The sequence below is a fragment of the Pseudomonas canadensis genome (genome assembly GCF_030980095.1).
Lineage (GTDB): Bacteria > Pseudomonadota > Gammaproteobacteria > Pseudomonadales > Pseudomonadaceae > Aquipseudomonas > Aquipseudomonas canadensis.
On record NZ_CP133298.1, the window covers coordinates 4,899,210 to 4,954,382 of the forward strand.

The 55,173-nt window shown below is 60.3% G+C and carries 57 protein-coding genes and 4 pseudogenes (1 of these 61 cut by a window edge); 36 read left to right on the forward strand and 25 right to left on the reverse strand.

Features of this window, described 5'->3' with window-relative positions; translation table 11 throughout:
- The first annotated feature begins 292 nt into the window (after positions 1-292).
- The 3 genes and pseudogenes from RB216_RS22715 (at position 293) to RB216_RS22725 (ending at position 2,496) form a co-directional block, all read left to right on the forward strand.
- The gene (locus RB216_RS22715) at positions 293-1,543 is read left to right on the forward strand and encodes a ribonucleotide-diphosphate reductase subunit beta (RefSeq protein WP_016979813.1); all 1,251 of its coding nucleotides are present in this window, start codon (positions 293-295) and stop codon (positions 1,541-1,543) included.
- 65 nt (positions 1,544-1,608) lie between these two features.
- Positions 1,609-1,779: pseudogene (locus RB216_RS22720) on the forward strand (HNH endonuclease); the annotation flags it as partial.
- Positions 1,780-1,851: 72 nt separating this feature from the next.
- Complete coding sequence (locus RB216_RS22725; protein WP_032864314.1) at positions 1,852-2,496, forward strand: HAD-IB family hydrolase; 645 nt, start codon at positions 1,852-1,854, stop codon at positions 2,494-2,496.
- Between the two features lie 143 nt (positions 2,497-2,639).
- On the opposite strand, the gene RB216_RS22730 is transcribed toward RB216_RS22725, so the two are convergent.
- Entirely contained in the window at positions 2,640-3,599 is a 960-nt protein-coding gene (locus tag RB216_RS22730) for a LysR family transcriptional regulator (RefSeq protein WP_122685417.1), read from the reverse strand.
- Between the two features lie 193 nt (positions 3,600-3,792).
- On the opposite strand from RB216_RS22730, the gene argH reads away from it, so the two are divergent.
- The 7 genes from argH to RB216_RS22765 all read left to right on the forward strand — a co-directional run bounded on the left by argH (position 3,793) and on the right by RB216_RS22765 (position 10,581).
- Positions 3,793-5,220, forward strand: coding sequence for an argininosuccinate lyase (gene argH / locus RB216_RS22735; RefSeq protein ID WP_078049901.1), 1,428 nt, complete (start codon positions 3,793-3,795; stop codon positions 5,218-5,220).
- A 97-nt stretch (positions 5,221-5,317) separates the two neighbouring features.
- Complete coding sequence (locus RB216_RS22740; RefSeq protein ID WP_016979819.1) at positions 5,318-6,196, forward strand: amino acid ABC transporter permease; 879 nt, start codon at positions 5,318-5,320, stop codon at positions 6,194-6,196.
- Positions 6,197-6,220: 24 nt separating this feature from the next.
- Positions 6,221-6,985, forward strand: a complete 765-nt coding sequence (locus RB216_RS22745; RefSeq protein WP_010208290.1) for an amino acid ABC transporter ATP-binding protein — start codon at positions 6,221-6,223, stop codon at positions 6,983-6,985.
- Positions 6,986-7,010: 25 nt separating this feature from the next.
- Positions 7,011-7,832 (forward strand): ABC transporter substrate-binding protein, encoded by an 822-nt coding sequence (locus tag RB216_RS22750; protein WP_308907928.1) that lies wholly within the window; start codon positions 7,011-7,013, stop codon positions 7,830-7,832.
- Between the two features lie 118 nt (positions 7,833-7,950).
- Positions 7,951-9,120: an MFS transporter gene (locus RB216_RS22755; protein ID WP_028617629.1), complete on the forward strand. Its 1,170-nt coding sequence runs from the start codon at positions 7,951-7,953 to the stop codon at positions 9,118-9,120.
- A gap of 54 nt (positions 9,121-9,174) precedes the next feature.
- A complete protein-coding gene (locus tag RB216_RS22760) occupies positions 9,175-10,122 on the forward strand; it encodes a hypothetical protein (protein ID WP_122685423.1) in 948 nt (315 codons plus the stop codon).
- Positions 10,123-10,215: 93 nt separating this feature from the next.
- Positions 10,216-10,581: a helix-turn-helix domain-containing protein gene (locus RB216_RS22765; RefSeq protein WP_028617631.1), complete on the forward strand. Its 366-nt coding sequence runs from the start codon at positions 10,216-10,218 to the stop codon at positions 10,579-10,581.
- A 4-nt stretch (positions 10,582-10,585) separates the two neighbouring features.
- Here the strand turns inward: RB216_RS22765 and RB216_RS22770 are convergent, their stop codons facing one another.
- Complete coding sequence (locus RB216_RS22770; protein ID WP_028617632.1) at positions 10,586-11,524, reverse strand: GlxA family transcriptional regulator; 939 nt, start codon at positions 11,522-11,524, stop codon at positions 10,586-10,588.
- A 114-nt stretch (positions 11,525-11,638) separates the two neighbouring features.
- On the opposite strand from RB216_RS22770, the gene RB216_RS22775 reads away from it, so the two are divergent.
- Positions 11,639-12,442 (forward strand): SDR family NAD(P)-dependent oxidoreductase, encoded by an 804-nt coding sequence (locus RB216_RS22775; protein WP_028617633.1) that lies wholly within the window; start codon positions 11,639-11,641, stop codon positions 12,440-12,442.
- On the opposite strand, the gene RB216_RS22780 is transcribed toward RB216_RS22775, so the two are convergent.
- The 3 genes from RB216_RS22780 to RB216_RS22790 form a co-directional block, all read right to left on the reverse strand.
- The gene (locus RB216_RS22780; protein WP_122554756.1) at positions 12,426-13,790 is read right to left on the reverse strand and encodes an amidase family protein; all 1,365 of its coding nucleotides are present in this window, start codon (positions 13,788-13,790) and stop codon (positions 12,426-12,428) included. The two genes, RB216_RS22775 and RB216_RS22780, sit on opposite strands and share 17 nt — an antisense overlap.
- 249 nt (positions 13,791-14,039) lie before the next feature.
- Positions 14,040-14,369 carry a hypothetical protein gene (locus RB216_RS22785; protein ID WP_308907929.1) on the reverse strand — a complete coding sequence of 110 codons (330 nt, stop codon included), beginning with the start codon at positions 14,367-14,369 and terminating at the stop codon, positions 14,040-14,042.
- A gap of 539 nt (positions 14,370-14,908) precedes the next feature.
- Entirely contained in the window at positions 14,909-15,958 is a 1,050-nt protein-coding gene (locus RB216_RS22790) for an MBL fold metallo-hydrolase (protein ID WP_122685427.1), read from the reverse strand.
- A 123-nt stretch (positions 15,959-16,081) separates the two neighbouring features.
- Between RB216_RS22790 and RB216_RS22795 the strand changes: the two genes are divergently transcribed.
- The 5 genes and pseudogenes from RB216_RS22795 (at position 16,082) to RB216_RS22810 (ending at position 20,134) form a co-directional block, all read left to right on the forward strand.
- A complete protein-coding gene (locus RB216_RS22795; RefSeq protein ID WP_028617637.1) occupies positions 16,082-16,708 on the forward strand; it encodes a TetR/AcrR family transcriptional regulator in 627 nt (208 codons plus the stop codon).
- Between the two features lie 190 nt (positions 16,709-16,898).
- The gene (locus RB216_RS22800; protein ID WP_028617638.1) at positions 16,899-17,957 is read left to right on the forward strand and encodes a diguanylate cyclase; all 1,059 of its coding nucleotides are present in this window, start codon (positions 16,899-16,901) and stop codon (positions 17,955-17,957) included.
- A 262-nt stretch (positions 17,958-18,219) separates the two neighbouring features.
- Positions 18,220-18,987 (forward strand): annotated as a pseudogene (locus tag RB216_RS29900) (PAS domain-containing protein); the annotation flags it as partial.
- A gap of 117 nt (positions 18,988-19,104) precedes the next feature.
- Positions 19,105-19,539 (forward strand): annotated as a pseudogene (locus RB216_RS29905) (methyl-accepting chemotaxis protein); the annotation flags it as partial.
- 76 nt (positions 19,540-19,615) lie between these two features.
- The gene (locus tag RB216_RS22810) at positions 19,616-20,134 is read left to right on the forward strand and encodes a DUF1003 domain-containing protein (protein ID WP_028617640.1); all 519 of its coding nucleotides are present in this window, start codon (positions 19,616-19,618) and stop codon (positions 20,132-20,134) included.
- Here the strand turns inward: RB216_RS22810 and RB216_RS22815 are convergent.
- The gene (locus RB216_RS22815; RefSeq protein ID WP_308907931.1) at positions 20,131-21,009 is read right to left on the reverse strand and encodes a LysR family transcriptional regulator; all 879 of its coding nucleotides are present in this window, start codon (positions 21,007-21,009) and stop codon (positions 20,131-20,133) included. The genes RB216_RS22810 and RB216_RS22815 overlap by 4 nt on opposite strands.
- Positions 21,010-21,089: 80 nt before the next feature.
- On the opposite strand from RB216_RS22815, the gene RB216_RS22820 reads away from it, so the two are divergent.
- Together RB216_RS22820 and RB216_RS22825 are read left to right on the forward strand one after the other, a co-directional pair.
- Complete coding sequence (locus tag RB216_RS22820; RefSeq protein ID WP_308907932.1) at positions 21,090-21,791, forward strand: CTP synthase C-terminal region-related (seleno)protein; 702 nt, start codon at positions 21,090-21,092, stop codon at positions 21,789-21,791.
- Complete coding sequence (locus RB216_RS22825; protein WP_028617643.1) at positions 21,788-22,111, forward strand: antibiotic biosynthesis monooxygenase family protein; 324 nt, start codon at positions 21,788-21,790, stop codon at positions 22,109-22,111. Before RB216_RS22820 ends, RB216_RS22825 begins: the two co-directional genes overlap by 4 nt.
- Here RB216_RS22825 and RB216_RS22830 read toward each other — a convergent pair.
- Entirely contained in the window at positions 22,108-22,431 is a 324-nt protein-coding gene (locus RB216_RS22830) for a DUF2025 family protein (RefSeq protein ID WP_028617644.1), read from the reverse strand. The genes RB216_RS22825 and RB216_RS22830 overlap by 4 nt on opposite strands.
- 232 nt (positions 22,432-22,663) lie before the next feature.
- Between RB216_RS22830 and RB216_RS22835 the strand changes: the two genes are divergently transcribed.
- Both RB216_RS22835 and RB216_RS22840 read left to right on the forward strand, forming a co-directional pair.
- On the forward strand, positions 22,664-23,791 hold the full coding sequence (locus RB216_RS22835) for a glycerophosphodiester phosphodiesterase family protein (protein ID WP_028617645.1): 1,128 nt from the start codon (positions 22,664-22,666) through the stop codon (positions 23,789-23,791).
- Positions 23,792-24,445 carry a helix-turn-helix domain-containing protein gene (locus tag RB216_RS22840; RefSeq protein WP_068932327.1) on the forward strand — a complete coding sequence of 218 codons (654 nt, stop codon included), beginning with the start codon at positions 23,792-23,794 and terminating at the stop codon, positions 24,443-24,445.
- Here the strand turns inward: RB216_RS22840 and RB216_RS22845 are convergent.
- Positions 24,437-25,300 carry a sterol desaturase family protein gene (locus RB216_RS22845; protein WP_308907933.1) on the reverse strand — a complete coding sequence of 288 codons (864 nt, stop codon included), beginning with the start codon at positions 25,298-25,300 and terminating at the stop codon, positions 24,437-24,439. The genes RB216_RS22840 and RB216_RS22845 overlap by 9 nt on opposite strands.
- A gap of 153 nt (positions 25,301-25,453) precedes the next feature.
- Between RB216_RS22845 and RB216_RS22850 the strand changes: the two genes are divergently transcribed.
- Positions 25,454-25,762 carry a PepSY domain-containing protein gene (locus RB216_RS22850; protein WP_028617648.1) on the forward strand — a complete coding sequence of 103 codons (309 nt, stop codon included), beginning with the start codon at positions 25,454-25,456 and terminating at the stop codon, positions 25,760-25,762.
- Positions 25,763-25,940: 178 nt separating this feature from the next.
- Entirely contained in the window at positions 25,941-27,113 is a 1,173-nt protein-coding gene (locus RB216_RS22855) for a GAF domain-containing sensor histidine kinase (protein ID WP_068932333.1), read from the forward strand.
- On the opposite strand, the gene RB216_RS22860 is transcribed toward RB216_RS22855, so the two are convergent.
- Positions 27,114-28,742 (reverse strand): methyl-accepting chemotaxis protein, encoded by a 1,629-nt coding sequence (locus RB216_RS22860; protein WP_308907934.1) that lies wholly within the window; start codon positions 28,740-28,742, stop codon positions 27,114-27,116. It abuts the gene before it with no gap.
- Between the two features lie 263 nt (positions 28,743-29,005).
- On the opposite strand from RB216_RS22860, the gene RB216_RS22865 reads away from it, so the two are divergent.
- Positions 29,006-30,028, forward strand: a complete 1,023-nt coding sequence (locus RB216_RS22865) for a transporter (protein WP_016978332.1) — start codon at positions 29,006-29,008, stop codon at positions 30,026-30,028.
- A 102-nt stretch (positions 30,029-30,130) separates the two neighbouring features.
- Positions 30,131-31,747 (forward strand): inorganic phosphate transporter, encoded by a 1,617-nt coding sequence (locus tag RB216_RS22870; protein WP_028617651.1) that lies wholly within the window; start codon positions 30,131-30,133, stop codon positions 31,745-31,747.
- Between the two features lie 125 nt (positions 31,748-31,872).
- Here the strand turns inward: RB216_RS22870 and RB216_RS22875 are convergent, their stop codons facing one another.
- The 3 genes from RB216_RS22875 to RB216_RS22885 are packed head-to-tail and all read right to left on the reverse strand — an operon-like array spanning position 31,873 to position 34,538.
- Entirely contained in the window at positions 31,873-32,847 is a 975-nt protein-coding gene (locus RB216_RS22875; RefSeq protein ID WP_122685437.1) for a 5-oxoprolinase subunit C family protein, read from the reverse strand.
- Positions 32,844-33,722 (reverse strand): 5-oxoprolinase subunit B family protein, encoded by an 879-nt coding sequence (locus RB216_RS22880; RefSeq protein ID WP_028617653.1) that lies wholly within the window; start codon positions 33,720-33,722, stop codon positions 32,844-32,846. Before RB216_RS22880 ends, RB216_RS22875 begins: the two co-directional genes overlap by 4 nt.
- 57 nt (positions 33,723-33,779) lie before the next feature.
- On the reverse strand, positions 33,780-34,538 hold the full coding sequence (locus RB216_RS22885) for a 5-oxoprolinase subunit PxpA (protein WP_122685439.1): 759 nt from the start codon (positions 34,536-34,538) through the stop codon (positions 33,780-33,782).
- 130 nt (positions 34,539-34,668) lie between these two features.
- Between RB216_RS22885 and RB216_RS22890 the strand changes: the two genes are divergently transcribed.
- Positions 34,669-35,586 (forward strand): LysR family transcriptional regulator, encoded by a 918-nt coding sequence (locus tag RB216_RS22890; RefSeq protein WP_308907935.1) that lies wholly within the window; start codon positions 34,669-34,671, stop codon positions 35,584-35,586.
- On the opposite strand, the gene RB216_RS22895 is transcribed toward RB216_RS22890, so the two are convergent.
- The gene (locus RB216_RS22895) at positions 35,583-36,479 is read right to left on the reverse strand and encodes a LysR family transcriptional regulator (protein WP_308907936.1); all 897 of its coding nucleotides are present in this window, start codon (positions 36,477-36,479) and stop codon (positions 35,583-35,585) included. The two genes, RB216_RS22890 and RB216_RS22895, sit on opposite strands and share 4 nt — an antisense overlap.
- Positions 36,480-36,585: 106 nt before the next feature.
- Here RB216_RS22895 and RB216_RS22900 point away from each other — a divergent pair, with 106 nt between their 5' ends.
- The gene (locus tag RB216_RS22900; RefSeq protein WP_068932340.1) at positions 36,586-37,344 is read left to right on the forward strand and encodes an SDR family NAD(P)-dependent oxidoreductase; all 759 of its coding nucleotides are present in this window, start codon (positions 36,586-36,588) and stop codon (positions 37,342-37,344) included.
- On the opposite strand, the gene RB216_RS22905 is transcribed toward RB216_RS22900, so the two are convergent.
- Positions 37,243-37,755: a multidrug/biocide efflux PACE transporter gene (locus RB216_RS22905; protein ID WP_122685443.1), complete on the reverse strand. Its 513-nt coding sequence runs from the start codon at positions 37,753-37,755 to the stop codon at positions 37,243-37,245. The two genes, RB216_RS22900 and RB216_RS22905, sit on opposite strands and share 102 nt — an antisense overlap.
- Positions 37,756-37,843: 88 nt before the next feature.
- Between RB216_RS22905 and RB216_RS22910 the strand changes: the two genes are divergently transcribed.
- A complete protein-coding gene (locus tag RB216_RS22910) occupies positions 37,844-38,698 on the forward strand; it encodes a LysR family transcriptional regulator (protein WP_028617658.1) in 855 nt (284 codons plus the stop codon).
- 128 nt (positions 38,699-38,826) lie between these two features.
- On the opposite strand, the gene RB216_RS22915 is transcribed toward RB216_RS22910, so the two are convergent.
- The gene (locus RB216_RS22915; protein WP_028617659.1) at positions 38,827-39,669 is read right to left on the reverse strand and encodes a LysR family transcriptional regulator; all 843 of its coding nucleotides are present in this window, start codon (positions 39,667-39,669) and stop codon (positions 38,827-38,829) included.
- 111 nt (positions 39,670-39,780) lie between these two features.
- On the opposite strand from RB216_RS22915, the gene RB216_RS22920 reads away from it, so the two are divergent.
- Complete coding sequence (locus RB216_RS22920) at positions 39,781-40,506, forward strand: SDR family oxidoreductase (protein WP_028617660.1); 726 nt, start codon at positions 39,781-39,783, stop codon at positions 40,504-40,506.
- 1 nt (position 40,507) lies between these two features.
- Here the strand turns inward: RB216_RS22920 and RB216_RS22925 are convergent, their stop codons facing one another.
- From RB216_RS22925 to RB216_RS22940, 4 genes are read right to left on the reverse strand one after another with little or no spacing between them, the layout of a single operon-like run.
- The gene (locus RB216_RS22925; RefSeq protein ID WP_308907937.1) at positions 40,508-41,716 is read right to left on the reverse strand and encodes an RNA polymerase sigma factor; all 1,209 of its coding nucleotides are present in this window, start codon (positions 41,714-41,716) and stop codon (positions 40,508-40,510) included.
- Positions 41,713-42,189 (reverse strand): SRPBCC family protein, encoded by a 477-nt coding sequence (locus RB216_RS22930; protein ID WP_028617662.1) that lies wholly within the window; start codon positions 42,187-42,189, stop codon positions 41,713-41,715. The genes RB216_RS22925 and RB216_RS22930 overlap by 4 nt, the downstream gene beginning before the upstream one ends.
- A gap of 34 nt (positions 42,190-42,223) precedes the next feature.
- Positions 42,224-42,568 (reverse strand): YciI family protein, encoded by a 345-nt coding sequence (locus tag RB216_RS22935; RefSeq protein ID WP_028617663.1) that lies wholly within the window; start codon positions 42,566-42,568, stop codon positions 42,224-42,226.
- A 42-nt stretch (positions 42,569-42,610) separates the two neighbouring features.
- On the reverse strand, positions 42,611-43,030 hold the full coding sequence (locus RB216_RS22940; protein WP_028617664.1) for a YybH family protein: 420 nt from the start codon (positions 43,028-43,030) through the stop codon (positions 42,611-42,613).
- A gap of 149 nt (positions 43,031-43,179) precedes the next feature.
- Between RB216_RS22940 and RB216_RS22945 the strand changes: the two genes are divergently transcribed.
- Positions 43,180-43,668: a GNAT family N-acetyltransferase gene (locus RB216_RS22945; protein WP_028617665.1), complete on the forward strand. Its 489-nt coding sequence runs from the start codon at positions 43,180-43,182 to the stop codon at positions 43,666-43,668.
- A gap of 20 nt (positions 43,669-43,688) precedes the next feature.
- Complete coding sequence (locus RB216_RS22950; protein WP_028617666.1) at positions 43,689-44,294, forward strand: pyridoxamine 5'-phosphate oxidase family protein; 606 nt, start codon at positions 43,689-43,691, stop codon at positions 44,292-44,294.
- A gap of 112 nt (positions 44,295-44,406) precedes the next feature.
- Here RB216_RS22950 and RB216_RS22955 read toward each other — a convergent pair whose 3' ends face one another.
- Complete coding sequence (locus RB216_RS22955) at positions 44,407-44,889, reverse strand: GyrI-like domain-containing protein (RefSeq protein ID WP_236320925.1); 483 nt, start codon at positions 44,887-44,889, stop codon at positions 44,407-44,409.
- Between the two features lie 196 nt (positions 44,890-45,085).
- Between RB216_RS22955 and alaC the strand changes: the two genes are divergently transcribed.
- Positions 45,086-46,297: an alanine transaminase gene (gene alaC, locus RB216_RS22960; RefSeq protein ID WP_308907938.1), complete on the forward strand. Its 1,212-nt coding sequence runs from the start codon at positions 45,086-45,088 to the stop codon at positions 46,295-46,297.
- 235 nt (positions 46,298-46,532) lie between these two features.
- Here the strand turns inward: alaC and RB216_RS22965 are convergent, their stop codons facing one another.
- Both RB216_RS22965 and RB216_RS22970 read right to left on the reverse strand, forming a co-directional pair.
- A complete protein-coding gene (locus RB216_RS22965; RefSeq protein WP_068932357.1) occupies positions 46,533-47,885 on the reverse strand; it encodes a GntP family permease in 1,353 nt (450 codons plus the stop codon).
- Between the two features lie 84 nt (positions 47,886-47,969).
- Positions 47,970-48,503 (reverse strand): gluconokinase, encoded by a 534-nt coding sequence (locus RB216_RS22970; protein ID WP_016975994.1) that lies wholly within the window; start codon positions 48,501-48,503, stop codon positions 47,970-47,972.
- A gap of 213 nt (positions 48,504-48,716) precedes the next feature.
- On the opposite strand from RB216_RS22970, the gene gntR reads away from it, so the two are divergent.
- The 5 genes from gntR (at position 48,717) to RB216_RS22995 (ending at position 53,224) form a co-directional block, all read left to right on the forward strand.
- Entirely contained in the window at positions 48,717-49,748 is a 1,032-nt protein-coding gene (gene gntR / locus RB216_RS22975) for an HTH-type transcriptional regulator GntR (RefSeq protein WP_028617669.1), read from the forward strand.
- Between the two features lie 40 nt (positions 49,749-49,788).
- Complete coding sequence (locus RB216_RS22980; RefSeq protein ID WP_028617670.1) at positions 49,789-50,421, forward strand: glutathione S-transferase family protein; 633 nt, start codon at positions 49,789-49,791, stop codon at positions 50,419-50,421.
- 16 nt (positions 50,422-50,437) lie between these two features.
- Positions 50,438-51,175 carry an NAD-dependent epimerase/dehydratase family protein gene (locus tag RB216_RS22985; RefSeq protein ID WP_308907939.1) on the forward strand — a complete coding sequence of 246 codons (738 nt, stop codon included), beginning with the start codon at positions 50,438-50,440 and terminating at the stop codon, positions 51,173-51,175.
- Positions 51,176-51,183: 8 nt separating this feature from the next.
- A complete protein-coding gene (locus RB216_RS22990; RefSeq protein WP_028617672.1) occupies positions 51,184-52,593 on the forward strand; it encodes an MFS transporter in 1,410 nt (469 codons plus the stop codon).
- 133 nt (positions 52,594-52,726) lie between these two features.
- Positions 52,727-53,224, forward strand: a complete 498-nt coding sequence (locus tag RB216_RS22995) for a hypothetical protein (protein ID WP_028617673.1) — start codon at positions 52,727-52,729, stop codon at positions 53,222-53,224.
- A gap of 91 nt (positions 53,225-53,315) precedes the next feature.
- On the opposite strand, the gene RB216_RS29910 is transcribed toward RB216_RS22995, so the two are convergent.
- The 3 genes and pseudogenes from RB216_RS29910 to RB216_RS23005 form a co-directional block, all read right to left on the reverse strand.
- Positions 53,316-53,885, reverse strand: coding sequence for a methyl-accepting chemotaxis protein (locus tag RB216_RS29910; protein ID WP_372514816.1), 570 nt, complete (start codon positions 53,883-53,885; stop codon positions 53,316-53,318).
- Positions 53,859-54,635, reverse strand: a pseudogene (locus RB216_RS29915) (PAS domain-containing protein); the annotation flags it as partial. The pseudogene RB216_RS29915 and the gene RB216_RS29910, both read right to left, overlap by 27 nt.
- 167 nt (positions 54,636-54,802) lie before the next feature.
- On the reverse strand, positions 54,803-55,173 hold the final stretch of the coding sequence (locus RB216_RS23005; protein WP_068932363.1) for a LysR family transcriptional regulator. Its footprint extends 499 nt past the window's final position; only the last 371 of its 870 coding nucleotides appear in the window; its start codon lies off the right edge, out of view; the stop codon is at positions 54,803-54,805.

The window sequence follows — 55,173 nt, forward strand, 5'->3', positions numbered from 1 at the left end:
CGCCACAACACAAAGCCGATTTTTTCCCTATAATGCGCGGGTAAATCGGGCCTGCAATATCCCTTTACGCTGGGATGAAGAGCCAGACCTGAGGCATCCCGCTGGAGCAAGCACCTACCGCTCCGCACCTCAAGCCTCACGCAGAGCACCCGTAACCCTATTCCGTTTAATGCGTGCGCTAGCTGCAACAAACGATTCCTTAAGATCCACCGCGGCCTCAGGGCCGTGTGAACACCCAACCATCCGGTTTCACACGGGCACCTTTGAGCCCTCACGCAGGAGACGACACGTCATGCTGAGCTGGGACGAATTCGACAAAGAAGAAGAAGGCGAAGTTGCCGCTAAAGGCGCCAACGCTGGCCACGCTACCGAAGCCAACATGGACCGCCTCGACGGTGATGGCGCCAAAGCGGCCCTCGAAGCCCGCGCCGTCACCGCCAGTGACTCCGCCGCCATCGTGCGCGCCAAGGCCGCCCTCGACAAACTCGACGTCGCCGAAGGCCTCGCCGAGCTGGAAGGCTCCGCCGCCCGTGTCGCCGTTGACGAAAAGCGCATGATCAACTGCCGCGCCGACCTCAACCAGCTCGTACCCTTCAAGTACGACTGGGCCTGGCAGAAGTACCTCGACGGCTGCGCCAACCACTGGATGCCGCAAGAGGTCAACATGACCGCCGACATCGCGCTGTGGAAAAACCCTGAAGGCCTGACCGACGACGAGCGTCGCATCGTCATGCGCAACCTGGGCTTCTTCTCCACCGCCGACTCCCTGGTCGCCAATAACCTGGTGCTGGCCGTGTACCGTCTGATCACCAACCCGGAGTGCCGCCAGTACATCCTGCGCCAGGCCTTCGAAGAAGCGATCCACACCCACGCCTACCAATACTGCATCGAATCGTTGGCCATGGATGAAGGCGAGATCTTCAACATGTACCACGAGATCCCATCGGTCGCGAAAAAAGCCGCCTGGGGCCTGAAGTACACCCGTTCGATCTCCGATCCGAAGTTCGAAACCGGCACCGTCGAGACCGACAAAGAGCTGCTGCGCAACCTGGTCGCCTACTACTGCGTCCTGGAAGGCATCTTCTTCTACTGCGGCTTCACCCAGATCCTGTCCATGGGCCGTCGCAACAAAATGACCGGCGTCGCCGAGCAGTTCCAGTACATCCTGCGTGACGAGTCGATGCACCTGAACTTCGGTATCGACGTGATCAACCAGATCAAAATCGAAAACCCACACCTGTGGGATGCCGAGATGAAGGAAGAAGCGACCCAGATGATCCTGCAAGGGACTCAGCTGGAGATCGAATACGCGCGCGACACCATGCCACGCGGTGTGCTGGGCATGAACGCGGCGATGATGGAGGACTACCTCAAGTTCATCGCCAACCGTCGTCTGTCGCAGATTGGCTTGAAGGAAGAGTATCCAGGCACCACCAACCCGTTCCCGTGGATGAGCGAGATCATGGACTTGAAGAAAGAGAAGAACTTCTTCGAGACCCGTGTGATCGAGTACCAGACTGGCGGCGCGCTGAGCTGGGATTGATGCCTAAGCCCATCAACCCCATTAAGCCCTGACACGTTCAGGGCTTTTTTATGCCCGGTGAATGGCCACTTCTTGAAGCACATCAAGCTGACCACCTCGCCCGGAAGGGTTCGGATCGCATCACCAATGCTGTAGCCTTGTGCCCCAATTGCCATCAGCGTTGTCACCGGTCGAGTGACCGGGATGCCTTCACCGAAGGGCTTTACGCCAAAGTCGGAAGATTGGCACGGGAGTAAACTCCCGCTGTCACACCTGATGCACACTCAAAAAACAGTAGATAGGACCGAGGCCAACCCGTGAACCCAGACATGCTCGAAGCCGGCCCCGCTGACGCCAAAGTACTTTCCGTCTTTGACTTCGACGGCACCCTGACCCACCACGACAGTTTCGTGCCCTTCCTCAAGTTTGCCTTTGGCCCCGGTGAGTTCTATGGCCGGATGGTCAAGCTGGCGGTGCCGGGGCTGCGCTTTCTGGTGCGGCAGATCAGCCGGGATGAGTTGAAGGCGCAGTTGATCCGCACCTTTATGACTGGGGTGCAGAAGACGTGGGTGCAGCAGAAGGCCGAGGAGTATTGCCAGCGCAACTGGGCGCGGTTGATGCGGCCGGCGGGGGTGCTTTCGGTGGAGCAGGAGTTGGGCTCCGGAGCAGAGGTCACGCTGTGTTCGGCGTCACCGGCGTTGGTGTTGCAGCCGTTTGCGAATCGGCTCGGGATCAAGTTGATTGGGACTGAGCTGGAGGTGGTCGACGGGGTGTTGACCGGTAAGCTCACTGGGAACAACTGCCGCTGTGAGAACAAGGTGCTGCGACTTGAAGCGGTGTATGGGGATTTGGGCGAATATCGGCTGCGGGCCTGGGGCGATACGCGTGGGGATCGGGAGTTGTTGGCGGCGGCGCAGGATGCGCATTTTCGGCATTTTCATGCGAAGAAGAAGCGGGCGAAAGTGCTGCGCTGACCATTGTAGTGAGCGGGCTTGCCCCGCGCTGGGGCGCGTAGCGGCCCTAAAACCAAACGCCGCATTCTGTCTGACAGCATGCGGCGTTTTTATTGGGACTGCTGCGCAGCCCAGCGCGGGCAAGCCCGCTCACCACAGGTTGATCAGACAGAGGCTTTGAGGTCTACGCCCAGGGCTGTGGCGAAGGCTTTTACCATCGGGCTGCGCGGGGCGTTGTGGCGCAGGATGAGGTTGAAGGCGGTGCTCAGGTGAACGTGCTCCGGGCACAGTGCGCGCAGGCGCCCTTCTCTTACCAAGGGCATAGCGTAGTGTTCGGGCAAGAAGCCGAGGAAACGGCCAGTAAGGATCAGGATCGCGACGGCTTCGACTTGTGAGGCCGACGCGGACTGGCTGTCATAGTTGACGAAGTTGGCCTTGTCGCGGTGGATCGCATACCGATGGTTCACCCCTTCGTATTGTCGCAAGACCTCGGGCGTGATGTCGTTCGCGTCGAAGAGTGGGTGTCCTACGGCACAGTAGGCGTGGGCCTTTTCTTCATACAGCGGAAAATAATCGAATTCTTCGCGGCGCTGGTACACCGGCACGATGCCTACGATCAAGCGTCCCTCCACCACGCCGCGCTCAACTTCGTCCAGTTGCGAGGCGTGTAGGCGCAATCTAATCTTTGGCGATTCGCTATGTAATTTCCCCAACGCGGCAATTAGCGGGGAATTAACATCGGAGACGGTGTTATCAATAACGCCCACACTAAGGTCGCCAATAAGCTCGTTTTGCGCCGAACTAAGCTTGTCGCGAAAACTGTCCACCGAGGTAAATAACTCGATGGATGCCTGATACACCAACTTGCCTTCTTCGGTCAGCCCGAACCCTTCCCTGCCCCGTGTGCACAGACGCATGCCGATGCGAATCTCGAGGTCGGAGATTTGTTTGCTGATGGCCGCGAGCCCCACGTTCAGCTCGTTTTGCGCGGCACTGAAGCCGCCCGCTTCGACCACGGCCATGAACACGCGCAGCAATTTGAAGTCCAGCCCGCTCAACTGCAGGGGCGGTCTTGTGCCGGGTTTTGGCGGCAGGTTTCCAGAAGTGGAAAGTGGAGTTTCCATAATACGCGTTGACCTCAAGTGCCATATTCAACAGGCTTCAACCCAGTCCTTGAACATAGCCAGGCGGCGATAATGAACATAAACATCCGCCCTTGGCAACCTTGAATACGGCGCGTCAGACGCTGATTCAGTCTAGTTGAAACCTTATTTTTACTGCCTCCGACTCTTCTAAAAACAAGCGTGAGGAATACCCATGTCCCAGCCCACCGACCGCCTTTGGGGCGCTCGTTTCAAGACCGGCCCGTCTGCTGCACTGGCCGCGTTGTCGCGTTGCCCCGAGCGCTATTTTCGCCTGACGCCCTACGACCTGGCCGGCTCCCGTGCCCATGCCCGTGAGTTGCAGCGCGCCGGGTTGCTCGATGAGTCGGAGACCCTGCGCACCCTCGAAGCCCTGGACCAGATCGGCCATGACTTCGCCGCCGGCCGCTTGCACCCGACCCTGGATGACGAGGACGTACACACCTTTATCGAACGCGTATTGACCGAGCGCCTGGGCGCCTTGGGCGGCAAGTTGCGCGCCGGGCGTTCGCGTAATGACCAGACCGCCAACGATCTACGTCTTTTCCTACGTGACCATGCGCGCACCATCACCACCGAGGTGCTGGGTTTGCAGCAGGCGTTGGTGGAGCAGGCCGAGCAGCATATCGAGAGCATCTGCCCCGGCTTTACCCATTTGCAGCAGGCGCAACCGATTGTGTTCGCTCACCACTTGCTGGCTCACGCGCAGTCGATGTTGAGGGATGTGCAACGTCTGGTGGATTGGGATGCGCGCACGGCCTTGTCGCCTTTGGGCGCTGCCGCGATGGCGGGTTCTGCGATTGCGCGCCAGCCGGAGCATTCGGCCAAGGAAATGGGCTACACCGGGCCGTGCGAAAACTCCATCGACGCCGTCGCCAGCCGTGACCATGTGGCGGAGTTTCTGTTTGTGGCGGGCATGCTCGGGGTGAATATTTCGCGTCTGTCCGAGGAGTTTTGCCTGTGGTCGTCGCGGCAATTTCGCTGGGTGGTGCTGGATGATGCCTACGCCACTGGCAGTTCGATCATGCCGCAGAAAAAGAACCCGGACATTGCCGAATTGGCGCGGGGCAAGGCTGGGCGCTTGATTGGCAACCTGACCGGGTTGATGTCGACGCTCAAGTCGCTGCCGCTGTCGTACAACCGTGATTTGAGTGAAGACAAGCACAGCGTGTTGGACAGTGTGGATACGTTGCTGCTGGTGTTGCCGGCGATGGCGGGAATGGTTGCGACCATGAAGGTGCAAGTGGAAGAGCTGCGGCGTCAGGCGCCGATGGGCTTTACCTTGGCGACCGAGGTGGCGGATTGGTTGGCGACCCGTGGTGTGCCGTTCAAAGAGGCCCATGAGATCACCGGCGCGCTGGTACAGGCCTGTGAGAAGCATGAGATTGAGTTGTGGGAAGCCTCGCCGGCGATGTTGGCGGAGGTGGATGCTCGGCTCACACCCGAAGTGCGCGACTGCCTGACACTGGAAGCGGCGATTGCGGCGCGCAGTGGGTGGGGTGGGACGGCGCCGGAGCGGGTTCGGGAGCAGATTGGGCGGTTGAAGTCCGCATTAGCGGCTCAACAGCAGTGGGCAGAGAGTTATCAGGGGTTCCGGATTTAAATCTGCGGTGTTCGGGCTGGCGTCTTCGCAGGCAAACCAGCTCCCACATTTGGACCGCGTACAGTAGTTAGAGCGTTGTAAGTTTTGGAGATTCACCATGAACCAAACCCCGGCAGAGCGCTTGGAAGCCGAGCGCAAGTTGTCCGAGAACCAGTTCGATATCACGCAGTACGAACACGTGCCGCGTCGTTATTACGGGCGGATGTTTTTTGCCACCTTGATCGTGATCGTGTTGGCCGCGCTGTTGCGTGCGTTTGCCAACGGCCAGATCGAATGGTCCTACATTGGTCAGTTCCTCACGTCTGAGGCCATCCTCTGGGGCTTGGTGAACACCATTGTCATGTCGATTTTGGCGATGGCACTGGGTGTGGTGATCGGGGTGATCACGGCGATCATGCGCATGTCGGCCAACCCGATCCTGCGTTATGTGGCCATCACCTACACCTGGCTGTTTCGCGGCACGCCGCTGATTTTGCAACTGCTGCTCTGGTTCAACCTGGCGTTGATTTTCCCAGTGATCGCGATTCCCGGCCTGTTCAGCATCGACACCGTCGACCTGATGACGCCGTTCGTGGCCGCCCTGCTCGGTTTGAGCATCAACCAGGGCGCCTACACCGCCGAGGTGGTGCGCGCCGGCCTGTTGTCGGTCGATACCGGCCAGTATGAAGCCGCCAAGTCCATCGGCATGCCGAGCCTGCAGGCGTTGCGTAGGATCATTCTCCCGCAGGCGATGCGAGTGATCATTCCGCCTGTAGGCAACGAGTTCATCAGCATGGTGAAAATGACCAGCCTGGCCAGTGTGATCCAGTACTCGGAGCTGCTGCACAACGCGCAAAACATTTACTACGCCAACGCGCGGGTCATGGAGCTGCTGATCGTGGCCGGCATCTGGTACCTGGCGGTGGTGACTGTTCTTTCATTTGGTCAAAGCCGCCTCGAGCGTCGTTTTGCCCGCGGCGCCGGCAAGCGTTCGTAAGTCTGGGTTGAGGAGATTTGCCCCATGAGAAGCATCGTCAAGGCCGTCAACCTGAACAAGTATTACGACCAGTATCACGCGCTGCGCGACATCAATATCGAGGTCGAGCAAGGCGAAGTGATGTGCATCATCGGCCCGTCGGGGTCCGGTAAAAGCACCCTGCTGCGTTGCGTCAACCAACTGGAAAAAATCGACAAGGGCGGGCTGTGGGTCGACGGCGAACTGGTGGGTTACCGCGTCGTCGGCAACAAGCTGCATGAGATGAACGAATCGCAGATCGCCCGCCAGCGCCTGGCCACCGGCATGGTGTTCCAGCGCTTCAATTTGTTCCCGCACATGACCGTATTGCAGAACATCATCGAAGGCCCCTGCCAGGTGCTCAAGCGCTCGCCCAAGGAAGCCATCGAAGACGCGCTGGAGCTGCTGGCCCGCGTCGGTCTGGCGGACAAGCGCAATGCCTACCCAGTGGAATTGTCCGGCGGCCAGCAACAGCGGGTAGCGATTGCCCGCGCGTTGGCCATGCGCCCCAAGTTGATGTTATTCGACGAGCCCACGTCAGCCCTCGACCCGGAGCTGGTAGGCGAAGTGCTGTCGGTGATGCGCGATCTGGCCACCACCGGCATGACCATGATCGTGGTCACCCATGAGTTGGGCTTTGCCCGTGAAGTCTCCAACCGCATGGTGTTTATGGATGCCGGCCAGATTGTGGAAGCCGGCAGCCCGGAAGAAATTCTAATAAGCCCACAAAACCCGCGTACCCAAAGCTTTATTTCTGCCGTTCGCACTTAACTAAAAAACAAACGAGAACGCCCCCATGAAAAAATTGTTTATCCCAACGTTGCTCGCAGGCCTGATGGCCTCCTCCGCTGTTTTCGCGGCATTGCCGGCGACAATCAAGGACAAGGGCGAGATCAGCGCGGCCATCGTGCCGAACTATCCGCCGATGGATTTCAAGGACCCGGCCACCAACAAGATCACCGGCCTGGACTTTGACCTGGGCAACGCCCTGGCCGAGCGCCTGGGCGTGAAGATCAAGTGGCAGGAAACCGGCTTCGAGCAGATGCTCAGCGGCTTGACCACCAAGCGCGTGGACATCGTGCTGTCGGGCATGTCCGACACCGCCGAACGCCAGAAGGCCGTGACCTTCATCGACTACTTCACCAGCGGCCCGCAGCTCTACACACTGGCCAAGCGTGAAGACCTCAAGGAATTGACTGACCTGTGCGGTAAAAAAGTCGGCACCAGCCGCCGTACCACCTGGCCGTCGGAAATTGCCGCATGGAGCAAGGAAAACTGCGAGGCGGCGGGTAAGCCGGCGATCGTGGTGATCGGCACCGAAGGTTCGGCGGATGCGCGGGCGCAGTTGCAGCAGAATCGCCTGGATGCCGCGATGCAGGGCAGCGAGACCATTCCCTACTTGATGTCGCTGGACAAGGGCAAGTACAAGCCGGTGGGCCTGGCGATTTCCAAGCAATTCACGGGGCTTGGGATTGACAAGAGCAACACGGAATTGGTCACGGCGATCAGTGAAGCGTTGCAGGGCATGATTGATGACGGCACCTACGGCAAGATCCTGAAAAAGTGGGACCTGGAGCAAGGCGCCGTAGAAAAAATCTCCATCAACGCCGGCCAGTAACCCACAACCTTGTAGGAGCCGGCTTGCCGGCGATAGCGAGTTTACGGACGCCATCGCCGGCAAGCCGGCTCCTACACGGAATGTGTGCACTTGATCGAATAAGGACATCTGCCCCACCGTGGCCACCTACTCCCTAGTAATCCGCCGCCTGATGATCTGCTCGGTGACCATCGTGGTCAGCCGCGCCATGACCAGCCCGTTGCTGGCCCTGTTGCTGAGTACCCGCCTTGGCCTGAACCAGCAGGACATCGGCCTGCTGATGGGCATTGCCGTCTTTATCGCGACCTTGCTGGGCCTGTACGGCGGCTACATCATCGACCGCCTGGAAAAGCGCAAGCTGCTGATCCTGGCCATGCTCTCCAGCTCCATCGGTTTTCTGTTGCTGACTTTTGCCAGCAACCTCTACCTCACCACCCTGACCCTGGTCATCACCGAAGCGGCGTCGGCGCTGTTCCTGATTGGCTCAAAAGCCATCATCAGCGAGAACCTGCCGGTGGGTGACCGTGCCAAGGTGTTTTCCCTGCGCTACACCCTGACCAACGTCGGCTACGCCACAGGCCCGATGGTCGGCGTGGTGATCGCCGGCCACATGCAACTGGCACCGTTCCTGATTGCCAGTGCGATCGCCTTTGGCAGCCTGTTCCTGATGATCGGCATTCCGCCCACCCAACGGGATGACAGCAACAAGCCCTTGAGTTTTCTCACCACCCTGCGCACGTTGCGCAGCGACCGCACACTCATCCTGTTCACCAGCGGCAGCTTGCTGAGCACCATTGTCCATGGGCGCTACACCCTGTATCTGTCGCAGTTCTTGCTGGTGGCCTACAAGCCCGCAGAGGCGCTGAAGATTCTGTCTGCGGTGCTGGCGTGCAATGCCATTACCGTAATTCTGATGCAGTACCAGATCGGCCGCTTTCTGAAGCGTGAACAACTGCGCTACTGGATTGTGCTCGGCACGCTGCTGTTCATCGCCGGACTGATCGGTTTCAGCCTCGCGGACAGCCTGCTCACCTGGTGCCTGGCGATGTTCGTATTCACCCTCGGCGAGATGATCATCTACCCCTCCGAGTTCCTGTTTATCGACACCATCGCGCCGGATGCACTGCGCGGCAGTTACTACGGCGCGCAGAACCTGGCCGCGTTTGGAGGGGCGATGAGCCCGGTGATTTGCGGCTATCTGCTGATCAATGCGGCGCCGGCCAGCATGTTCTATGCATTGGGGGCACTGACTGCGGTCGGTGGAACGCTGTGTTTCTTGAGCGGGCGAAGGGTTGCAGGTTCTTGCTGATATTTGCGCTGGATCCCGCTATTAATAGCGAAACCTCTCACGGACCCGAGCCCGATGAAATTCGACACGGCCTACAGCCTGAGTCTCGATGACAAGTTGTCGATCTACGACGTACGAGACCTGAATTTCGACGAAACAACCGACTTCGACTCAGACGAGGACAGCTTCCTCTGCCCTAATGATGAATGTCGTGCGGCGTTTGATACCAGCAACGCACTGAGCACCTTCAACGCCAAAAACGTCAATTACCTGCGCACGCCGCATTTCAAGAACAAGACCAGCACCCGGCATATAGAGGGTTGTCGTTACACCAGTAGCCATAAAACCGCGACAGATGAAAATGACGACGAGCGTGAGGACAATTTCCCATCGGAGTTTGTCCTCACCCCTCGTCAGTACGAACGCAAGACACCAGTTGTGAGTACAGAGGGAAACGTCCCATACGATCCACTGAAAGTGCCTTCAAACCGAAGCTCTGTATCCCATAGCCCCAACGACAGCACTCCAGACAAAACCAGCGTGTTCGCCCACCCGGTGGAATGTTTCGTGTCCAACATCGACGACAAGGACAAGCTCAAGTCCATGCCGTTGAAGATCGGTGACCACACCGCGAGCTACTGGACGTTTTTCAAGAAGATCGAATACCTGCAAGACAACAAGGGCCTGATCTACTGGGGCAAGATCAAAGAAATCAAAGACTACACCAGTAGCTTTCGCATCGATTTCGAAAAGAAAGTGTGGCTCGACAAGAAGCCCTACTCGGTCAACGTCTACCTGAGCAAAAAGCTCATAGAGAACTATCGCAAGCGCAAAGCGTTTTTAGAGCAGATCAAGGCAGCAGTAGACAGTGAGCGAGCGTTGTACTGCTTCTTCTACGGGGTGACGCCGAAGCTGCAACAGGTGCCGAGCAAAAGGAATCCCGAGCAGACGTTTGGGGTATTCAGCGCGAACATCGAGAACCTCGACCACCTGATCATTCGGGAGGCGCCAGGGGTGGAATAGTGGATGTTCGAGAATCCAGTTGATGAGCGGTCAAAACAACTGTACAAAAACACAGTATAGTTTGCCCTCCCCCGTCGAACCTGGAGAAAACCCATGTCCTCTCTGGCAATGAGCTCTTTCGTAGAACAGCAGATCGTCCTGCATCAATTCACCGCCAAGCACAGCGTGCAGGCCCGCGCGATCTTGGGCTGGAGCCGGGAAGACCTGGCTCACCAGGCCGGAGTGGCGGTTGAGGCGGTTCAACAGTTTGAAAACCAATATGACGTGGGTGATGAAACCCGCCTGGCCTTGGCGTTTCGGTTGGAAGCTGAAGGGTTGGTGTTCTTCCCAGGGTTTGCGCCGGGATGGGGGATGAGTGTGCGCCGGTTCGACACCGAAGAACCGGAGCCTGTGGCGCAAGGCATCCTCTCTCGCTTGATAGGGGCAACGTCGGCACCACTTGAACCTAGCGGTACATAGAGCTTCAAGCCTGCAGTTGCAGCGCCCGACGCATCATTTGCGGCGGTTGGCCAAAGGCCCTTAGGAAGGCGCGGCGCATGCGCTCCGGGTCGCCGAAGCCGGTCTCGCGGGCGATGATATCGATGGAGTGATCGCCAGACTCAAGCAACAGGCGGGCTGCCTCGATGCGCAACCGCTCGATAGCCTTGGCGGGTGACTGGCCGGTTTCGGCACGGAACAATCGGCTGAATTGGCGTGGGCTCAAGTGGGCGACTTCAGCCAACTGCTCTACTGAGAGATCGGCCTGCAAGTGTTGTCGGGCGTAGACCAATGCGGTTTGCACGCGGTCGGATTTGGGGGCGATTTCCAGCAGTGCGGAGAATTGCGACTGGCCACCTGCGCGGCGATGGTAGACCACCAATTTACGCGCCACTGCGCGTGCAACCTCAACACCCAGGTCATGCTCGACCAGTGCCAGGGCCAGGTCGAGGGCGGCGGTCAGGCCGGCGGAGGTCCAGAGCGGACCATCGACGGTGAAGATCCGGTCTTCCTCCAGCCGTACATTCGGGTAGGCCTGGCGAAACGTGTGGGCGTGGTACCAATGGGTCGTCGCTTTGCGGCCCTCCAGCAACCCCGCGGCGGCCAGATAAAAGGAGCCGGTGCAGGCCGATGTCACGCGACGCGAGGTAAACATGGCTTGCTGCAAGTAGGTCAGCATCCCGGGCGTGGCTTTCAGCAATTCGTTGTCTCCCACCACCAGCAATGTGTCGTAGTGCTGTTGGCCGAAGGGCACGGTATCGATGGCGAAGCCCATGGAGCTTTTGATTGGCCCACCGTGTTCCGATAACAGGTCCACGCGATAAAACGGCTGGTCCAACTCAAAGTTGGCAAATTCGAACACGGTACTGGTGCCCAGGCTGAGCATCTGGAACCCGGGAAACAGCAGAATACCAATAGATACCATGGCGAGACCTCACGTCCCAAAAGGAGGGATATACGACATTGCAGCCAATACATTACACCCATAATCTTGGTTCCAACAAGGCCGCCCTTCCCCGGCCCTTCTGGAGCAACTGCAATGACTCAATCCAAAGGTTTCGCCCTGATCACTGGCGCTTCGTCCGGGATTGGCGCTGTGTATGCCGACCGCCTGGCTAACCAGGGTTACGACCTGATTCTGGTGGCACGCAACCAGCAACGACTGGACCAACTCGCGGCCCGACTGAAAGCCGAGACCCAACGGGACATCCAGACGGTGGCGGCCGACCTCAACTTGCCTGCCGACCTGTCGCGCATTGAACAGATTCTGCTTGAAGACAGCCGCATCAGCCTGCTGGTGAACAACGCCGGCGTCGGTGCAACGGCGTCACTGCTGGCCTCGGACGCGGACAAGATGGACGCCATGATCTTGCTCAATGTCCTCGCGCTCACTCGCCTGGCAAAAGCTGCCGCGACCAATTTCGTTGCCCAGGGTCGTGGCACCCTGATCAACATCGGCTCAATCGTCGCGCTCGCGCCTAAGTTGTTGAATGGTGTGTACAGCGGCACCAAGGCCTTTGTGCAGGCGTTCAGCGAATCCCTCGACCATGAACTGAGCGACAAAGGTGTCAGTGTTCAAGTGGTGCTGCCCGGCGCCACCGCCACCGAGTTCTGGAATGTCGCGGGACTACCAGTGAACAACCTCCCCGACACCATCGTCATGACCACGGAAAATCTGGTGGATGCCGCGCTGGCAGGCCTTGCCCAGGGTGAGAAGGTGACAATCCCCTCATTGCCCGACCGCCTGGACTGGGATGCCTATGAAACAGCACGCCTGGCCCTGGGGCCCAACCTGTCACATCGCTCCCCAGCGGCACGTTACGGCGTCAAAGTTCCGGTTTAACCGCTACCTGAGCTGCCTGCTCATACCCATGGGCCACTGCCAGCAAGATGGGTTCGGCCCATTGGGTACCGAAGAAGTGGGCACTGGTGGGTAGGCCCTCCTCATCGACGCCAGACGGTACGGCAATTCCCGGATAGCCGGCCGCTGCGACACCGAAGTAACTGTTGGTGTCGAAATCCGACACCATCGCGTCCAGGTTTTCTGCCTTGATCGGGCCATCGATCGTGCTTCTGAAATCCTGGATCAGCGCGTCCCACAGTGGCTTGCGTTCCTCTGGCGTCAGCGTTGAGGCGCCGATCTCCTTTAGCACAGCTTGATGATCCGTCTCACTGCCGTCACGTAAATCGTTGAACCGGATCAGTTCAGTCAGCGACCTGACCGGCAACCCCGAGCGCTTGCCCAGGTAGGTGTTCAGCTCTTCCTTCACATCCGAGAGCAACAGTTCGTCGTAGCGTGAGGTATCGGCCAGGCGCAGGTTGACCGGCACCAACACCGCGCCTTGCTCGCGAAGCACGTCCAGTGTCCGATTGAACTGCGGGCTGTTCTCCACTGATAGGGTTTCGCCATCTTTGGAGAACGTGGCAGGGTAGCCGATACGCTTGCCTTTCAAGGCCCCCGGTACCAGCAACTGCGTGTAATCGATACCTTGGGGCGCTCCTACACTTGCCGGGTCCTTAGGATCACTGCCTGACATGGCATTGAGCATCAACGCAGCATCAAACACCGAACGCGTCATCGGGCCCGGTGTGTCCTGGTGATGGCTCGCCGGAATAATCCCGTTACGGTCCAGCAGCCCAACAGTAGGCTTGAACCCGACAATACCGTTGCGTGCTGCCGGCACAATGATCGAGCCATTGGTTTCCGCACCCACCGCCAAAGGCGCGAAGCCAGCAGCAACCGCTGCGGCGGAACCGGAACTGGAACCTCCCACGTCGGCATCCGCTTGATGAGGGTTACGGGTTTGCCCGCCTCGACTACTCCAGCCATCGGCCCCCCCACGGAACCCAGCCATTTCAGTCATATTGGTTTTACCGAGGATCACTGCGCCCTGCTTGATCAGGTAGTCCACCAACGGGGCGTTCTTACCGGCCGTTGCACCGACCAACCCAAACGCGCCTGCACTGGTTTGCATACCTTCGGTTTCGATCGTGTCCTTGAGCAAGATGGGAATGCCATGCAGCGGCCCGCGCACGTTGCCGCTGGACCGTTCACGGTCCAGCTCACGTGCGGTTTCAAGCGCCTTGGGGTTGAGCTCAATGACAGCGCTCAGTTGCGGATCCAGCCTGCGAATCCGCTCCTGCAGATGAGTGACCAGATCGGCCGAAGTAAGCCCGCCCGGGAGGGCCATTTGCCTGCTTAGCTCGTTGACACTGAGGTACTCAGTACCGGCGGGCAAGGGTTTTGAAGCAACGGGTAAGTAGCCTCCAGCGAAGGACTGTACGACTTGCCGGACCATGGAGCCCATGCCATATGCGATCCCTACAGATGCGATACCTAACATAAGACCTCTTGAGGAGTAAGAGATGAAGAAGGACCAATGTTGATCCGTGGCCAGTCTAAAAACTCCACTCCTCATTGGCTGCGCGACGCGGGCGACTCACCGTGTGGGATAGTTCAGCGCTGCGGGTGGCTCGTCCTGCCGGTCCATCAGTCGGCGTCCGTTTTGATACCCCTGCACCAAAGCCGGCAGCCAATCCTTCGCCCATCGTGCACCGTAGAACCACAGCGTCGCGCCACCCTCGAGCGGCGTGCCAAACCCTGGGTAGCCACTCCAGCACGCGCTGTGGAAGGCGCTGCTGCGGCTGTCGGATACCAGGGCATCCAGTCGGAATGCACGCACCAGCTCATCGATTTCGTTGCGGGTGTGAAGGGTGTGATTGGCCCGGTGGGCAGCCACCGGTATCAGCTCAGCTCCGGATCGACGCAATATGTCCAAGGCTCTCAGAAAGGATGAGTTGTGCTCGATCCGCTCATGTTCGTGGTCATCTACAAACCGCTCGGCAAACCCCACGCGCCTGCCGCCCAGCGCGTGATCCGCCGTGAAGGCCGTGTTGTTTTCTACTAGGGGGACTTCAACCATCACCGGCCCGGAAGGATCGACTCCACTCAACGCAATCAATGAAAGCGATGGGTCCCGCAAGGGTTTCAGGGGAAGACTCGGAACGTCATATCCTGGAACGGGGACGCTTCGCCCAGGGTTTTCACGAGCCAGGGGCTCGACGCCGAAATCGATCCCTTTAGGGCTCGCATGATTGTTGGCTATCGTCGCCAGGCCTGAACGTTCAGCGAGAACAGGAGCAGGTTGGCCCGTCGGGCAAGTCATACCTGCATGCCAATATTTCTGACATCTACCGTCCATAAAATCCGCCCCCGAGAAATGACTTTCCGGGGATCATCGCACCCTTGGCTGGCGTCTGTCGCAGCTCTGAAACAGCTTGAAAACTCCTTTTTCCGACGCCTCTTACTTCAGTTGGCGAGGCGCTCCTCTGCACCTTGGGTTTCTACCTCCAGCCACCACGCATACCCTCGGTCAGGCTGGTGCAAGCTGAACGCCTGCCCCATCTGCGGTGTGGTGATAAACACGTTACGCTCCCAGGCCAGGGCCATAATGCGGTCGAACGGTTCATGCCATGCATGGAACGCCAAGTCGAAGGTGCCGTTGTGAATCGGCAGCAACCAGCGGCCTTTGAGGTCGATATGCGCTTGCAGGGTTTGCTCAGGTTGCATGTGCACGTGCGGCCAATCGACGTTGTAAGCACCCGTTTCCATCAGCGTCAGGTCAAACGGGCCGTACTGTTCGCCGATACGTTTAAAACCGTCGAAGTAACCGGTATCGCCGCTGAAAAAAATCCGTCGAGCACCATCGATCATCACCCAGGAACACCACAAGGTCTGGTTGGCATCAAACAGGCCCCGCCCGGAAAAATGCTGCGCTGGTGTGGCGACAAACCGGATGCCATCCACTTCGGTGCCCTGCCACCAATCCAGTTGCCGCACTTTGCTGGCGTCCACGCCCCATTTCACCAGGATATCCCCGACGCCCAGCGGCGCGAGAAAGTAGCGGGTCTTATTGGCCAATTGGACGACAGCCTTGCGGTCCAGGTGGTCGTAATGGTTGTGGGAAAGAATCACCGCTTCTAACGGCGGCAGCTCTTCAAGACTGATGGGCGGTTGGTGGAAACGCTTGGGGCCGGCCCAACTGAACGGCGACGCACGCTCGGCGAACACCGGGTCGGTCACCCAGAATTTGCCGCGCATTTTCAGTAAAACGGTGGAATGCCCGAGACGGAATACGCTGTGATCCGGCGCCGCCAGCAACTGCTCGCGGGTCAGCGGCTGCACCGGAATCTGTCCTACCGGCCGCGTGGTGCGCGGCTTGTTGAACAGCATGTTCCAAAAAATACGCAAGGTCTTGCCGAAGCCACCCTGCTGCACGGGTGCATCGTTGCTGAAGTGCCCTTGGTCTTGCTTGGGCGCTGCCGGCGAAGAATCAACGCGGGACGAAATCGTGGCCATTTACAGGTGACTCCTACAGACCGCTCTTGAATTACACTGCACAGTGTAGTTTCAAGATTGCAACAAAATACACAGCAAGTAAACTACAGAGTGTAACTTTCCTTGACGAACCGAGCGCCCTCCATGACTGCCCCTCAACGCCTTACCGACCGTAAACGCGAAGCCATCGTGGCCGCGGCCATCGCTGAATTTCGCGAAAACGGTTTCGAGGTGACCAGCATGGACAAGATCGCCGCCACCGCCGGCGTTTCCAAGCGCACGGTGTACAACCACTTCCCCAGCAAAGAAGAGTTGTTCGCCGAAATTCTCCATCAACTCTGGGCCAGCAGCGTTGCGCAGCTCGACGTCAGCTACGCCAGCGACCGCCCGCTGCGCGAACAATTGCGCGGCTTGCTGGAAGCGAAGATGAAGATGATGGCGGATGCCAATTTCCTCGACCTGGCCCGGGTCGCCATCGCCGCCACCATCCATTCGCCGGAGCGCGCGCAAGACATGGTCACCCGCCTGAGCAAGCGCGAAGAAGGTTTTACCCAATGGGTACGCGCCGCCCAGGACGATGGCCGGCTCAATTGCAGCGACCCGGCATTTGCCGCCCACCAGATCCAGAGCCTGCTCAAGGCGTTTGCATTCTGGCCGCAGATTACCCTGGGCCAACCAGTCCTGGACGCCGCCAGTCAGGCCTGTGTGATCGAATCGGCTATCGACCTGTTCCTGGCCGGCTACGAAGTCACGTCGCCCCGGCAGCCGTAAAAACCTGTTGTGTGAACGACATTCCAGGTCGTTTTTGACGTATTCGCACGCTGTCCTGAGCAAATGGCTTGGAAGGACACTGATTATTCCCACGCGAATAACTGACAATATTCACAATTATTATCCGATCAACGGTTCAACCCGCTGACGCACTTTGCCGCACCTGCAGAAAAAACGGCTCCAGGAATTTATGGAAAACAGACGAGGCAAAGGGCTTTCATTTGCCAGACGTATCTACAAGCCAAGGATTATCGGCTTGGGCATTGGCTGCATCAGTGTCACAGGCGCTCTTTATCCGCTCGCAATGCCGGGGTGGGTCTGGGCATTCCTGTTGTTCAACGGTTTCGCCTGGGCACATGTGGCCTACCAACTCTCAGCGCGCTCGCAATTCCCCTACCAGGCTGAGCAACGCAATCTGCTGTACGACTCATTGTTCGGCGGGTTCTGGGCCGCCGCCACGCAGTTCACACCACTGACAACCGTTACCATCCTTTCCATGATGACCATGAACAACGTGGCGGCGGGCGGCAAGCGGCTGTTCCTGCGTGGGCTGCTGGCGCAAGTGGCCGGTGTCGGGGTCGCCTGTGCGTTTTTCGGCATCAAATTCAACCCCAACGTCAGCCTCACACAGGTCTACACCTGCCTGCCGATGCTGACGCTCTACCCCATGGCCATCGGCACGGTTTGCTATCAGTTGGCGATTAAGTTGTCGGAACACAAACGCGCACTCAGCGCCCTCAGCCGAACCGACAGCCTCACCGGTCTGCTGAACCACGGCTCATGGAAAGACTTGCTGCACCTTAAATTTCATAAGTGCCAACAGCAGCAAAGCCATGCCACCATCGCGTTGATCGATATCGATCACTTCAAGCAGATCAACGACACCCACGGCCACATCGTCGGCGACGCGGTCCTGCGTCAACTGAGCCTGGAGTTGCGACGCAACTTGCGTGAAAACGACCTGGCCGGGCGTTACGGTGGCGATGAATTCTGTGTGATTCTTCCGCAAGTTCCGCTGGAAGAGGCGGCACAGGTGATGGAACGCATGCGCGAGACCTTCAGCAATTACCGCAACCCGCAGATCCCTGAATTGCGCGTGAGCCTGAGCATCGGCCTGGCTGATTTCCAGCCCTTCTTTACCGACGCCGCCATGTGGCTGAATGCGGCGGATCGCGCGCTGTATGCCGCCAAGGACACCGGGCGTAACCGTGTCAACATCAGCGAAGCAGTGATCGCTCATTCCGCCTGAGGTTGTCCTACGAGTCCTCGTCTGAGTCCTCATGCCTGCACGCCAAGAGAAAGCATAATGCCACCACTTGTCGGCTACCCAAAAAAGGTCCTGCCCCTGAGGCGAACTTCTTGCCAGGCTGATCACTCTGAACCCGTTGTTCCACCCCCGCTGTCGGTACAAGGAAGCTGACAATGAGCAAGTCAACCGTATAGCGAATGCCTTACGGGGGCAGGCGCATATCCAAGGAAACCCAGAAGCTTGCTTGCCCGAGCCCCCGAACATGCTATTTAAAGCCCATAAAAAAACCATCAACGCCCTGCAACACACCATCGCCCAACAGGCCAGCCTGCTGGATGCCATCGAGCGCTCCATGGCGGTGATCGAATTCGACCTGTCCGGCACTGTGCTGCGAGCCAATGCCAACTTCCTCCAGACCATGGGCTACCGCGCCGAGCAGATCGAGAGCCAGTCCCACCGTATGTTCTGCACCCCCGCATTCGCCCGCAGCGCCGAGTACAACCAGCTGTGGTCGAACCTGCGTAATGGCCAGTTCCAGTCCGGCACCTTTGAACGGGTGGCGGGCGATGGCCAGTCGGTTTGGCTGGAGGCCAGCTACAACCCGGTGCGTGACGAAGCAGGTCAAGTCATCAAAGTGGTGAAGTACGCCATGGACGTCACGCCGCGCCTGCAGGCCGAAAGCGAAGCCAATGCCAAACTGGCCGCCATCGGCCGCGCCATGGCAGTGATCGAGTTCAACCTCGACGGCACCATTATCACGGCCAACGCCAACTTCCTGCAGCGCATGGGTTACACCCTGGCGCAGATCCAGGGCCAGCATCACCGCATGTTCTGCAGCGCGGCCGTGGCCAGCAGCTCGACCTACAGCGACTTCTGGAAGCGCCTGAACCAGGGCGAAATGTTCAGCGGCCAGTTCGAACGGGTGGATAAGAACGGTCAGGCCGTGTGGCTCGAAGCGAACTACAACCCGGTGTACGACGCCGGCGGACGCCTGTGCAAAGTGGTGAAGTTCGCCTCGGACGTGACCGCCATGGTGCAACAACATACCGCCGACGCCGCCAGCGCGGCCCAGGCGTACCACATCTCCCTGAACACCCGGGACATCGCCGAAAAAGGCGCCGAAGTGATCCAGCAAACCGCCAGTGGCATGCGCGACATTGCGGCGGACATCGACGGCTCCTCACAGCTGATCGCCAAGCTGGGCGAGCGCTCGCAGCAGATCACCGCCATCGTCAATACCATTCGCGGCATCGCCGACCAGACCAACCTGCTGGCCCTCAACGCCGCCATCGAGGCGGCGCGTGCCGGCGAGCAAGGTCGCGGGTTTGCCGTGGTGGCCGATGAAGTACGGCAATTGGCGGCCCGCACCAGCGGTTCAACGGCGGAAATTTCCAGCATGATCGCGATGATTCAGGAGGAGACCCGCCAGGCCATCCACAGTATGGACGGCACCCGCGACCGCGCCGCGCAAGGGGTCGACCTGGCAAACCGCGCGGGCACGGTAATCCTGCAGATCCGCGAAGGCACCAGCGAGGCCGTGCAGGCGGTGAGTGCATTCGCCAATGAGCGCGGTGGCAACTGACCCGATCTTCATACGGGGCGCTGGGGGCTCGGTCTATAGTGCTTGCTTGTCTTCAAGCAAACGATCCGAGCCCGCCATGACCCCAGAAAAGACCGAAACCGCCGCCGTCGACCACCTGCGCTTCCATCGTCCCCATGCCCACTTGGCGCCAACCTTCGGCAATGACACCTTTGCCCTCAAGGCCGAAGCGTTCGCCCGTTTCTTCGGCACGCCCACCTTCCTCGGCGCGCAAACCGCCATCGTCGTGTTGTGGGTGGTGCTGAACATGACCGGCGTCACGCATTTCGACGTGTACCCGTTTATCCTGCTCAACCTGGCCTTCAGCCTGCAATCGGCCTATGCCGCGCCGCTGATCCTGCTGGCCCAGACGCGTCAGGCCGCTCGCGACAAAGCGCAGTCAGACGCCGACGCCCAGCACCGCGAAGCGCTGGCGATTGCCAACACCGAGCGCCAGGCCCAGGCCGCGCAGACCACCAAACAGTTGCTGGAGCTGCTGGAGCAGAACACCCGACTGACGGAAATGACCAAGCAACTGACAGAGCATATCGAAAGCCTGACTAGCGAAATGCACGAGCATTTTGTGCGAAAAACCTAAGGCAACCGCAGGTGTCGCCCCAGCTCGTCAAACAGTGTCACCACCGAGCGCAGCGCCCGACAATCGGGGCGCGTGAGCAACCATAACGCCGTATCGTGCCCCGCCAATGCGGGGCCCAGTGGTTGCAGGCGGTCCCCGACTAGAAAGTCCGGCAACGCCGCCACCCCCAACCCTGCACGCACCAGTTCGGTCACCGACAACATGCTATTGCAGCGATAGCTGGGACGCACGCCGGGCAGGTGCTCGCGGCGCCAGGCTACCGTGGGGTGGTCGGGCAGGAAGTCATCCGGGGCGATCCATGGCAGGTCTGCCAGCTCGCGGCCTTGGTGTTGTTGGGCGAAACCCGGACTGGCGCACACCCGATACGCCACATTGCTCAGGCGCCGGCCCACTAGATGCTCCGGCGGCGTGCGAGTCAGGCGCAGCGCGATATCCGCGTCGCGGCGGCTGAGGTTGGCGAAGTCATTCGACGTACTCAGTTCCAGGATCAACGCCGGGTACTGCGGCATGAATTGCGCCAGGGCCGGCAACAGCAAGCCTTGCAGCACAGAATCGGTACAGGTCAGGCGCACCGTGCCGCTGATCACCTCACCACCTTGCTCCACACCAATGCGCGCGGCCTCCAGCGCTTGCTCGGCGCGTTCCGCCTGCTGCGCCAGGTTGCTCGCCAGGCTGGTGGGCAGGTAGCCGGCGCGGCTTTTTTCGAACAACGTCTGGCCCAGCGCCGCCTCCAGGCGCCGCACCGCGCGGAACACCGTGGACACGTCCACCCGCAACAACGCGGCCGCCCGTGCGAGTGTGCCGCCGCGCACCAGGGCGAGGATCAGCGATAAGTCGGGGTAGTCAATTGAATAGTGCGTGACTGCATTGAGCATGTGCTAAAACGCCAATATTGATTGCGTGAACGCCAATCTATAGTGCGCCTCAGGACACCACAAGCCATGGGATGTACACGATGAAAACCACGCCTCTGCACCTCGCCCTGATCGGCGATTACAACCCCGATGTCATCGCCCACCAGGCCATCCCCGTGGCGCTGCAACAGGCGGCCGAGACCCTCGGCCTGAGGGTTCACGTGCAGTGGCTCGACACCGATAACCTGCCCCAATCACTGCATGAATTCGACGGTTTCTGGTGCGTCCCCGCCAGCCCTTACCGCGACACTGACGGCGCAATGCGGGCGATCCGGTTTGCCCGCGAGCAACGCCGACCGTTCCTCGGCACGTGCGGCGGTTTTCAGCATGCCGTGCTGGAATACGCACGCAATGTCCTCGGCTGGAAGGATGCCGAGCATGGCGAACTCGCGCCGCAGGCCAAGCGCGCCGTGATCGCGCCACTGAGCTGTGCCCTGGTGGAGGCCACCGACAGCGTGCGCCTGGCGCCCTACACCCGGATCGCCGAGGCCTATGACACCCTGGATGTGCAGGAAGGTTATCGCTGCCGTTACGGCGTGAACCCCGAATTCCTCGATGCCTTGCTCGAAGGCGACCTGATCCCCAGCGGCCATGATTCGACCGGCGACCTGCGCGCGGTGGAACTGCTCGACCACCCGTTCTTCGTCGCCACCCTCTTCCAACCCGAACGCGCCGCGCTGCAAGGTATTACCCCGCCCTTGGCGATGGCCCTGCTCAAAGCTTGTCAGGCGGTGTCCGCATGATCGCCCGCACACCTTCGCCGCCCTACTATGCGGTGATCTTCAGCTCGTTGCGCACCGAAGGCGATCAAGGCTACGGCCAGGCGGCCAGTCGCATGCTGGAACTGGCGCGTGAACAACCGGGGTTCATCGGCGTGGAGTCCGCACGGGAAGACGGTCTGGGCATCACCGTGTCGTACTGGGAAAGCGAAGCGGCCATCCTGGCCTGGAAGCAGCAGGCCGAGCACCAGGCGGTGCGCGAACAGGGGCGCGCCACTTGGTACTCGGCCTTCCAGACCCGGGTATGCAAAGTCGAACGGGCCTACAGTTTTGAAGCGAGCTAGCTCACCAGACTGCGCAACGCACTGATCTGCGCAATCTCCACCCGGCGCATATACACCCGCAACGGCTCGGTGATGTTGATGCGCTCGTCGATGTTCTGGTCCAGCAGCAACTGGATGCGCTCGCGGGACAGCGTCATGGTCTGCTCCGGGGCCGGTAGCCAGACGAATTCGGCGGTGGGAATGATGCCGTCATCGGCCACGTCCATGCCGAAGGAGTCTTCGCTGAAACGCACGATGTACTGGCCTGTCTTGCGGTTGAGGCCAACAAAACCGTGGAGTTGGTCGGCGGCCTGGCAGATAAGCTCGGAGGTGATGCGCATGGTAAACCTCACTGAAAAGTCCCACAGGGACTGGAAAGATGGTTTACACGCGTGGCGGAAAGTACCGCCCTCTAATGGGGCAGCTTCGGGCAAGAATACTGCAATGCCAGGCAAAAAATCCGAGAAAATTGAAGCCTGCGCACGTTAATGTCGGTTTGGTGATAGCGCCTTTCGCAATCAATTGTTAAAAAGGAGGCCTTCTCAAAGCTACCTCCACGAAAGGACTTCGCATATGCCTGTCACGTTTACCAAGAGCGCCCTGCTGCTCGCTCTGATGCTCGGCCTTGGCCAAGCGCAGGCTGCCGATCCGATCAGCCCGGCTGAATTGGCAACCAATGAAGGCATTCCGTACCCGGCCGTGATCGCCCACCGTGGCGCGTCCTACGATGCACCGGAGTCCACCGCTGCCGCCTACAAGATCGCCCGCGACCTGGGTGCCGACTACCTGGAAATGGACCTGCAGCGCAGCAAGGACGGCGTGCTGTTCGCCCTGCACGACAACAACCTGCAGCGCACCACCGACGTGGCCACCAAGTTCCCTGATCGCAAGGACGCCCCGGCCAACGAGTTCACCTGGAAAGAACTGCAAACCCTCGACGCCGGCAGTTGGTTCAACGCCGCCTACCCGGACCGCGCACGTCCAGGTTTCGTCGGCCTGAAAATCCAGAGCCTGGACGACATCATCAAGATCGCCGAAGGCAACCCACAGCACAAACCCGGCCTGTACATCGAAACCAAGGAGCCCAAGCAATTCCCGGGCATCGAAGCTGACCTCAAGAACAAGCTGCTCGACAAAGGCTGGCTGAGCTCCGCCGGCTCCAAGCTGGGCAAGAGCAACACCGGCGTCGGCCAGGGCAAGGGTCGCGTGGTGCTGCAAACTTTCGAAGTGGCGAGCCTGAAAGAGCTGCAGAAAGAAATGCCCAACACCCCGAAGATCCTGTTGCTGTGGGTGGGTGAAGGCAGCATCGAGCCGAAGAACAAGCAGACATTTGCTGAATCCGGCGAAACCACCAAGGCCGCCTACTACGCCAAGCAAGAGCCGAAAGACGCGGCCGAGTTCGAAAAGTGGGTCGACGAAGCCAAGAGCCTCGGCGCCATCGGCACCGGTCCCTCGGCTGAGCTGACAGACCACGGCGACCAGAGCTATTCGGACCTGGTCAAACCGGAAATGAACAAGCTGACCCACGACAAGGGCCTGCTGGTGCACGTCTACACCGTGGACGAGCCGGTGGACTTCGACAAAGTGATGAAGGCCGGCGTGGATGGCATCTTCACCAACCGCGCCGCCGAACTGCTGAAGTTCTACAAGCGCTGGCCGTCCTCCAGCGTGCAGGACCTGCTGCACGACTATAAGTACTGAGTGAAGGCCGAATGGTCAGGCCGCCTATGGTTGGGCCGTGACTACGGCCTGATCCTCGGCGAGCTGGGGCGCACCGCGCCCCATGCGCACTACGCCCATCAGTTGATGGCCTCCAAAGGTTCACCGATCACGATCAGCCTCGATGGCCAGGTCACCACGGCCCATCGCCTGTTTATCCCGTCGCGACAAACCCACGCCATTCTTGAGACTCAAGGTGAGGTCTCGGTGCTGTACGCCGAACCGGCCGTGTTTGATCTCGCCCCTTTGCTGCACCAGGACCTGTCCCTGGAGGCATTGCGCCGACTCCCTCGGCGCAGCCTGGATGATCCACGTCTGGAGCGCGCCCTCACCGCACTGGATCAACAACTCGACGGCAAAGTATCAGCCCAGGCCCTGGCCCAAGCCGCGCACCTGTCATTGAGCCAACTGGAGCGACTGTTCGCCCATCAACTGGGTTTACCTGTGCGTCGTTTGGTGCTGTGGCGACGATTGCGCATCGCCCTGCAACTGGCGCTTGCCGGTGGCACGCTGACCGATGCGGCTCACGGTGCGGGGTTTGCCGATTCGGCGCATTTTTCGCGAACCATGAAGCAGCTGTTTGGCGTCACGGCAGCCGCCTCATTGCGCCAGCTGGATGTTCAACTGTTAACGTAAATCGTCCGGCAGTGACGGCTCCTTGCTGAAGCCAACCGCCTTGAAGGGATCACGCAACTGCGCCCCATAGTCCACCGGAAAGTCCGGACGACTGCCAATCCCCAGATCCCCCGGCCCCATGCGATAGCGTTCGCGGTAATACGCCGTGCCCAGCAGCCAATCCCACAGGTTGAAGAACAAACCGAAATTCACATCCCCGGCGCGGCCATATTTCATATGGTGAAACCGATGCACCGGTGCCCAGGCGAACACCCAGCGCAACGGCCCCAGGCGCATGTCCACATTGGAGTGCTGCAGCAGCAATTGCAGGGCAATGGCCAACGCCAGCAACTGGGCCACGTCCAAGGGAATGCCCAGCAGGATCAACGGTAGCAAACCGGCCGTGGCTTCCAGCACCTGGTGCAACGGATGCTTCATCAACCCGTTGAAACCATAGAGCCGCTGCACGCTGTGATGCACCGCATGCAGTCGCCACAGCGGCCGGACGCGATGGCTGGCGTAATGCATCAAGGTGATGCCGGCATCGGCCAGCACAATGGCCATCAGCAGTTGCTCCCACAACGGCCAGCCACGCGGCCAAATGCCCTCAAACGCCACTAACGCCGTGAGCCCTGGCAGGATCAACAAGCCCACAGCGTTCAGGCTTTCGTTGACCAGGGCGTGCAACGTATCGCGCCGACGATCGCCCAGGCTGCGATTCCACTGCGGTTCATAGGGCAACCATTGTTCTGCCAGGAATGACACCACGACCGCAATCACGAACAGCAGAATCAAGCTGTCCGGCTGCCAAAGCCCGTAACCGAGAAACCCCAGCAGGAATGCAGGGGCGTAGATCCAACTCACTAACCGTTTCATGCCGAGTCTCCTTTGAAGTGAGCCTCCAGCATGAAATTCCCCGCGCGTGACGGATTGAAAAAACTGCGCAACCGCTTGAAATAATTAAGGGTGAATTAAGTTGCGCTGGTTAACCTGATCCCACTTAAACAGCTCACCAGAAGGATACACATCATGAAAACCCTGACCGCTTTGTTCGCCGCTACCGCCCTGACCCTGACCGCTGGCCTGGCCCAGGCCGATGTTCGTCCAGACCAGATTGAAGGCCTGGTCAAGTCCGGCGCAGTGATGCCTTTCGAAAAACTCAATGCTGCCGCCGTGGCCAAACACGCGGGTGCCACCATCACTGACACCGAGTTGGACCATAACAACAGCGGCGTGCTGGTCTACGAAGTTGACTTGACCGACACCGCTGGCAAGAAGTTTGAAGTGAAGCTCGATGCCAAGACCGGTGCTGTGCTGGAAGACAAGCTGGACACTTGATTACCCTCTGAACAAAACAGCGCCACCCTCGGGTGGCGTTTTTTGTGGGCGCTCGTCGGCAAACCGTAGGAAATCTGCCTTGGAGACGAATGAAATTACCCCCACATAGTACAAGGCCGTTAGACTCTCAAGCTACAGCCAAGGCATAACGCCATTGCACCCGAACAGGGACCGTTACATGGGGCAAAAAGCCGCCGACATCGCCACTATCGGGCGTATCAGCGCTGTACCGGCCATGCTCAAGGTGATCAGTGACATGACCGGCCTGCGGTTTGCCGCTGTTGCTCGCGTAACGGAAGACACCTGGACGGCCTGCGCGGTGCTCGACAACCTGGGTTTCGGCCTGGGTGTGGGAGGCGAGCTGGACCTGACCACCACGATCTGCCACGAAATCCGCGGTTCACACGTGTCCGTGGTGATCGACAAAGCCAGCGAAGACCCGCTTTACCACGACCACCACACGCCACGTATCTATCAGTTTGAAAGCTACATTTCCGTACCGGTGTTCCGCACCGATGGGCGCTTCTTCGGCACCATCTGCGCGCTGGACCCCAACCCCGCGTCACTGCGCAGCAGCACCATCCAATCAACTATGGAGTCGTTTGCACGCGTGCTGTCGCTGCAGATCGAAGCCGAAGAAAGCCAGCAACAAACCGAAGCCGAGTTGCAGGAAGAACGTGGCACCGCCGAATTGCGTGAACAATTCATCGCGGTGCTCGGGCACGACTTGCGTAACCCGTTGTTCGCCATAAACTTCGGCGCTGAGCGACTGCTGCGCAAACACCCCGACCCCGCCACTGACAAGATTGTGCGCCATATCCTCACCAGCGGTCGGCGCGCGGCGCAACTGGTGGAGGACGTGCTGGATTTCGCCCGCGGGCGCATGGGCAGCGGCATTCCCTTGAGCATGGGTGATTGCCAGGGCTTGCAGGCTGCGTTGCAACATGTGGTGTCTGAGGTGCAGAGCGTTCATCCACAACGCGAAATTGTTGCGCATATCGGCGAACTTCAAGGGCTCAAAGGTGACCGGGAGCGACTGGCGCAACTGCTCTCCAACCTGGTCGCCAATGCCATCCACCACGGCAGTCACGATGGCCCGGTTGAAGTCACGGCAAGGGTCGAGCAGTCGCAGTTCACGCTGACGGTGAAAAACCCGGGGCAGATCAGCGCACAAGCCCTGCCGCGATTATTTCAGCCCTACGCGCGTCCAGTTACCGATGCGCCCCAAGCCGGTCTCGGCCTGGGGTTGTACATCGTCAAGCAGATTGCCGATGCCCACGGTGGTGAGCTGAGCGTGTCCACTACCGAGCAGCACGGCACCGTGTTCACGTTCAGCTTGCCGACCGTTTGATCAGGCGCCAAGGCGCGCCGTCACCTCATTCAACTCACCTGACAGCCCACGTAGGTTGTGACTAGCCGCTTCGGTACGCTTGACGTTATCGAGGTTGGCCGTGGCCACGGTGGTGATCTGCGTGATGTTGCGCGAAATATCTTCCGCCACCGACGTCTGCTCCTCGGCCGCCGTGGCGATCTGGCGGTTCATGTCGCGGATCGCTTCCACCGCCTGGGTAATGTGAGCCAGCATGGCACCGGCTTGCGTGACCTTTTCCACACTCTCATCGCTGCACGACTGGCCACTCACGATGGCTTCAGCCGCATCCACCGCGCCGGTCTGTACCGCTTCGATAATCCCGTTGATCTCGATGATCGACGCCGCCGTGCGTTGCGCCAGGCTTCGCACTTCATCGGCCACCACCGCAAAACCACGGCCGGCTTCGCCTGCGCGCGCAGCTTCAATCGCGGCATTGAGCGCCAGCAGGTTGGTCTGCTCGGCAATGCCGCGAATCACTTCCAGCACCTTGCCGATGCGCACGCTGTCGGTTTCCAGGCGGCGGATGATGGTGCCGGTATTCAGGATCTCGTTACGCATCTGGCCGATGGTGGCAATAGTGACTTTCATCACTTCACCGCCTTCGCGGGCCGAGTGATCGGCCTCGTCCGCCGCGCGGGAGGCACTGGCGGCGTGGCGCGCGACTTCCTGGGCGGTGGCCGACATTTCAGTCATGGCCGTGGCCACCTGGTCGGTTCGGTTGAATTGATCATTGGTGCCCGTCGCCATCTGCCCGGCGATGGCATTCAACTCGCCGCTGGCGCTGACCAGGTCGGTAGCACTGCGCTGTAAACGGCTGAAGGTTTCGGCAAGAAAGTCACGCAAGGTATTCGCGGCAGCGGCCAGGTGGCCCAGCTCATCCTGACGACGGCTGGCAACACGCTCGGCAAAGCGACCATGGCTCAGTTGCGTCACGTAGTCGATCAAGCCACGGATCGGCAGGATCAGGTTGCGGTTGATCAACCACAGGCTGAACAGACCGATCAACACACCCGACAACAGCATGATCGCCAGCCCCACTAGCACGGTGCGCTCGGCATAGGCGCTGATGGCCTTGGATTGCTGGCTGCCTTGTTCGCGCAGGTCGCTGACCAACGCACTCATCTGCTCACTGGCGGCGCGATCCACACCTTTCACCGCGGTGTCGCCGGCCGTTGCATCGCCACCGGCGGCCACGTAGGCATCGCGGCCCTTCTGGTAAGCCACGCCGAGTTGCTGGTGTTCCTGGCGCAAGGTTTCGATGCGTCGGCTCAGGCTCGGGTCGCTGCGAGTCTGGGTGACCAGCCGGGTGAGGATGCCTTGAACGTCGCGCTGGCGGTCCTGAAACTGATTCCAGTATTTCTCCATGTCCTGAGGCTGTTTGCCGCGCAGCAGGACGTTTTTCCATTCCTGAACCTGCACCTTGAATTGCAGGTTGGCCTCGTCAATCAATTGTGAAGTCAGCAGCGGCCCATCGATCAAGCTGCGATAGCTCTGCACCCCGTTGGACAAAAAATTGAAACAGGCCAGGGCGATCAACAGCATCGCCAAAAGACTGCCACCGAGCAGCGACAGGATTTGTGCTCTCAAGGAGGTTCGCAAAACATTCATCGGGGAAAAGCCTCGATACAAGGAATTGGTGCGTGCACGCCTAACGTCCTTGTAATCAAAAGGCACCGCCCATCCACAGCGCGCCTTGATGCCTTGAATCGGCCGGATTAGAGCCTTCTTGAACGGCTCCTGACAAACGGTCAAATAAATGTCATCACTACGAAATAAATTCAAAACCGTCACAAAACTGTCAAATCCACTTGCAATGATTCGCGCATGCGAACCTGTGAAATCTCCTACAGGCGCTTTTTCTGCGAGCCCTCATGAACCACAGCATCGATCACAGCCACCAGGATTCCGACCTGTTTGGCTTGCTCTACGGTTTTCGTTTTCGCCCAGGGGAAAAGGGTGAGCAGATAGATTCGGCGGCGGCGCTCCAGGCGTTGCGCCAACCGGGTGACCCGGAAGAATTCCTGTGGCTGCACCTGAACCTAGCCCACGCCGCGTGCGAGCGCTGGATGCAGGCCCACCTGGACCTGCCGGAAGAGTTCTTCGAAGCCCTGCACGAAGGCTCGCGTTCCACGCGCATCGAACACGTCGACTCGGCCTTGCTGGCGGTGGTCAACGACGTAGTGTTCAACTTCAGCAGCATGGTCTCGTCGGACATTTCCACGCTGTGGGTCTGCGCCCGCAGCCGCTTGCTGATCAGTGCGCGCCTGCAACCGCTGCACTCGGTGGATAAACTGCGCTCGTCGGTAAAAGCCGGTGAAAGCTTTCGCTCGCCGCTGGCCTTACTGGTGCACCTGTTACGCGACCAGGGTGAAGTGCTGACCCAGATCGTGCGCAAGACCAGCATCAGCGTCGACCATATCGAAGACCAGTTGCTGTCCTCGCGCCTGTCCACCAACCGCGCCGAACTCGGCGCCGCACGCCGGGTGCTGGTGCGCCTGCAACGCCTGCTGGCGCTCGAGCCGGGCTCGCTGCTGCGCCTGCTCAACCGGCCGCCGCAGTGGTTGCAAAAGGAAGACGTCAAGGAGCTGCGCAAATCCACCGAGGAGTTTGCGTTGATCATCAACGACCTGATGGCCCTGGGTGAACGCATCAAGTTGTTGCAGGAAGAAATCGCCGCCAACCTCAACGAGCAAAGCAACCGCACGCTGTTCACCCTTACCGTGGTGACAGTGCTGGCGTTGCCCATCAACATCATCGCCGGCTTTTTTGGCATGAACGTGGGCGGTGTGCCGCTTTCCCAAGACCCGGAAGGCTTCTGGATTCTGGTGGCGCTCGTCGCGACCTTCACGTTGATTGCCGGGCGCTGGGCCTTCAGAAAGCGCAAGGATTACTGACCAGCGGCCAGCTCAATCACCTAAACACTGATGTATGGCAGCATCTCTGTAACATTCTGCAATGACTATGAACGACATCCTCATCACACTGGATGCTCCGGCATGGCCACCCCTTCCCTGACTGCCTCCACACACGCCTCACCTGCAGACCCAAAACCCAGGCTGGACAAGAAACCCGGCCTGGTGACGGTAATCATCTTCTTCGCCGTGCTCGCCATGGGCTTGTTGTTCACCGCCTACAGCCTGATGCATGACATGCACGAAATGGGCGCCCAACTCACCACCTGGACGCCCTTCTTGCTGCTGGGGGTGGCGCTGTTGATCGCCCTGGGGTTCGAGTTCGTCAACGGTTTCCACGACACCGCCAACGCCGTGGCGACGGTGATCTACACCAACTCCTTGCCGCCGCATTTTGCGGTGGTGTGGTCAGGCTTTTTCAACTTCCTTGGCGTACTGCTTTCCAGCGGCGCGGTAGCGTTCGGCATCATTGCGTTGTTGCCGGTGGAGTTGATTCTGCAGGTGGGTTCGTCGGCCGGTTTCGCGATGATCTTCGCCCTATTGATCGCCGCAATCCTGTGGAACCTCGGCACCTGGTGGCTGGGTTTGCCGGCGTCGTCGTCCCACACATTGATCGGTTCGATCATCGGCGTCGGCGTGGCGAATGCCCTGATGCACGGGCGTGATGGCACCAGCGGCGTGGACTGGAGCCAGGCAATCAAGATTGGTTACGCCTTGCTGCTGTCGCCGCTGATCGGCTTTGCCTTTGCGGCGATGCTGTTGCTGGCCCTGCGCGCGTTCGTCAAGAATCGCGCGCTGTACAAGGCACCCAAAGGCGACACCCCGCCACCGTGGTGGATCCGCGGCATGCTGATTGCCACGTGCACCGGCGTGTCTTTTGCCCATGGCTCCAACGACGGGCAGAAAGGCATGGGCCTGATCATGCTGATCCTGGTCGGCACCCTGCCGATGGCCTACGCACTGAACCGCACCATGCCCGCCGAGCAGTCGCTGCAGTTCGCGGCGGTGGCCGAAGTGACCCAAGTGGCGCTGGTGAAAAGCGCGCCGCAGGCACTGACCGGCGACCCGCGCCCGATCCTCTCGACCTACGTGCGTACCAAGGAAGCTACCCCAGAACTGGTCCCCGCCCTCGCCGCCCTGGCCGGGCAGATCGGTGATGAAGTCAAAGGCTACGGTTCCTTGGCCAAAGTGCCCGCCGAGGCTGTGGGCAACGTGCGCAATGACATGTACCTGACCAGCGAAACCATTCGCCTGATGGACAAGGGCAAGGTCGGCAATTTCGACGCGGATACCCAGGGCAAGCTGCAACTGTTCAAGCAACAGATCGACAGCTCCACACGCTTCATTCCGCTGTGGGTGAAGATCGCCGTGGCCATCGCCCTCGGCCTGGGCACCATGGTCGGTTGGAAGCGCATCGTGGTGACCGTGGGCGAGAAGATCGGCAAGACGCACCTGACCTACGCCCAAGGCGCCTCGGCAGAAATGGTGGCGATGCTGACGATTGGCGCGGCGGATATGTATGGGTTGCCGGTGTCGACCACCCACGTGTTGTCGTCGGGTGTGGCGGGGACCATGGTCGCGAACGGCGGCGGGTTGCAGATGCGCACAATCCGCAACCTGGCGATGGCGTGGGTGCTGACGTTGCCAGCGGCCATCCTGCTGTCAGGTAGCCTCTACTGGCTGTTCACCCAACTCTTCTGACACCACACAGGGCAACAATGTGGGAGCGGGCTTGCTCGCGAATGCGGAGTGTCAGTCAGCCTATTAATTGACTGATCCACCGCATTCGCGAGCAAGCCCGCTCCCACATTTGGATTTGTATTTCTTCAGTGATTGAAAAGCCCAGTCATAGCCTTCAGCCGTTTTTTGTACACCCGCCGCGCCTCCAACGCCTCCTCCAGCGTCACCGCCACAAACCCCGCCCGCTGGTTCGGCTGCATCTGGCCGATCAGGTCCAAGTCGGCGCTGATCACCGTACCGATCATCGCGTAGCCACCGCCCGACACCGCATCCCGGTGCAACACAATCGGCTCCAATCCCGCCGGTACCTGGATCGAGCCAATCGGGTAGCAACTGTCGACGATATTCGACGGATCCGACCCCGCGCCAAACGGCTGCTCACGTGGCTGGAAACTCAAGGCACTCCCGCCTTTGAAGCGATACCCGATGCGGTCGGCTTCGGAACCCACGGTCCACGGTTCGGCAAAAAAGCTACTCTTGGCCGCCTCCGTGAGGCGCTCGTAATACAGCCCCGGCACTACACGCAGAGTCACATCACCGCCCACTGATCGGCGCAGTGCCATCGGCAGGCTGTTGCCCGCCCGGCCCACGCCACTGGCTGCACCGATGGGCAGTTCATCACCTTCCTGCAAGCGCCGCCCGTGGAACCCGCCGAGGGCGCCGAGGGTGTAAGTCGAGCGACTGCCCAGCACCAACGGCACGTCAATCCCGCCGGCCACCGCGAGGTAGGTCCGTGCGCCCGCCTTGGGAAACTCGAAGCGCAACACCTGCCCGGCGCGGACCTGGAACGCGGTGTCCTGGTGCACCACTTCACCGTCCAGGCGCGGCGACATCAAGGCGCCGCTGAGGGCCACCAGCGCGTCCTGCTGAAACTCCAGTTCGGGGCCGATCAGCGTGCATTCCAGGCCCGCCGCGCCGACTGGATTGCCGACCAGGTGGTTGGCTGCACTCAACGCATATTGATCCAATGCACCCGACGGCGGGATGCCCAAGTGGTAATAGCCTTCACGGCCAAGGTCCTGCACGGAGGTGGCGAGGCCGGGTTTGAGGACCTTGATCATGCCAGTGCCTCCTGCAGGGATTTCGGATAACCGATGGGGTCGGCGAGAAAGGCGTCGAGGGAAAATTCCACGGGACGGATGCGCAGGTCGAAACGTCCTGCATCCACGTCGGCCACCGCCAAGTCGTAGGCCTCACGGTCCATGGGTTTGAACTGCACGATATCGCCAGGACGGAAGAACACCATGTGTTCCTTGAGGTACGCCAGTTGCTGCGCCGGGTCGTAGATCGGGGCTGGGGTCACACCAAACATCTGGTAGCCGCCGGCACCGCGTACCGAGTAGATGCAGCCAAAACAGCCGCCATGGCCGAGGGTGAGTTTCGGCGTATCAGTGCGCGGTCGCAGGTACTTGGGCACCTGCAATTGCCGCTCGCGCTCGACCATCTGGAACATGAACGGCAGGCCCGCCACAAATCCGACCATCGACACAAACCACGGCGCACCACTGTGGGCGGCGATAAACGCCTCGACATCGGCCAGCCCGTTGATGCGCGCGGCGTACTCCAGGTCCGTACCGCTGGGGTCTTGGTGGCGGTCGCGAAAACGCATCAGGGTTTCGTGGGTCCACGGGTCGTTGTACAGCACCGGGATTTCGATGATGCGCGTGTGCAAGGTGCGTTCAGCCACAGCTTGGGCTTCGGCGGTCTGCACCGCATCGAGCAGCACATGCGGGGCGATGCGGTCGGGGTCAAAGCGGATCTGGAACGACGCGTTGGCCAGGCACACATCCAGCACGCCTTCCAGCGCCAGGCGCTCCACGGCACGGGTCACCGCCATGCCTTTGAAAAAGGCCTCCAGGGACATGCTGTCGCTGACCTCGGCAAACAGGTGTTCATCACCGCCGAAGCTGTAGCGGATGGGAGATGTTTCAGCCATGTCTGTTCCTCTTGGAATCATTGTAGAAAGGCAGGCGAAAAAATTGAGGAATCGTTTTTATTGTGGTGTTTTGACGGTGATGCCCGCTCGGTCCAACGCTTCGCGGGTCGCCTCTACCAACTCAAGGGCACCCGGTGTGTCGCTGTGCAGGCAGATGGAATCGAATTCAATAAACAGGTCTTCGCCTTCCACGGTTCGCACCAGCCCGGTCTGACAAGCCCGCAAGACGCGCGCCGCCACCGTCGCAGGATCGAGCGCTCGCACATTGCGGGTAAACACGATGGAGCCGGTCAGATCGTACTCACGGTCGGCATAAAACTCCCGCACCACCGGCTGCCCCAGCTCCTTGGCCACGCGCCAGATCACCGAGTTGGGCATGCAGTACAACAACAGCGTCGGTTCGATGATTTGCAGATTCTGCACCAGCAGCCGCGCCGCTTCTTCATCACGGGCCAGGTGCATGTACAGCGCGCCGTGGGGCTTGATGTGTTGCAGGGTCACACCTTGGGCCCGGGCGATTTCCCGCAGGGCGCCGAGCTGATAGAGCATATCGTCCACCAGTTCCTGGGCCGGTGCGTTGATGTGGCGACGGCCAAAACCGACCAGGTCCCGAAAACCCGGATGCGCGCCGATGGCCACGCCCAGTTGCTTGGCGCGCTCGACCGTACGACGCATGGTGCCGGGGTCGCCAGCATGGAAGCCGGTAGCAATGTTGGCCGAGCTGATGTACGCCATCAGCTCGGCGTCGACGCCATCGCCGATGGTCCAGGGGCCGAAGCCTTCGCCCATGTCCGAATTGAAATCCACTGCCTGCATCAGAGTCGCTCCGCCTAAGTGATGGAGGAAAAGTAGGCTGCGGCTTGACCCCTTGGGAAGATCTATTATCAGATGGCCCATCTTCTGAAAATCAGATACTCCATACCACCACCCACTGGAGGAGCCCGGCATGTCCCTGACCCTGCGCCAAGTGCGCTACTTCGTCGCCACCGCCGAAATCGGCCAGATTTCCCAGGCGGCCATCCACCTGAACATCTCGCAATCGGCGGTGACCACGGCGATCAAGGAACTGGAAGCCATGCTCGGTGTGCAGTTGTTCGTGCGCTCAGCCCAAGGCATGAACCTGACCGACGCGGGCCGGCACTTTCTCAACCGTGCCTACGTGATCCTGCGCAGTGTCGATGACGCGCTGAACAGCCCGCTGCCCGACTACCGCGCGCGCGGCGTGCTGCGCTTGGCGGCCAGTTACACGGTGCTCGGCTACTTCCTGCCCCATCACTTGCAACGCATGGAACACTGGCATCCGGACGTAACCATCGAAGTCTTTGAGCAGGAACGTCAGGCCATCGAACAAGGGTTGCTCGACGGCCAGTTCGACATGGCGGTGGTACTTACTGCCAACCTCACTCACCCGGATATCGTCTCGGAAATCCTGTTCAATTCGGAGCGCCGCCTATGGCTGCCCAGCCATCATCCCCTGTGCGAACGCGGCGCCGTGAGCCTGGCGGATGTGGCCCGGGAGCCTTACATCCTGCTCACCGTCGACGAGGCCGAACACAGCGCCATGCGTTATTGGGAACAAGCCGGGCAGACGCCCAAGGTGCGCCTGCGCACCAGTTCGGTGGAGGCGGTGCGCAGCATGGTCGCCAATGGCAGCGGCGTGGCGATCCTGTCGGACCTGGTGCACAGGCCCTGGTCCCTGGAAGGCAAGCGTATCGAAACACTCACCGTCACCGATCCAGTGACGCCGATGAGTGTGGGCCTGGCCTGGCACCGCGAACGCGCGTTTACCCCGGCGATGCAGGCGGTGCGCGATTACTTCCACGACGCGTTCCTGGCACCGCAGCAATTGTCGGCGCGGCGTTAAAGGTGGGCGTGCAACGTCGCGGCCAACCAGTCCATGAACACCCGCACCCGCAACGGCAAGTGACGCTGGCCGGCATACAGCAATGACACGTCCAACGGCGGCGCCGGGTAATCCGGCAGCACCGACACCAGTTCTCCATTGGCCAACAAGCTGCGTATTCCCAGCAACGGCACCTGGGTAATGCCGAAGCCGCCCAGACACGCCGCTTGATAGGCATCCGTGCTGTTGACGGTGACACGCCCGGCCATCGGCACCCGCAGCACTTTGCCGCCCGACAGGTATTCGAAGCCGGATGAGCGTGCGCCCAACGGCCGTACGTAATGCACCAATTGATGATCCGCCAAGTCCGCCAGGGTCTGCGGCACACCGTAGCGCTGCAGGTAGGCCGGGCTCGCGCAGTTGACCATCGGCATGCTGCACACCCGGCGCGCCACCACGGTTTGATCGGGCTGGGCGCCTACTCGCAACACGCAGTCGAAGCCTTCGGCGATCAGGTCCACCTGGCGGTCCGAGCTGCTGATTTCCATCTGGATCAGCGGATGGCGTTCCATGAACAGCGGCAGGTGCGGCAGAATCATGCTGCGCGCCATCACGTTGGGCATGTCCACGCGAATCCGTCCGGTCAGTTGCGCCTCATCCTGGCGAAACAACCCTTCCAACTCTTCCATGTGCGCCAGCAAGTCCTTGCTGCGCTCATACAGCACACGGCCATCCTGGGTCGCCTGCACCTTGCGCGTGGTGCGTTGCAGCAAACGCGCGCCGAGCAACTCTTCCAGCGCCTGCACATGTTCCGACACGGTAGAGCGCGGCAGGCCCAGGCTCTCGCCGGCCTGGGTAAAACTCGACAGTTCGGTGACGCGCACGAAGGTGCGCAGCAGCTCAAGTTTGTTCATGGGATTGTTCGCCTTATCCGGCCAGTGATTCCGGTATAGCGCTGTTTATCACGTTATGCGCGAATAAATACACTCGCTGCCACTGATCACCTGAGAGGACTGCACCATGACCCGTAAAATCGCACTCATCACCGGCGCCAGCCGTGGCCTGGGTAAAAACGCCGCGTTGCACTTGGCGGCACAGGGCGTTGACATCATCGGCACTTACCACAGCGCGGCGGCTGAAGCCCAAGCGGTGGTCGAACAGGTTCAAGCTCTGGGTGGCCGCGCCGCCATGTTGCAACTGGATGTGAGCCAGAGTGGCAGCTTCGATGGCTTTGTCGGTGAAGTCGGCCGCTTGCTCAAGGATGTATTTGCACAGGATCACTTCAACTTTCTGATCAACAACGCCGGCATCGGCGCCCACGCCAGCTTTGCCGAGACCACCGAAGCGCAGTTCGACCAACTGGTGGCGATTCACTTCAAGGCGCCGTTTTTCCTCACGCAAAAACTGCTGCCGCTGATCAGCGATGGCGGGCGCATCATCAATATTTCCAGCGGTCTGGCGCGATTCAGCCTGCCGGGGTATGCGGCGTATGCGTCGATGAAAGGTGCGATGGAAGTGCTGACCCGCTATCAAGCCAAGGAGTTGGGCGGGCGTGGGATCACCGTGAACATCCTCGCGCCCGGCGCCATCGAAACCGACTTCGGCGGCGGCGCCGTGCGCGACAATGCGGCGCTCAATACGATGGTCGCCAACAACACAGCCCTGGGCCGGGCAGGCTTACCGGACGATATCGGCGGTGCCATCGGCGTCCTGCTGGCCGACGGCAGCAACTGGATCACGGGGCAGCGCATCGAGGCGTCGGGCGGCATGTTTCTGTAGAAACTTCTCGCGCAGTACGTCATAGCCCCAGTGATAGACATAGGTGTACGGCAGGAAAAACAGCAGTACACCGATGTCGAGCATAAACGCCTGCATCAGGCTGATGTTCAGCCACGCCGCGATCAACGGCACCGCGACGATAATCAGTCCGCCTTCGAACATCAGCGCATGCAACACCCGCGTCCAACCGCCGCCCGAGAGTTGCAGGCGCACCTTGAGGCGGTCGAACAGGCTGTTGAAAATGATGTTCCAGGTCAGCGCCAGCAGGCTCAGACCCAAGGTCACCGCGCCCATTTCCAGCGCCGGCCGGCCGGTGATCCAGACCAGCAGTGGTGTACAGATCAACAACGCCAGGCCTTCAAAACCCAGGGCTTGGCAAACACGTTCAGTAATCGACTTGGTGGGGTGCATGACCCTTCTCCGTGAGTGACGATGGTTGCCATGATTACCCTTTGAATCGATACTTCATAACTAATAACCATCGATCAAGGCGATAGTCATGGCCTCCCACGAAGTGCTGCAAGCGTTTGTCCAGGCCGCGACCCAAGGCTCTTTTTCTGCCGCAGCGCGCAAGTTGGGCAAGAGCCAGTCCACTGTCAGTGCGGCAGTGGCGAGCCTGGAGATTGACCTGGATGTGGTGCTGTTCGACCGCAGCAGCCGCAAGCCGACACTGACCCCCGCCGGGCAGGTGCTGCTGCAACGCGCCGAGCAGGTACTGGAGGCCAGCAGCCGTCTGGAGTTGGCGGCGAGCCAGTTGGCCCAGGGGTTGGAGCCGAAGGTGACGATCGCCATGTCAGACACCTACCAGTCAGAACGCTTTGAGCTCGCCCTCAAAGCGTTCGAACAACGCTACCCGGACCTTGAACTGGAATGGCTGATCGCCGAGTGCGAAGACTTGATCGCCCTGGTGCAGAGCGGCCGCGCACAGATTGCCTTGATCGAAGCCCAGGAGGTTTACCCGCCCGACCTGACGCGCTCGCCTGTGGCCGAACGCACGGAAATCGCGCTGTTCGTCGCCCCCACCCACGCGTTGACCCGCGTCCAAAACATCGACCCGCAAGCCTTGCAGCAACACCGTGAACTGCGCCTGGGGAGCATCATCAGCCCCAACGAAACGCGCCCCTCGGGCCGTGTATGGTCGGCGCCGAGTTTTCTGATGCTGATGGAGATGGCTCAACTCGGCTTCGGCTGGGCGGAATTGCCGCGCTGGTTGGTGGAGCGTTTTGGTAATGCCGGGCTGGTTGAACTCAACGTCCGGGGTTGGCCACGCTCGGTGGCGGTGGATGCACTGTGGTCGCGCCAACATCCACCAGGGCCGGCGGGAAGCTGGATGTTGAGCCAGATGCTCGAATAGTTCGCCACCCGTGTAGGAGCCGGCTTGCCGGCGATAGCGGTAGGTCAGTCCCGCGTGTATCGACTGTTACGCCGCTATCGCTGGCAAGCCAGCTCCTACATTGGCAACCGTTGAACGTTCGATATGAGTCAAGCGGCTACGAGTTGCGGCGGGCGGTTTGCCTGGAAATACTCGTGCAGCGCACGTAATGCGGGCGACTCCAAGGCTTGCGCAGCAAAACACAAGCCCACCCGACGCGTGGGGGCCGGCAAATGCCACTCCCGAATCACCACACCGGCCCGCTCCGCCGCCAGCGAATGCGGCAACATCGCCACGCCCACACCCGCCGCGACCATATGCAACGCCTGGGTCAGCGAACCGGCATGCCCGGCCACCGCTTGCGGCGAGCGACCGTACAAGGCCATCAAGCGTTGATGGGAATCGTGCTGCGGGCAGGTGATCCAGTCTTCAATCGGCGTCCAGGCCTGTTCCTTGCCCGGCTGCGCCATGGGATGCGCGGCAGGCAACGCCATCACGTACGACTCTTCCCAAAGCGGCAGGAACAACTCGTCCTCGCAGCACATTTCCTCCACGGCCAGGCGCCCTTCGCCTTCGCAGCCTTCCTGCAAGGTCAGCAGCAAACCCGGCAGGCCTTGGTGCGCCATGCGCAGGAAGGTTTCGATCTGGCTGTCGGCAATATCGCCTTCCACCCCCAGTTCCAGGGCGATGCGATTTTCGCGTCCGCGAAACAGGCGGCTCAATGCATCGGCTTCAGCCACCATGCGTCGTGCCTGGGGGTACAGCACACGCGCCTCGGCACTCACCTCCACACCCCGTGGCTGACGCACAAACAACGCCACGCCCAGTTCGTCTTCCAGTTGTTTGATGGTTACCGACAAGGTCGGCTGGCTGATGAACAAACGCTGGGCCGCCGCAGTGATATTGCGCTCTTCAAAGACCGCGAGAAATGCCTTGAGGTGACGAACATCCATAGCTGAATCCGATGGCTGACAGAGAAATAAGGCATTTTTCAGCCTTTGCGACGGTAAATATACTGCAGTCACGATTCAGTTATCGGTTTTTCTTATCCCAGGAGTTCATGCATGAGCAAGCCACTGATCATCATCACCGGCGCCAGTTCCGGTATCGGCGAAGCCACCGCCCGCCGATTGTCAGCCGCCGGGCACCCGCTGTTGTTGCTGGCGCGTCGCATTGATCGCCTCAACGATCTGCGCCTGCCGAACACCTTGAACCGTGGGGTCGACATCACCGACCGCGCGGCCCTGGTCGCCGCCGTGCAAGAAGCCGAAGCCCGGTTCGGCCCAGCCGATGCGCTGATCAACAATGCCGGCGTAATGCTGCTGGGCGCAGTCAGCGAGCAAGACCCGGCGCAGTGGGAACAGATGCTGGATGTGAACGTAAAAGGCCTGCTCAACGGCATCCACGCCGTGGCCGGCAGCATGGTTGCGCGCCGAGGCGGCACCATCATCAACGTCAGCTCGGTGGCCGGGCGCAAGACCTTCCCGAATCATGTGGCGTATGTCGGCACCAAGTTCGCGGTACACGGGATTTCGGAAAACCTGCGCGAAGAATTGTCGCCGAGCAACGTGCGCGTCATCACCATTGCCCCAGGTGCGGTGGAAACCGAACTGCTCAGCCACACCACCGATGAGGCGATCAAGACCGGCTATCAGGCGTGGAAACAGGCCATGGGCGGCACCGTACTCAGCGCCGATGACGTGGCCTCGGCGATTGCCTATGCCTACCAGCAGCCGCAGCATGTGTGCATTCGCGAAATCGTATTGGCGGCAACGCGTCAGCAGCCTTGATTCAGAGTCCAGCCAAACGCTTTTCGATAAACCTGCGTTCGGGTGCTTGTTGGGCCAAGGCCAGCGCCCGTTCGTAGGCGACTCGCGCCTCTTCGACACGGCCCAATTGCCGGTAAAACTCCCCGCGTGCCGAGTGCGCCAGGTGATAATCCAGCAACTCGCCACGCGCCAGAATCCCTTCGACCTGCTGCAATCCCGCCAAGGGGCCATCGCGCATGGCCAATGCCACGGCACGGTTCAGTTCGATCACCGCTGACGGCATCATCCTGAGCAACACATCGTAAAGCCCGACGATCTGCGGCCAATCGGTTTCACCCGCACTGGACGCTTCGGCGTGTACAGCCGCAATCGCGGCTTGCAGGCAATACGGACCAAAGCGCCGTGTGCCAAGTGCATGCTCCACCAGTGCGCAGCCTTCGCCAATCATGGACACATCCCACAGCGAGCGGTCCTGTTCATCCAACAACACCAACTCCCCACTGGCCGTGGTGCGTGCCGGGCGACGGGATTCGTGCAGCAGCATTAACGCCAGCAGGCCCATGACTTCCGGTTCGGGCAGCAGCTCCGTCAACAAACGCCCCAGGCGAATGGCCTCACGGGTCAAATCCTCGCGGGTCATATCGGCCCCCATGGACGCCGAATATCCCTCGTTGAACACCAGGTAAATCACCCGCAACACGCTGTCCAGCCGCTCAGGCAATTCGTCTCGGGATGGCACTTGATACGGGATCTTCGCCTCGCGGATCTTGCCCCTGGCCCGCACGATGCGCTGGGCGATGGTGGCCGGCGTGGCCAGGAACGCCCGGGCGATTTCTTCGGTGGTGAGGTCACAGATCTCGCGCAAGGTCAGCGCCGCCTGGGCGTCGGCCGCCAGTGCCGGGTGGCAGCAGGTGAAAATCAGCCGTAGGCGATCGTCTTCCACGTCTTCATCGCTCCAGTCAGCCGCTTCCAATGCATTGGCCTGCTCCTGCAACAACGGGGTGAAACGTGCCTGGCGGCGTAGACGGTCGATGGCCTTGAAGCGCCCGGTCGATACCAGCCAGGCGCGTGGATTGTCCGGCACACCCTCCTGCGACCAACGCTGCACCGCCACAAAAAACGCTTCGTGCAGGGCTTCTTCGGCCAGGTCGAAATCGCCCAGCAAGCGAATAAGCGTCGCGAGGACTCGACGTGATTCGCGGCGATAAATGGCCTCGACCGGATGGGTCAATCGGGCATGCCCTCGGTCACCAGGGTGACCAGCCGATCCAGGCTCTGGCCCCAGCCATCATGAAAGCCCATGGCTTCGTGGGCCTGCTTGTCTTCGGCACTCCAGTGCATGGCGCGGGCGGTGTAAAGCGTCTTGCCGTCGACCTCTTCGAAGGTGACTTCGGCGCTCATGAAAGGCTTGCCCGAAGGTATCCAGCCGGGCATGAAAGCGTCGGTAAACACCAGCCGATTGGGCGCATCAATTTCCAGAAACACACCTTGGGTCGGGTACTCGGCACCGTCCGGCGCCCGCATCAAGGTGCGAAACAAACCACCGACCCACAGGTCCATTTCGCACTCGGGGGTGGTCATGCCGTGAGGCCCCCACCATTGCTGGAGCAAGGCGGGCTCGGTCCAGGCACGGAACACGCGGCTAGGCGGTGCATCGATCACACGGCGGATGGACAATTCAAACTCGGCAGATTGCGTAGACATGGTGTAAACCTCTTGAGTCTTAGGGTTGTTGTATTCAGAGATTCAATTCACGCACGGGGCGCACTTCCACACTGCCGACCCGAGCGGCCGGAATACCACCGGCCACCTGGACCGCTTCATTCAAGTCACGGGCCTCGATCAGGTAGAAACCGGCGAGCTGCTCCTTGGTCTCGGCAAACGGCCCGTCGGTGATCGACAACTTGCCATTGCGCATACGCACGGTGGTGGCGGTGCTCACCGACTGCAGCGGCTCGGCAGCCAGCATGCGACCGCTGGCCCGAACGGACTGCGCGTAGGCGAAGCACTCCGGGTCTGCCGGGCTATCCGGCGAGGTGTGCAGCACCTGTTCGTTGCTGTAGATCAGGCAGAGGTATTTCATGGCCTTCTCCGTTTTCGGACTACTGACTATAGATCGCGCAGGTCAAGGTTTCAGGTCGAACAGACCGGCGCCGGTTTCCATGTCGAACGGCGCGGACCAGTGCTCATGCACCACTTTCCATTGGCCATCGATGCGTTGATAACCGGCGCTGACGCGCATCCAGCAAGTCTTGAGCACACCGTCCGGCCCGGTGCCGCCACAGTGGGCCAGCCAATGGGCAAAGGCGCTGTCTGCTCCGGCAACGATATGCAGCTCATGAAAGTCGAAAACGCCGGGGCCAGGGCAGAATTCCATGCAGGCCTGCCAATGTGCCTGGTACGCCGCCTTGCCCTTGAATTGCAGGGCGCCAACGGCGTCGAACGCGACGATATCGTCGGCGTAATAGCTGACAATTTTCTCGACATCCTTGGCGGTGACCGCTTCTTTCCATTGTTCGATCAGGGTGTTGATGGCAGTGCTCATGGCGATACTCCTTGGGGCAGAAAACATCACGGAAGACACCCTTAGTCGAATGGCCAACCGGCAAATCGACAAGCCGCTTAAAAATAATTTCGCCCCCGGCAAACCCGCTAGAATCGATGCCTCTTTGTAGGATTTCGGATACGCCCCCGATGGAAACCCGCCTCGCCCTTTATGAGACGCTGAGCCTTGCGCAGAAACAGCAACTCGACACCCTGCAAGTGCACCCCGAACAACTGGCTTATTCCGGCGATATCTACTGTGCGCTGAACAGCCTGCTGGTCAATCCCCATCCCGATGCCATCAAAGGCTTCGCCCTGCTCGCCGACGAAACGCCCGTGGCATTCCTACTGCTCAAACGCCCGCCTTGCCTGCCCCACTGGGCGGATGCACACAGCGCAACCTTGCATGCGTTGCAGGTGGATCGGCATCAGCAAGGGCGTGGGTTTGGCAAATGCTGCCTGCAAGCGCTGCCCGCAGCGGCATTGCAGGCGTGGCCGCAGATCAAGGGGCTGGAGTTGTCGGTGGATGCGGATAATGGGGCGGCGATGAGGCTGTATCTGGGGGCTGGGTGGGTGGACAGCGGGGAGGCGTATAAGGGGCGGATTGGGTATGAGCGCCGGCTGGCGTTGATATTTTGAACGATAAGGAGATGGTAAGCATGCTGACAACCCTCGAACAACTCGAAGCGCTCTACGGCCTCCCCCACGAGCGCGCCGTACGCAAGGAAATCCCGTTTCTCAATGAGGACTACCAGGCAATGGTGCGGGCTTCACCACTGGTGGTGGTGAGTTCGTCCGGGCCGGACGGTATCGACGGTTCGCCACGCGGGGATGTGCCGGGGTTCGTGCGGATTGTGGATGAGCGCACCTTGGCGATTCCGGATCGGCCGGGGAACAACCGCCTCGATACCCTGCGCAATCTGGTGCAGGATCCGCGGATTGCGCTGCTGTTCATCATTCCGGGGATTGGTGAGACCTTGCGCGTTAACGGCCGGGCGCAGATTTCAATCGAACCGGAACTGCTGGAGAGTTTTGCGGTGAATGGCAAAGCGGCGCGGTCGGTGATTCTGGTGCAGGTGGAGGCCGCGTATTTCCACTGTTCCAAGGCGTTTGTGCGCTCGGACTGCTGGAACCCCGAGAAGCATCTGGACCGCTCGGCATTACCGTCGGCCGGCGCGTTTCACAAACGGCTCAATGATGGGCAATTTGACGCCGAGGCCTATGACCGGGAGATGCCAGAGCGGGTCCGAAGCACGCTGTATTGATACATCGGTAGGAGCCGGCTTGCCGGCGATGAGGCCCGAAAGATCGTCGCCAAATTCAAGGTCGCCATCGCCGCGGTGCGACGATTCGACAAGCCGGCTCCTACAAGGGGCGTCAGCCTCTTTCGCCCACCGGCAACCAGATCTCCACTGTCCCGGTGCCCTTGCTCACGTCAAAGTCCGCGCTGTAGCGCTCGAAATCCGCGCCCATCACCTTGTATCCCGAGTGCGGCAGCCATTCGAACATGATGCGCTCGTAGGTTTGTTCAAGCGCATGCACCGGCCCGTAATGCGGGAACACGGCGTAGTTGAGCGGTGGGATTTCGATGCATTTGAAGTTGCCTGGCACATCGGCTTTGGTCGGGACTTCGACACCGGCCATGTAGTCGAATTCGCCATGCTTGGGGTTATGGCAAACGCCATACGTCACACCGCCCACACGCTTCTTGATGTCCTTGATGCAGGTGTCGAACAACTCCCACAGCTTGGGGATATCGCCCACGGTGGCCTTCGAATAACGCCCTTGCACCCCGGCGATCACCAGGGCTTTACCGGCTTCCATGCGTGGCTCTAACGGTTGTTTTGTCTGCTGATCCATACGAACAGTCTCCTTCTTATGAGGGAACAAACCCGCAACGAGTATAGGGGCATATCCACGTCGTACTCCATGTAGAAAATTTTTCGGCGCATCTGGACAACGGGCCATCATCGACCGTATTGTCTGCCCCGCAGGCCACCGCAGTGGCCGACGTCGCTCGGACGGTTCCGGGCGCTTACGTACTCTCGAGGCAACAATGGCAGACCAAGGTTCGCCGCGCCGCTTTGCGCGCATAGATCGACTCCCCCCGTATGTTTTCAACATCACTGCCGAGCTGAAGATGGCTGCGCGTCGGCGCGGCGAAGACATCATCGACTTGAGCATGGGCAACCCTGACGGCGCCACGCCGCCGCACATTGTCGAAAAGCTGGTGCAAGTCGCCCAGCGTGAAGACACTCACGGCTACTCCACGTCCAAAGGCATTCCGCGTCTGCGCCGGGCGATTTCGCGCTGGTACAAGGACCGTTATGACGTGGACATCGACCCCGAGTCGGAAGCTATCGTGACCATCGGTTCCAAGGAAGGCCTGGCGCACTTGATGCTGGCCACCCTGGACCAGGGCGACACCGTACTGGTGCCCAACCCCAGCTACCCGATTCACATCTACGGTGCGGTAATTGCCGGCGCCCAGGTGCGCTCGGTGCCGCTGGTGCCTGGCGTGGACTTCTTCGCGGAGCTGGAACGGGCGATTCGCGGCTCGATTCCCAAGCCGAAGATGATGATCCTCGGCTTTCCGTCCAACCCCACCGCGCAGTGCGTGGAACTGGACTTCTTCGAACGTGTGATCGCGCTGGCCAAGCAGTACGACGTGCTGGTGATCCACGACCTGGCCTACGCCGACATCGTCTACGACGGCTGGAAAGCCCCGTCGATCATGCAAGTGCCGGGCGCCAAGGACATCGCGGTGGAATTTTTCACCTTGTCCAAGAGCTACAACATGGCCGGCTGGCGCATCGGCTTCATGGTCGGCAACCCGGAACTGGTCAACGCCCTGGCACGCATCAAGAGCTACCACGACTACGGCACCTTCACCCCGCTGCAAGTCGCGGCGATTGCGGCATTGGAAGGCGACCAGCAGTGCGTGAAAGACATCGCCGAACAATACCGCCAGCGCCGCAATGTGCTGGTCAAGGGCCTGCATGAGCTGGGCTGGATGGTCGAGAACCCGAAGGCGTCGATGTACGTCTGGGCGAAGATTCCCGAGGCATATGCCGCCATGGGTTCGCTGGAATTTGCCAAAAAGCTGCTGCTGGAGGCCAAGGTGTGTGTGTCGCCGGGCATCGGCTTTGGCGAGTATGGCGATGACCATGTGCGCTTTGCGCTGATCGAGAATCAGGACCGGATTCGCCAGGCGGTGCGGGGGATTCGCGGGATGTTCAGGGCGGATGGGCTGGTTCACAAGACCTGACACAACAGGTTTATGTTGTGAGCGGGCTTGTGTGGTGAGCGGGCTTGCCCCGCGCTGGGTGGCGAAGCCGCCCCAACAAAAACGCCGCATTCTGTCAGGCAGAATGCGGCGTTTGGTTTTAGGGCTGCTACGCAGCCCAGCGCGGGGCAAGCCCGCTCACCACACAAGCCCGCTCACCACACAAGCCAGCTCGCCACAATAGGCCCATTTTCAAAGGGCCTTTGTAGTGTGTCGGTTAGACCACCAACGACAGCAACATGATGAAGATCAGGGCCACAATCGACAGAATCGTCTCCATCGCTGTCCACGTCTTGAACGTCTCGGCCACGGTCATGTTGAAGTACTGCTTCACCAGCCAGAACCCTGCATCGTTGACGTGAGACAGGATCAACGAACCCGCCCCCGTTGCCAGCACCAGCAGCTCACGGTTAACCCCCGGAATCATCCCCACCACCGGCACTACAATGCCCGCGCCAGTAATGGTCGCCACCGTGGCCGAACCGGTTGCCACACGGATCACCGCCGCCACCAGCCACGCCAGCAGGATCGGATTGATCTGCGCGTTCACCGCCATATGGCCAATCACGTCGCCCACACCGCTGGTCACCAGCATCTGCTTGAAGCCACCACCGGCACCGATGATCAGGATGATCGCAGCGGTCGGCGCCAGGCTGGCGTCGAGTAATTTGAGGATCTGCTTGGAGTGGATGCCTTGGCGATGGCCAAAGGTGTACAGCGACAGCAGCAACGCCAGCAACAGGGCGGAGATCGGGTGACCGATCATGTCCATCCAGTTACGCACGATGTGGCCGTCCGGCAAGCCGATATCGGCGAAGGTTTTGAGCAGCATCAGGAACACCGGCAACAGTACGGTAATCAGGGTGATGCTGAAGCTCGGCAGGTTCTTGTGTTCCGACTCACGGGCCAGTTGATCGACCAGTTCCTGGGACGGGTTGCCCGGGATGTACTTGGCGATAAACGTACCGAAGATCGGGCCGGCGATGATAGCGGTCGGCAGTGCGACGATCAGGCCGTAGAGGATGGTCTTGCCGATGTCCGCGCCAAACACGCCGATCGCCAGCAGCGGGCCCGGATGCGGTGGCACCAGCCCGTGTACCGCCGAGAGGCCGGCGAGCAGCGGGATACCGATCTTGATCAGCGACACGCCGGTGCGGCGCGCGACGATAAACACCAGTGGGATCAGCAGCACAAAGCCGATCTCGAAGAACAGCGGGATGCCCACCAGGAACGCGGCAAACATCATGGCCCACTGGACCTTCTCTTTGCCGAAGGCGCGGATCAGGGTCTGGGCGATCTGATCGGCACCGCCGGATTCGGCCATCATCTTGCCGAGCATCGTGCCCAGCGCGAGGATGATGCCGACAAAGCCGAGCACCCCGCCGAAGCCGTCCTGGAACGCCTTGATGATCTTGTCCACGGGCATGCCCGAGGTCAGGCCGAGGAAGCCGGCCGCGATGATCAGTGCAATGAACGGATGCACCTTGAACTTGGTGATCAGAACGATCAACCCGATGATAGTGACCACTGCATCAAGCAGCAGGTAAGACTCGTGGGACATGCCAAACATGGGGGGTCTCTCCTGTTTGTTGTTGTTATTAAAGCGGGTGTTGAATTTCCTGCCGGGGATAGCGCTATCTTTTCCGGCAAAAAATTAATGAGTAGGTTCAAAGCCGTGTTGCAGCCACCAGGCGTTGGTCTGCTCGGCCAGTTCCTCGATGCTGTCTTCGCTGGCGTTCAGAGCCAGGGTCAGCGGTTCGCCTTTGGGCGATTCAAGGGTGGCAAACTGGCTGTCGATGAGGCTGGCTGGCATGAAATGCCCAGGGCGATGGGACACGCGGTCGGCGGCCACGGCGCGGGTCAGCTCCAAAAAGACAAAACCCAGGCCCGGCGCGGCTTCGCGCAGGTGATCGCGGTATTTCTTCTTTAGGGCGGAACAGGTGAGCACGGGATGCTCGCCCGCTTTGAGCGAACGGCGCAGTTCATCGCAGAGGATGTCGAGCCAGCCGGCGCGGTCGTCGTCGTTGAGGGGGTGGCCTGCGCTCATCTTTTCGATGTTGGCGGCAGGGTGAAAGCTGTCGCCTTCAATGGCGGTAGCGCCGTTCAGGCGGCACAGGGCCTCGCTGACACTGGACTTGCCACAGCCGGAAACACCCATGATGACCAGGGCGGTAACAGGTTGACTCATGAAACACCTCAGGACGCAGATAGCGCTACCTTTGCTCGCTGTAAGGCTAGTGCAAAAACAGGCTTTTCCCGCGCCGTCTTGTCTTTTTTTATGGAGTGACGCGTGCATCCGCTCCAACGCTTTGAACAGGATCAGGCAACCCTTTGTTCAAGAATTTGCAGCCTTTTGGAGACAGCGCTACCTTAGTGCCTCGATTTTTGTTTGGCAAGCCGCCTGATGACCTCCAAGAACGATAAAAAATTGCGCACCACGGGTCGCCCGACCCTAAACGAAGTCGCCCGCCTGGCTGGCGTCAGCCCGATTACCGCGTCCCGCGCGCTGCGCGGCATCAGCACCGTCGCCACCGAACTGGTGGAAAAAGTGCAGCAGGCCGCCGCCGAACTGAACTACGTGGTCAACCCCGCCGCCCGCGCCCTGGCCTCAGCCCAGAGCCATTCGGTGGTGGTGTTGGTGCCATCGCTGTCCAACCTGCTGTTTATCGAAACCCTCGAAGCCATCCACCAAGTGCTGCGGCCCAAGGGCTTTGAAGTGCTGATCGGCAACTTCCATTATTCCCGCGATGAAGAAGAAAACCTGCTGCGCAACTACATGGCCTACCAGCCACGGGGTTTGCTGCTGACCGGATTTGATCGCACCGAAAGCGCCCGACGGATGGTCGAGGCCAGCAATGTGCCGTGCGTGTACATGATGGACCTGGACCCCAACGCCGGGGTGAACTGCGTGGGTTTCTCGCAACTGAGCGCGGGCGAAACGGCGGCGGCGCATCTGTTGTCCCGTGGGTACAAACGCCTGGCGTATATCGGCGCGCAACTGGACCAACGCACGTTGCTGCGCGGCGAAGGTTTCCGTCGAGCGCTGCAACACGCCGGCTTGTACGACCCGGCGCTGGAACTGCTGACACCCCGCCCTTCCTCAGTCGGCCTGGGTGGCGAACTCTTCCTGCAACTGCTGGCCGCCCATCCCGACGTGGATGCAATCTTCTTCGGCAACGACGACCTGGCCCAGGGCGCCTTGCTGGAAGCCATGCGCCATGGCATCAAAGTGCCGGAGCGCGTCGCGGTGCTCGGTTTCAACGACCTGCCAGCCTCGTCCTTCATGGTGCCGCGCCTGAGCAGCATCAGCACCCCGCGTGAGGCGATTGGGCGGCGTGCGGCGGAGCACTTGTTGACAATCATGGCAGGCAACAAGATCGCCAAGCCGGTGGTGGACATGGGGTTTGAGTTGCAGGTGCGGGAGAGTACCTGACCCTGCTAGATTGGTTGCTCTCCACCGCTAGGAAAGCACCATGGGACACTCACTGAAAATCTTGGGCCGCACGTCCTCCATCAACGTGCGCAAAGTGCTTTGGACCTGCCAGGAACTCGGCATCGACTACCAGCGCGAAGACTGGGGCATCGGCTTCAAGCCCACCCAATCCGCCGACTTCCTCGCCCTGAACCCCAACGCCCAGGTGCCGGTGTTGATCGATGACCACGGCGTGTTGTGGGAATCCAACACCATCTGCCGTTACCTGGTCAGCCTCTATCAACGCCACGACCTGCTCCCCGCCGAACCCGCGCCACGGGCCCGGGTCGAGCAATGGATGGACTGGCAAGCCACCGAACTCAACCCGTCCTGGGGCTACGCGTTCCATGCGTTGGTGCGCCAGAACCCGGACTACCAGGACCCACAGCGCATTCAAGCCGGCGTGCAGGCCTGGAATGACAAGATGGGCCTGCTCGAACAACAGCTGATCAAGACCGGCGCCTACGTCACCGGCGCTGAATTCACCCTGGCGGACATACTCGTCGGCCTCTCGGTACACCGCTGGCGCAACGCCCCGCTGGAACATCCGCCCTACCTTGCAGTGGAGGCGTATTACCAGCGCCTCAGCCAGCGCCCTGGCTTTAAAACCTTCGCCCTCGACGGCCATAACTAAAAACAAGGACGCCACTGTGAAAGGACTCAACGTACTGCTCACCGGCGCCTGCGGCAGAATCGGCAAGACGTTTTTCGACGCCTCGAAAGACCGTTACCGCTTCACCCTCACCGACCGCATCGCGCCGGATTTCGACTTGGGCGAGCACCGCTTCGTGCACGCCGACCTCAGCGATCAGTCCAGTCTGGTGGCCTTGCTCGACGGCATCGACGTGATCGTGCATTTGTCGGGCATTCCCCACGCCAGCGCGTCGCTCGATGAGTTGCTGCCCAATAACATCCTTGCCACCACCTATCTGTTCGAAGCCGCCGTGGCCGCTGGCGTGAAACGCCTGGTGTTCGCCAGCAGCGCGCAAACCATCGAAGGCTACCCGGTGGACCGCCAGATCACGCCCGGCATGCAGGTGATGCCCGCCAATCTGTATGGAGTGAGCAAATGCTACGGAGAAGCGTTGTGCGGCTATTACGCTGCCAAGACCCCGCTGTCGACCATTGCCCTGCGCATCGGCGCCTTCGAATTCCCCGAAACCCACGACCTCAATAACGCCCGCGACCTCAGCGCCTGGCTCAGCCCACGCGATGCCGTGCAGTTGCTGCAACGTTCGGTGGAAGCCGAGGGCGTGAAGCACCTGATCGCCCATGGCATATCCAATAACCGCTTCAAGCGCCTGGACCTGAGCGAAACCACGCGGGTGCTGGGTTACCATCCCCAGGATGATGCGTTTCAGACATTTGAGATTCCGATCACTTATTGAGTTTTCCCATGCCCGCACTCTCTATCACCGACGGCATCGACCCCATCCGCGCCGCCCACATCAGCGCACGTATCGACCGCCTCCCCGCCGTCGCCACCGTCTGGCGCCTGGTGGCGTTACTGTCGATTGGCGGTTTTTTCGAGCTGTATGACCTGTTCCAAACCGCCTACATCAGCCCCGGCCTGATCAGTGACGGAATTTTCCATACCGGCAGCGAGGGCGTATTCGGCTTCTCGGACCAGGCTGCATTCGCCTCGGCAACTTTTCTCGGCCTGTTCCTCGGCGCCAGCCTGCTCAGCCCCATCGCCGACCGCTTCGGACGGCGGGCGATCTTCACCTTTGCGTTGATCTGGTACACCGTCGCCACAGTATTGATGGGCATCCAGACCTCCGCCGTGGGCATCATCTGCATGCGTTTCCTGGTCGGCATTGGCCTGGGCATTGAACTGGTGACCATCGACGCTTACCTCTCGGAACTGGTGCCCAAGCGTATGCGCAGCTCGGCGTTTGCCTTTGCGTTTTTTATCCAGTTCCTGTCGGTGCCGGCGGTGGCGTTGATGTCGTGGTGGCTGGTGCCGCAAGCGCCGTTCGGCGTGTCAGGTTGGCGTTGGGTGGTGTTGTCGAGCGCCGTGTTTGCGCTGTTTATCTGGCAACTGCGCAAGCGTTTGCCGGAGTCGCCGCGTTGGCTTGCACAAAAAGGGCGTTTTGAAGAGGCCGGTCTGATCATGGACAACCTCGAAGCGCGCTGCCAGAAAGACCATGGCAAACCCTTGGATGAGCCCGAACCCGAAGCCGTCAGCGTGCAAGGCAGCGGCCGCTTCGCCGATATCTGGCAGCCCCCTTACCGCCGCCGCGCCTTGATGCTGATCGTGTTCCATGTGTTCCAGGCCATCGGCTTCTTCGGTTTCGGCAACTGGCTGCCGGCGTTGCTGTCCGGCCAGGGTGTGAGCGTGACCCACAGCTTGCTCTACGCCTTCATCATCACCCTCGCCTATCCGCTGGGGCCGCTGCTGTTCGTGAAGGTGGCCAACCGTTTTGAAAACAAATGGCAGATCGTCGGCTCGGCCCTCGGCGCGATGATCTTCGGCAGCCTGTTTGCCCTGCAAACCACGGCGGTGGGGCTGGTGATCTGTGGGGTGATGATCACGTTCTGCAACGCCTGGCTGAGCTTCAGCTATCACTCGTACCAGAGTGAATTGTTCCCCACCAACATCCGCGCACGGGCAGTAGGCTTCTGTTACTCGTTCAGCCGCTTGTCCACGGTGTTCAGCAGTTTGTTGATCGGTTTTATCCTCGAACACCTGGGCACGCCGGGCGTGTTGGCGTTCATTGCCAGCAGCATGTTGATCGTGATGATCACCATCAGTTGGTTCGGGCCGCGCACGCGGAACCTGGCGCTGGAAAACATCGCCCATTGACGGCAACGGTTGGCCGCCTGCGGGACAATGCTTGCCGCAGCGGCCAGGCGATCCCCAATAAAACCGGGCACTTCACACCCGGCACACTATTTGCTCCACCTGTGGCACCGAACATTCCCCCAGGTGACCGATCATGCTGGTTAACAACAACACCCAAGCCGTTTCGACTGTTCAACAGATCAAGCGGCCCGACATGGACCCCGCCAACGCCGCCGCCAGCGCGCTGTACAGCGGCGCCTTGCAAGCCGCTCAGCAAAGCGTGACCGTGCCCGCCGCGCAGAAGGAACTGGACAAGGCCGCCGACCGCATCGACGAAGCCTTTGCCAAGACCCGCGTGCAGTTGCAGACCAGCGCGTCGACCAGCGATGTGCCGGCGACCAGCGCCGCTTCCGGTGCACGCTCGGAATTCACCGACTACATGAGCAAATCCCCGGCCGAGCGCATCCGTGACCAACTGCTCAAGGAGCAGGGGTTGACTGAAGCCGATTTGCAGAACATGTCGAAGGAAAAGCAGGATGCCTTCGCCAAGCAAGTGGCCGAGCGCTTGAAGCAACAGCAAGAACAGCAGGTAGCCGCCAAAACCGCTGACCCGCAGGCCCAGACAGTAAAAGAAACCCTGGCCGCAATCTAAAAGCCACCCAAATCAGTGTAGGAGCCAGCTTGCCGGCGATAGCGTCCTCAAGATCGCCATCGCCGGCAGGCCTGCTCCTATAGGGTTTGGGTTATTGCAGTTGCAACGTCGAGTTGAACTGACCGATCGCATCCACTACGTGCCGTGACCCTTCCTGAATTTCCAGGATCACCTGCCCCGCTTCATTCGCCAATTCCACCCCCAGCCCCGTGCGGCTTAGGCTCGACTGCATGCTCGACACCGCGCTCAGCGACAGGTCGTGGTTCTTGCGCACCACATCGACGATTTCCACCGTCGCATGGCTCGTCCGTGCGGCCAGGCTGCGCACCTCGTCGGCCACCACTGCAAAGCCGCGCCCGTGTTCGCCGGCCCGCGCCGCTTCAATCGCGGCGTTGAGCGCGAGCATGTTGGTCTGCTCGGCAATGCTACGGATGGTCTGCACGATGGCTCCGATGATGTCCGATTGTTTACTCACCGCATCGATGCTCTGCGCCGCTTGGTTCAAATCGTGGGAAATTTCTTCGATGATCTGTACGGTTTGCTGCACCACCTCCGAGCCCTTGCGTGCGCAGGCGTCGTTTTGCACCGAGGTGGCGTGGGCCGAGTCGGCGGCGGTGCGCAGGGTGGTGACTTGGTCAGTGATGTCGCTGGCGAACTTCACCACTTTGTACAGGCGGCCATTGGTGTCGAAGATCGGGTTATAGGAGGCTTCCAGGAACAGGGTCTTGCCGTACTTGTTTTTGCGCTCGAAGCGGTGCGAGTGGTATTCGCCACGATTGAGCGACGCCCAGAACGCCTTGTAGGCCGGCGATTCCAGTTCATTGCGGTGGCAGAACATGCTGTGGTGCTGGCCGACGATTTCATCCAGAGAATACTGCACGGTCTTCAGGAAGTTTTCGTTGGCGTTGATGATCTGGCCCTGCGGGGTGAACTCGATCACCGCCATGGAACGGCCAATAGCATCGATCAGGCTCTGGTTTTCATGCTCGTGATGGACTCGCGCAGTAATGTCCGACGCGACTTTGATTACGCTCTGAACGTGATTGTCCTTGTCCAGCACCGGCATGTAGCTGGCTTCCAGCCAGACTTCCTGGCCATGCTTGTTCAAGCGCATGAAGGTGCCACTGAGGGCCTCGCCCCGCGCCAGGTCGCGCCATAGCTTGGCGTAGGCATCGGTGTGGGTGTAGGGCTCGTCGCAAAAGAGGCGGTGATGTTTACCGCGTATTTCCTCGACGCTATAGCCCATGGTTTTGCAGAAATTGTCGTTGGCGTCGAGGATCACGCCACTGGGGTCGAACTCGATCATGGCCATGGAACGGCTGATAGCGGCGAGTTTGGCGTTGGATTCGGTGAGTGCGCAGGAAAAACGTTCGATTTGTTGCAGGTCGGATTTGTGATGGCGGTAGAACATGGTCAGATCACCCTAGATTCCCGGCGCCTGGAAGGCGCATTCCATTCATTTGTTGGCTATTACTGGCACACCGTCATGGGGAAATAACCATCCAAATCGCTTTATATGCCAAGCGTCATAAACGGTTCCGGGTGAGCATAGACAGGGCTTGGCGCTATGCAAGGCCACTAGTCAGCCAGCATTTTTAACAATGCGAGGGCGGCGGCTGACAGTGGGCGATCCGGCGAGCCGACCAAGGCAAATTCGCGGTGCAGCGGCACATCCAACGCCATCACGCGCAGGCCCTTGCGCTGGGACGGCAAGGCCATTTCCGGCACCAGTGTGACGCCGACGCCCTCACGCACCAGGCTGAAGGCACTGTTCCATTCACGCACCTCAACGCGGACATCGCGCAGGGTCAGCCCGGCGGCGGCGCCCAGGCTGCGGGCATTGGCGGTGCAGCCACCGGTAGCCAGCACGAAAGGCTGCTCAAGCAATTCCTCAAGCGACACCGTGGCATCGGCGGGGCGTTGCGCCAGCGCGTGCTCCACTGGCAGCA

Coding starts and splice junctions, on each gene's coding strand:
- RB216_RS22780 (WP_122554756.1), bottom strand. CDS start 13,790: ATGGCCCTCCCGGGCGGGCTTACTTCGGCCGATCTGGTCACTCATCTG.
- RB216_RS22750 (WP_308907928.1), top strand. CDS start 7,011: ATGAAAAAATTGTTTATCCCAACGTTGCTCGCAGGCCTGATGGCCTCC.
- RB216_RS22900 (WP_068932340.1), top strand. CDS start 36,586: ATGACCCGTAAAATCGCACTCATCACCGGCGCCAGCCGTGGCCTGGGT.
- RB216_RS22770 (WP_028617632.1), bottom strand. CDS start 11,524: ATGGTATCTATTGGTATTCTGCTGTTTCCCGGGTTCCAGATGCTCAGC.
- RB216_RS22810 (WP_028617640.1), top strand. CDS start 19,616: ATGACCCCAGAAAAGACCGAAACCGCCGCCGTCGACCACCTGCGCTTC.
- RB216_RS22870 (WP_028617651.1), top strand. CDS start 30,131: ATGGCCACCCCTTCCCTGACTGCCTCCACACACGCCTCACCTGCAGAC.
- RB216_RS22955 (WP_236320925.1), bottom strand. CDS start 44,889: ATGGATCAGCAGACAAAACAACCGTTAGAGCCACGCATGGAAGCCGGT.
- RB216_RS22935 (WP_028617663.1), bottom strand. CDS start 42,568: ATGAAATACCTCTGCCTGATCTACAGCAACGAACAGGTGCTGCACACC.
- RB216_RS22740 (WP_016979819.1), top strand. CDS start 5,318: ATGAACCAAACCCCGGCAGAGCGCTTGGAAGCCGAGCGCAAGTTGTCC.
- RB216_RS22920 (WP_028617660.1), top strand. CDS start 39,781: ATGAGCAAGCCACTGATCATCATCACCGGCGCCAGTTCCGGTATCGGC.
- RB216_RS22890 (WP_308907935.1), top strand. CDS start 34,669: ATGTCCCTGACCCTGCGCCAAGTGCGCTACTTCGTCGCCACCGCCGAA.
- RB216_RS22795 (WP_028617637.1), top strand. CDS start 16,082: ATGACTGCCCCTCAACGCCTTACCGACCGTAAACGCGAAGCCATCGTG.
- RB216_RS22730 (WP_122685417.1), bottom strand. CDS start 3,599: ATGGAAACTCCACTTTCCACTTCTGGAAACCTGCCGCCAAAACCCGGC.
- RB216_RS22790 (WP_122685427.1), bottom strand. CDS start 15,958: ATGGCCACGATTTCGTCCCGCGTTGATTCTTCGCCGGCAGCGCCCAAG.
- RB216_RS22830 (WP_028617644.1), bottom strand. CDS start 22,431: ATGCGCATCACCTCCGAGCTTATCTGCCAGGCCGCCGACCAACTCCAC.
- RB216_RS22905 (WP_122685443.1), bottom strand. CDS start 37,755: ATGCACCCCACCAAGTCGATTACTGAACGTGTTTGCCAAGCCCTGGGT.
- RB216_RS22745 (WP_010208290.1), top strand. CDS start 6,221: ATGAGAAGCATCGTCAAGGCCGTCAACCTGAACAAGTATTACGACCAG.
- RB216_RS22775 (WP_028617633.1), top strand. CDS start 11,639: ATGACTCAATCCAAAGGTTTCGCCCTGATCACTGGCGCTTCGTCCGGG.
- RB216_RS22990 (WP_028617672.1), top strand. CDS start 51,184: ATGCCCGCACTCTCTATCACCGACGGCATCGACCCCATCCGCGCCGCC.
- RB216_RS22965 (WP_068932357.1), bottom strand. CDS start 47,885: ATGTTTGGCATGTCCCACGAGTCTTACCTGCTGCTTGATGCAGTGGTC.
- RB216_RS22820 (WP_308907932.1), top strand. CDS start 21,090: ATGAAAACCACGCCTCTGCACCTCGCCCTGATCGGCGATTACAACCCC.
- RB216_RS22850 (WP_028617648.1), top strand. CDS start 25,454: ATGAAAACCCTGACCGCTTTGTTCGCCGCTACCGCCCTGACCCTGACC.
- argH (WP_078049901.1), top strand. CDS start 3,793: ATGTCCCAGCCCACCGACCGCCTTTGGGGCGCTCGTTTCAAGACCGGC.
- RB216_RS22855 (WP_068932333.1), top strand. CDS start 25,941: ATGGGGCAAAAAGCCGCCGACATCGCCACTATCGGGCGTATCAGCGCT.
- RB216_RS22895 (WP_308907936.1), bottom strand. CDS start 36,479: ATGAACAAACTTGAGCTGCTGCGCACCTTCGTGCGCGTCACCGAACTG.
- RB216_RS22930 (WP_028617662.1), bottom strand. CDS start 42,189: ATGTCTACGCAATCTGCCGAGTTTGAATTGTCCATCCGCCGTGTGATC.
- RB216_RS22995 (WP_028617673.1), top strand. CDS start 52,727: ATGCTGGTTAACAACAACACCCAAGCCGTTTCGACTGTTCAACAGATC.
- alaC (WP_308907938.1), top strand. CDS start 45,086: ATGGCAGACCAAGGTTCGCCGCGCCGCTTTGCGCGCATAGATCGACTC.
- RB216_RS22845 (WP_308907933.1), bottom strand. CDS start 25,300: ATGAAACGGTTAGTGAGTTGGATCTACGCCCCTGCATTCCTGCTGGGG.
- RB216_RS22915 (WP_028617659.1), bottom strand. CDS start 39,669: ATGGATGTTCGTCACCTCAAGGCATTTCTCGCGGTCTTTGAAGAGCGC.
- RB216_RS22715 (WP_016979813.1), top strand. CDS start 293: ATGCTGAGCTGGGACGAATTCGACAAAGAAGAAGAAGGCGAAGTTGCC.
- RB216_RS22970 (WP_016975994.1), bottom strand. CDS start 48,503: ATGAGTCAACCTGTTACCGCCCTGGTCATCATGGGTGTTTCCGGCTGT.
- RB216_RS22835 (WP_028617645.1), top strand. CDS start 22,664: ATGCCTGTCACGTTTACCAAGAGCGCCCTGCTGCTCGCTCTGATGCTC.
- RB216_RS22950 (WP_028617666.1), top strand. CDS start 43,689: ATGCTGACAACCCTCGAACAACTCGAAGCGCTCTACGGCCTCCCCCAC.
- RB216_RS22825 (WP_028617643.1), top strand. CDS start 21,788: ATGATCGCCCGCACACCTTCGCCGCCCTACTATGCGGTGATCTTCAGC.
- RB216_RS22980 (WP_028617670.1), top strand. CDS start 49,789: ATGGGACACTCACTGAAAATCTTGGGCCGCACGTCCTCCATCAACGTG.
- RB216_RS22815 (WP_308907931.1), bottom strand. CDS start 21,009: ATGCTCAATGCAGTCACGCACTATTCAATTGACTACCCCGACTTATCG.
- RB216_RS22865 (WP_016978332.1), top strand. CDS start 29,006: ATGAACCACAGCATCGATCACAGCCACCAGGATTCCGACCTGTTTGGC.
- RB216_RS22860 (WP_308907934.1), bottom strand. CDS start 28,742: ATGAATGTTTTGCGAACCTCCTTGAGAGCACAAATCCTGTCGCTGCTC.
- RB216_RS22765 (WP_028617631.1), top strand. CDS start 10,216: ATGTCCTCTCTGGCAATGAGCTCTTTCGTAGAACAGCAGATCGTCCTG.
- RB216_RS22940 (WP_028617664.1), bottom strand. CDS start 43,030: ATGAGCACTGCCATCAACACCCTGATCGAACAATGGAAAGAAGCGGTC.
- RB216_RS22880 (WP_028617653.1), bottom strand. CDS start 33,722: ATGGCTGAAACATCTCCCATCCGCTACAGCTTCGGCGGTGATGAACAC.
- RB216_RS22875 (WP_122685437.1), bottom strand. CDS start 32,847: ATGATCAAGGTCCTCAAACCCGGCCTCGCCACCTCCGTGCAGGACCTT.
- RB216_RS22885 (WP_122685439.1), bottom strand. CDS start 34,538: ATGCAGGCAGTGGATTTCAATTCGGACATGGGCGAAGGCTTCGGCCCC.
- RB216_RS22910 (WP_028617658.1), top strand. CDS start 37,844: ATGGCCTCCCACGAAGTGCTGCAAGCGTTTGTCCAGGCCGCGACCCAA.
- RB216_RS22800 (WP_028617638.1), top strand. CDS start 16,899: ATGGAAAACAGACGAGGCAAAGGGCTTTCATTTGCCAGACGTATCTAC.
- RB216_RS22945 (WP_028617665.1), top strand. CDS start 43,180: ATGGAAACCCGCCTCGCCCTTTATGAGACGCTGAGCCTTGCGCAGAAA.
- RB216_RS22725 (WP_032864314.1), top strand. CDS start 1,852: ATGCTCGAAGCCGGCCCCGCTGACGCCAAAGTACTTTCCGTCTTTGAC.
- RB216_RS22760 (WP_122685423.1), top strand. CDS start 9,175: ATGAAATTCGACACGGCCTACAGCCTGAGTCTCGATGACAAGTTGTCG.